Source organism: Pseudomonas sp. PDM32, assembly GCF_019219225.1.
Taxonomy (GTDB): Bacteria; Pseudomonadota; Gammaproteobacteria; order Pseudomonadales; family Pseudomonadaceae; genus Aquipseudomonas; species Aquipseudomonas laurylsulfatiphila.
This window is the reverse complement of sequence record NZ_JAHUWE010000011.1, coordinates 57,672-115,077: the sequence shown is the minus strand read 5'-3', so window position 1 is coordinate 115,077 and position 57,406 is coordinate 57,672. Positions and strand designations below refer to the sequence as shown.

At 59.0% G+C, this 57,406-nt stretch carries 51 protein-coding genes and 2 pseudogenes (2 of these 53 only partly in view); 26 read left to right on the top strand and 27 right to left on the bottom strand.

Annotation, left to right across the window (positions count from 1 at the left end):
• The 3 genes in view from KW846_RS21115 to KW846_RS21105 are tightly spaced (at most 57 nt apart) and all read left to right on the top strand, a layout consistent with a single transcriptional unit that may run on beyond the window.
• Positions 1-1,927, top strand: the 3' portion of a protein-coding gene (locus tag KW846_RS21115) for an EAL domain-containing protein (protein WP_218484912.1). It extends 974 nt beyond the left edge of the window; the window shows 1,927 of its 2,901 coding nt (coding positions 975-2,901); its start codon lies off the left edge, out of view; its stop codon occupies positions 1,925-1,927.
• A 57-nt stretch (positions 1,928-1,984) separates the two neighbouring features.
• Positions 1,985-2,416: a GFA family protein gene (locus KW846_RS21110; RefSeq protein WP_218484910.1), complete on the top strand. Its 432-nt coding sequence runs from the start codon at positions 1,985-1,987 to the stop codon at positions 2,414-2,416.
• 41 nt (positions 2,417-2,457) lie between these two features.
• On the top strand, positions 2,458-3,036 hold the full coding sequence (locus KW846_RS21105) for a DUF4157 domain-containing protein (protein ID WP_218484908.1): 579 nt from the start codon (positions 2,458-2,460) through the stop codon (positions 3,034-3,036).
• A 118-nt stretch (positions 3,037-3,154) separates the two neighbouring features.
• Here KW846_RS21105 and KW846_RS21100 read toward each other — a convergent pair whose 3' ends face one another.
• A complete protein-coding gene (locus KW846_RS21100) occupies positions 3,155-4,429 on the bottom strand; it encodes an MFS transporter (protein WP_218484906.1) in 1,275 nt (424 codons plus the stop codon).
• A gap of 135 nt (positions 4,430-4,564) precedes the next feature.
• On the opposite strand from KW846_RS21100, the gene KW846_RS21095 reads away from it, so the two are divergent.
• Positions 4,565-5,023: a helix-turn-helix domain-containing protein gene (locus KW846_RS21095; RefSeq protein WP_218484903.1), complete on the top strand. Its 459-nt coding sequence runs from the start codon at positions 4,565-4,567 to the stop codon at positions 5,021-5,023.
• 84 nt (positions 5,024-5,107) lie between these two features.
• Here KW846_RS21095 and KW846_RS21090 read toward each other — a convergent pair whose 3' ends face one another.
• Positions 5,108-5,533 carry a hypothetical protein gene (locus KW846_RS21090; RefSeq protein WP_218484901.1) on the bottom strand — a complete coding sequence of 142 codons (426 nt, stop codon included), beginning with the start codon at positions 5,531-5,533 and terminating at the stop codon, positions 5,108-5,110.
• 168 nt (positions 5,534-5,701) lie between these two features.
• Between KW846_RS21090 and KW846_RS21085 the strand changes: the two genes are divergently transcribed.
• Positions 5,702-6,358, top strand: coding sequence for a TetR/AcrR family transcriptional regulator (locus KW846_RS21085; protein ID WP_218484898.1), 657 nt, complete (start codon positions 5,702-5,704; stop codon positions 6,356-6,358).
• Between the two features lie 90 nt (positions 6,359-6,448).
• Here KW846_RS21085 and KW846_RS21080 read toward each other — a convergent pair whose 3' ends face one another.
• The 3 genes from KW846_RS21080 to KW846_RS21070 form a co-directional block, all read right to left on the bottom strand.
• On the bottom strand, positions 6,449-6,907 hold the full coding sequence (locus tag KW846_RS21080; RefSeq protein WP_218485155.1) for a metallophosphoesterase family protein: 459 nt from the start codon (positions 6,905-6,907) through the stop codon (positions 6,449-6,451).
• Between the two features lie 72 nt (positions 6,908-6,979).
• Positions 6,980-7,435: a glycine zipper 2TM domain-containing protein gene (locus KW846_RS21075; RefSeq protein WP_218484896.1), complete on the bottom strand. Its 456-nt coding sequence runs from the start codon at positions 7,433-7,435 to the stop codon at positions 6,980-6,982.
• A gap of 83 nt (positions 7,436-7,518) precedes the next feature.
• Positions 7,519-8,217, bottom strand: a complete 699-nt coding sequence (locus KW846_RS21070; protein WP_218484894.1) for a potassium channel family protein — start codon at positions 8,215-8,217, stop codon at positions 7,519-7,521.
• Between the two features lie 237 nt (positions 8,218-8,454).
• On the opposite strand from KW846_RS21070, the gene KW846_RS21065 reads away from it, so the two are divergent.
• Positions 8,455-9,228 (top strand): ParA family protein, encoded by a 774-nt coding sequence (locus KW846_RS21065; protein WP_218484891.1) that lies wholly within the window; start codon positions 8,455-8,457, stop codon positions 9,226-9,228.
• Positions 9,229-9,285: 57 nt separating this feature from the next.
• Here KW846_RS21065 and KW846_RS21060 read toward each other — a convergent pair whose 3' ends face one another.
• Positions 9,286-10,458 (bottom strand): DUF1624 domain-containing protein, encoded by a 1,173-nt coding sequence (locus KW846_RS21060; protein WP_218484889.1) that lies wholly within the window; start codon positions 10,456-10,458, stop codon positions 9,286-9,288.
• 228 nt (positions 10,459-10,686) lie between these two features.
• On the opposite strand from KW846_RS21060, the gene KW846_RS21055 reads away from it, so the two are divergent.
• Genes KW846_RS21055 through KW846_RS21045 form a run of 3 tightly spaced genes read left to right on the top strand, consistent with a single transcriptional unit; the run spans position 10,687 to position 13,761 of the window.
• The gene (locus KW846_RS21055; protein ID WP_086776972.1) at positions 10,687-11,499 is read left to right on the top strand and encodes an ABC transporter substrate-binding protein; all 813 of its coding nucleotides are present in this window, start codon (positions 10,687-10,689) and stop codon (positions 11,497-11,499) included.
• Positions 11,496-12,341, top strand: coding sequence for an amino acid ABC transporter permease (locus KW846_RS21050; protein ID WP_218484888.1), 846 nt, complete (start codon positions 11,496-11,498; stop codon positions 12,339-12,341). The genes KW846_RS21055 and KW846_RS21050 overlap by 4 nt, the downstream gene beginning before the upstream one ends.
• Before the next feature lie 37 nt (positions 12,342-12,378).
• Complete coding sequence (locus tag KW846_RS21045; RefSeq protein ID WP_218484885.1) at positions 12,379-13,761, top strand: LLM class flavin-dependent oxidoreductase; 1,383 nt, start codon at positions 12,379-12,381, stop codon at positions 13,759-13,761.
• A 209-nt stretch (positions 13,762-13,970) separates the two neighbouring features.
• Here the strand turns inward: KW846_RS21045 and KW846_RS21040 are convergent, their stop codons facing one another.
• Entirely contained in the window at positions 13,971-14,744 is a 774-nt protein-coding gene (locus KW846_RS21040; protein WP_218484882.1) for an ABC transporter substrate-binding protein, read from the bottom strand.
• Positions 14,745-14,900: 156 nt separating this feature from the next.
• Between KW846_RS21040 and KW846_RS21035 the strand changes: the two genes are divergently transcribed.
• The gene (locus KW846_RS21035) at positions 14,901-15,779 is read left to right on the top strand and encodes an MliC family protein (RefSeq protein WP_256356814.1); all 879 of its coding nucleotides are present in this window, start codon (positions 14,901-14,903) and stop codon (positions 15,777-15,779) included.
• 56 nt (positions 15,780-15,835) lie between these two features.
• On the opposite strand, the gene KW846_RS21030 is transcribed toward KW846_RS21035, so the two are convergent.
• The 5 genes from KW846_RS21030 to KW846_RS21010 form a co-directional block, all read right to left on the bottom strand.
• Complete coding sequence (locus KW846_RS21030) at positions 15,836-16,537, bottom strand: VIT family protein (RefSeq protein WP_007974824.1); 702 nt, start codon at positions 16,535-16,537, stop codon at positions 15,836-15,838.
• A 60-nt stretch (positions 16,538-16,597) separates the two neighbouring features.
• On the bottom strand, positions 16,598-17,569 hold the full coding sequence (locus tag KW846_RS21025; protein ID WP_371321767.1) for an FAD:protein FMN transferase: 972 nt from the start codon (positions 17,567-17,569) through the stop codon (positions 16,598-16,600).
• Positions 17,553-19,733 carry a PepSY domain-containing protein gene (locus tag KW846_RS21020; RefSeq protein ID WP_218484881.1) on the bottom strand — a complete coding sequence of 727 codons (2,181 nt, stop codon included), beginning with the start codon at positions 19,731-19,733 and terminating at the stop codon, positions 17,553-17,555. Before KW846_RS21020 ends, KW846_RS21025 begins: the two co-directional genes overlap by 17 nt.
• Before the next feature lie 25 nt (positions 19,734-19,758).
• A complete protein-coding gene (locus tag KW846_RS21015) occupies positions 19,759-20,229 on the bottom strand; it encodes a DUF2271 domain-containing protein (RefSeq protein WP_218484879.1) in 471 nt (156 codons plus the stop codon).
• A 92-nt stretch (positions 20,230-20,321) separates the two neighbouring features.
• Entirely contained in the window at positions 20,322-20,645 is a 324-nt protein-coding gene (locus KW846_RS21010) for a PepSY domain-containing protein (protein ID WP_218484877.1), read from the bottom strand.
• Positions 20,646-20,777: 132 nt separating this feature from the next.
• On the opposite strand from KW846_RS21010, the gene KW846_RS21005 reads away from it, so the two are divergent.
• Both KW846_RS21005 and KW846_RS21000 read left to right on the top strand, forming a co-directional pair.
• Positions 20,778-21,437 carry a response regulator transcription factor gene (locus KW846_RS21005; RefSeq protein ID WP_218484875.1) on the top strand — a complete coding sequence of 220 codons (660 nt, stop codon included), beginning with the start codon at positions 20,778-20,780 and terminating at the stop codon, positions 21,435-21,437.
• A complete protein-coding gene (locus tag KW846_RS21000; RefSeq protein WP_218484872.1) occupies positions 21,434-22,777 on the top strand; it encodes a HAMP domain-containing sensor histidine kinase in 1,344 nt (447 codons plus the stop codon). The genes KW846_RS21005 and KW846_RS21000 overlap by 4 nt, the downstream gene beginning before the upstream one ends.
• Before the next feature lie 8 nt (positions 22,778-22,785).
• On the opposite strand, the gene KW846_RS20995 is transcribed toward KW846_RS21000, so the two are convergent.
• The 5 genes from KW846_RS20995 to KW846_RS20975 all read right to left on the bottom strand — a co-directional run bounded on the left by KW846_RS20995 (position 22,786) and on the right by KW846_RS20975 (position 26,119).
• Complete coding sequence (locus KW846_RS20995; protein WP_007974813.1) at positions 22,786-22,968, bottom strand: DUF1289 domain-containing protein; 183 nt, start codon at positions 22,966-22,968, stop codon at positions 22,786-22,788.
• 2 nt (positions 22,969-22,970) lie between these two features.
• Positions 22,971-23,342, bottom strand: a complete 372-nt coding sequence (locus tag KW846_RS20990; protein ID WP_218484870.1) for a hypothetical protein — start codon at positions 23,340-23,342, stop codon at positions 22,971-22,973.
• 39 nt (positions 23,343-23,381) lie between these two features.
• Positions 23,382-24,305 carry a CDF family Co(II)/Ni(II) efflux transporter DmeF gene (gene dmeF / locus KW846_RS20985; RefSeq protein WP_218484868.1) on the bottom strand — a complete coding sequence of 308 codons (924 nt, stop codon included), beginning with the start codon at positions 24,303-24,305 and terminating at the stop codon, positions 23,382-23,384.
• Positions 24,306-24,324: 19 nt separating this feature from the next.
• Positions 24,325-24,600 carry a metal/formaldehyde-sensitive transcriptional repressor gene (locus KW846_RS20980; RefSeq protein ID WP_007974809.1) on the bottom strand — a complete coding sequence of 92 codons (276 nt, stop codon included), beginning with the start codon at positions 24,598-24,600 and terminating at the stop codon, positions 24,325-24,327.
• A gap of 247 nt (positions 24,601-24,847) precedes the next feature.
• The gene (locus KW846_RS20975; protein WP_218485148.1) at positions 24,848-26,119 is read right to left on the bottom strand and encodes an MFS transporter; all 1,272 of its coding nucleotides are present in this window, start codon (positions 26,117-26,119) and stop codon (positions 24,848-24,850) included.
• 301 nt (positions 26,120-26,420) lie between these two features.
• Between KW846_RS20975 and KW846_RS20970 the strand changes: the two genes are divergently transcribed.
• Together KW846_RS20970 and KW846_RS20965 are read left to right on the top strand one after the other, a co-directional pair.
• A complete protein-coding gene (locus KW846_RS20970; RefSeq protein ID WP_218484865.1) occupies positions 26,421-27,548 on the top strand; it encodes an MFS transporter in 1,128 nt (375 codons plus the stop codon).
• A gap of 61 nt (positions 27,549-27,609) precedes the next feature.
• A complete protein-coding gene (locus KW846_RS20965) occupies positions 27,610-28,704 on the top strand; it encodes a LacI family DNA-binding transcriptional regulator (RefSeq protein WP_007974806.1) in 1,095 nt (364 codons plus the stop codon).
• A gap of 67 nt (positions 28,705-28,771) precedes the next feature.
• On the opposite strand, the gene KW846_RS20960 is transcribed toward KW846_RS20965, so the two are convergent.
• The 3 genes from KW846_RS20960 to KW846_RS20950 are packed head-to-tail and all read right to left on the bottom strand — an operon-like array spanning position 28,772 to position 32,909.
• Positions 28,772-30,382: an FAD-dependent oxidoreductase gene (locus KW846_RS20960; protein WP_218484863.1), complete on the bottom strand. Its 1,611-nt coding sequence runs from the start codon at positions 30,380-30,382 to the stop codon at positions 28,772-28,774.
• A gap of 17 nt (positions 30,383-30,399) precedes the next feature.
• On the bottom strand, positions 30,400-32,187 hold the full coding sequence (locus tag KW846_RS20955) for a thiamine pyrophosphate-binding protein (protein ID WP_218484860.1): 1,788 nt from the start codon (positions 32,185-32,187) through the stop codon (positions 30,400-30,402).
• Complete coding sequence (locus KW846_RS20950) at positions 32,184-32,909, bottom strand: ThuA domain-containing protein (protein ID WP_218484857.1); 726 nt, start codon at positions 32,907-32,909, stop codon at positions 32,184-32,186. Before KW846_RS20950 ends, KW846_RS20955 begins: the two co-directional genes overlap by 4 nt.
• Before the next feature lie 396 nt (positions 32,910-33,305).
• Between KW846_RS20950 and hisD the strand changes: the two genes are divergently transcribed.
• The 3 genes and pseudogenes from hisD (at position 33,306) to KW846_RS30525 (ending at position 36,963) form a co-directional block, all read left to right on the top strand.
• Positions 33,306-34,589, top strand: a complete 1,284-nt coding sequence (hisD, locus tag KW846_RS20945; RefSeq protein WP_218484855.1) for a histidinol dehydrogenase — start codon at positions 33,306-33,308, stop codon at positions 34,587-34,589.
• A 259-nt stretch (positions 34,590-34,848) separates the two neighbouring features.
• Positions 34,849-36,105, top strand: a pseudogene (locus KW846_RS30530) (HAMP domain-containing protein); the annotation flags it as partial.
• A gap of 42 nt (positions 36,106-36,147) precedes the next feature.
• On the top strand, positions 36,148-36,963 hold the full coding sequence (locus KW846_RS30525; RefSeq protein ID WP_371321771.1) for a methyl-accepting chemotaxis protein: 816 nt from the start codon (positions 36,148-36,150) through the stop codon (positions 36,961-36,963).
• A gap of 59 nt (positions 36,964-37,022) precedes the next feature.
• Here the strand turns inward: KW846_RS30525 and KW846_RS20935 are convergent, their stop codons facing one another.
• From KW846_RS20935 to KW846_RS20915, 5 genes are all read right to left on the bottom strand, one after another.
• Positions 37,023-38,618 (bottom strand): GMC family oxidoreductase, encoded by a 1,596-nt coding sequence (locus tag KW846_RS20935; protein WP_007974795.1) that lies wholly within the window; start codon positions 38,616-38,618, stop codon positions 37,023-37,025.
• A gap of 126 nt (positions 38,619-38,744) precedes the next feature.
• Positions 38,745-39,824 (bottom strand): ABC transporter ATP-binding protein, encoded by a 1,080-nt coding sequence (locus KW846_RS20930; protein WP_007974792.1) that lies wholly within the window; start codon positions 39,822-39,824, stop codon positions 38,745-38,747.
• Positions 39,825-39,829: 5 nt separating this feature from the next.
• On the bottom strand, positions 39,830-40,621 hold the full coding sequence (locus tag KW846_RS20925) for an ABC transporter permease (RefSeq protein WP_007974790.1): 792 nt from the start codon (positions 40,619-40,621) through the stop codon (positions 39,830-39,832).
• 28 nt (positions 40,622-40,649) lie between these two features.
• Positions 40,650-41,585, bottom strand: a complete 936-nt coding sequence (locus KW846_RS20920) for an ABC transporter permease (protein WP_218484850.1) — start codon at positions 41,583-41,585, stop codon at positions 40,650-40,652.
• Positions 41,586-41,702: 117 nt separating this feature from the next.
• Positions 41,703-42,863 carry a PotD/PotF family extracellular solute-binding protein gene (locus KW846_RS20915; protein WP_007974786.1) on the bottom strand — a complete coding sequence of 387 codons (1,161 nt, stop codon included), beginning with the start codon at positions 42,861-42,863 and terminating at the stop codon, positions 41,703-41,705.
• Between the two features lie 529 nt (positions 42,864-43,392).
• On the opposite strand from KW846_RS20915, the gene KW846_RS20910 reads away from it, so the two are divergent.
• Positions 43,393-44,565, top strand: a complete 1,173-nt coding sequence (locus KW846_RS20910) for a thiamine pyrophosphate-dependent enzyme (RefSeq protein ID WP_256356812.1) — start codon at positions 43,393-43,395, stop codon at positions 44,563-44,565.
• 96 nt (positions 44,566-44,661) lie between these two features.
• On the opposite strand, the gene KW846_RS20905 is transcribed toward KW846_RS20910, so the two are convergent.
• Positions 44,662-45,528, bottom strand: a complete 867-nt coding sequence (locus tag KW846_RS20905; protein ID WP_218484848.1) for an XRE family transcriptional regulator — start codon at positions 45,526-45,528, stop codon at positions 44,662-44,664.
• Between the two features lie 544 nt (positions 45,529-46,072).
• Here KW846_RS20905 and KW846_RS20900 point away from each other — a divergent pair.
• The 5 genes from KW846_RS20900 (at position 46,073) to KW846_RS20880 (ending at position 52,514) form a co-directional block, all read left to right on the top strand.
• Positions 46,073-47,242, top strand: coding sequence for a Gfo/Idh/MocA family protein (locus KW846_RS20900; RefSeq protein WP_218484846.1), 1,170 nt, complete (start codon positions 46,073-46,075; stop codon positions 47,240-47,242).
• A 60-nt stretch (positions 47,243-47,302) separates the two neighbouring features.
• Positions 47,303-48,343 carry a glycoside hydrolase family 3 N-terminal domain-containing protein gene (locus KW846_RS20895; RefSeq protein WP_218484843.1) on the top strand — a complete coding sequence of 347 codons (1,041 nt, stop codon included), beginning with the start codon at positions 47,303-47,305 and terminating at the stop codon, positions 48,341-48,343.
• Between the two features lie 212 nt (positions 48,344-48,555).
• Entirely contained in the window at positions 48,556-49,440 is an 885-nt protein-coding gene (locus KW846_RS20890) for a sugar phosphate isomerase/epimerase (protein WP_218484842.1), read from the top strand.
• Positions 49,441-49,593: 153 nt separating this feature from the next.
• A complete protein-coding gene (locus KW846_RS20885; protein ID WP_218484839.1) occupies positions 49,594-51,180 on the top strand; it encodes a GMC family oxidoreductase in 1,587 nt (528 codons plus the stop codon).
• Positions 51,181-51,605: 425 nt separating this feature from the next.
• Positions 51,606-52,514 (top strand): LysR substrate-binding domain-containing protein, encoded by a 909-nt coding sequence (locus KW846_RS20880; protein WP_218485144.1) that lies wholly within the window; start codon positions 51,606-51,608, stop codon positions 52,512-52,514.
• Between the two features lie 100 nt (positions 52,515-52,614).
• On the opposite strand, the gene KW846_RS20875 is transcribed toward KW846_RS20880, so the two are convergent.
• Positions 52,615-54,315 carry a BCCT family transporter gene (locus KW846_RS20875; RefSeq protein ID WP_218484837.1) on the bottom strand — a complete coding sequence of 567 codons (1,701 nt, stop codon included), beginning with the start codon at positions 54,313-54,315 and terminating at the stop codon, positions 52,615-52,617.
• 406 nt (positions 54,316-54,721) lie between these two features.
• Between KW846_RS20875 and KW846_RS20870 the strand changes: the two genes are divergently transcribed.
• From KW846_RS20870 to KW846_RS30130, 3 genes and pseudogenes are all read left to right on the top strand, one after another.
• A complete protein-coding gene (locus tag KW846_RS20870) occupies positions 54,722-55,912 on the top strand; it encodes an aromatic ring-hydroxylating dioxygenase subunit alpha (protein ID WP_218484835.1) in 1,191 nt (396 codons plus the stop codon).
• 10 nt (positions 55,913-55,922) lie between these two features.
• Entirely contained in the window at positions 55,923-57,368 is a 1,446-nt protein-coding gene (locus KW846_RS20865; RefSeq protein WP_218484834.1) for an aldehyde dehydrogenase family protein, read from the top strand.
• 12 nt (positions 57,369-57,380) lie between these two features.
• Positions 57,381-57,406, top strand: a pseudogene (locus tag KW846_RS30130) (rubredoxin); its annotated part runs 136 nt beyond the window's last position; the annotation flags it as partial.

Sequence of the window (57,406 nt, the reverse complement as noted above, 5' to 3'; positions counted from 1 at the left end):
ACTGTCCGCACTCAACGATGCATTGCGCCAGGAAGTGGCGGAGCGGGAACGCGCCGAACATCTGCAGAGCGCGCTGTTCCAGATTGCCGAACTGTCCAGCCAGCCCGGTGACATGGCCGAGCTGTTCAAGACCCTGCATGGCATCGTCGGTGACCTGCTGTTCGCGCAGAACTTCTACATTGCGCTGTTCGACGACACCACCGGCGAGGTGACTTTTCCCTATTACGTGGATGAACGACAGACGACCTGCCCGCCGGCACGGCGAGGGCGCAGGGGCCTGACCGAGTATGTGATCCGTCAGCGCCGACCTTGCCTGATCGACGTTGCCGAGGCCGAACGATTACACGCGCAGGGTGAGATCGAAATTGCCCATGAGTCTGTACGCTCTTACTCCTGGCTGGGCATTCCCTTGTTCGAAGACGACGCGGTGCGTGGCGTGCTGGCGGTGCAAAGCTATACCTCGAAGGTGCGCTATACCCAGCGAGACCAGGAACTGCTGACGTTCGTGTCGCGGCACATCGACACGGCGCTGTCGCGACGCACGGCCGCTGAAGCGATCCATGCCGCCAACCTCAAGCTCGAAGCCCGGGTGCAGAGCCGCACCCGCGAACTCGATCACGCCAATGCCAAGTTGCAGCATGAAAACGCCCACGATGCGCTGACCGGGCTGCCCAATCGCACCTACCTGCAACAGCGCCTCAATCTTGCCTGGTTGCGGTTCGGCCGCGAAGGCGGGCACCTGGCGGTGATGTTCATCGATCTCGATCGCTTCAAGATGGTCAACGACAGCTTCGGCCACCACTTTGGCGATCTGCTGTTGATGCAAGCGGCCCAGCGTTTGCGCGGTTGTCTGCGCGAGACCGACATGCTGGCACGCCTGGGGGGCGATGAGTTTTCGGTACTGGCGCCCGAGGCCCCGCTGGACGTGATGATCGAAATCGCCGAACGGATCCTGGTGGCGTTCGACCTGCCGTTTTTCATCAACGGCTATGAGGTTTTTTCGTCCTGCAGCATCGGTATCGTCAGCGCCGACAGTCAGTTCCATCATGAACCCGCCGACTTGCTGCGCGATGCCGATGCGGCGATGTACCGGGTCAAGAGTGCCGGCCGCGACAGCTACGCGGTGTTCAACCAGGAAGTGCGCTGTGAAGTCTCGGACCAGGTCGAGCGGGAAGGTGCCTTGCGCAACGCGCTCAAGCGTACTGACGAACTGCTGCCGTATTTCCAGCCGATCGTCAGCGTCGAAACCGGCGAGCTGCTGGCCCTGGAAGCGCTGATCCGTTGGCATCAGCCGGGCGGCCGGGTGATCGCGCCGGGCGAGTTCCTGCCGGATGTCGAAGGCTTGCGCCTGATCGGTCGACTGGACCTGTACATGCTGACCAGCATTGCCGCGATCCTCGCGCAGCCCGAGCACGCCAATTGGCCTGCGGTGCACGTCAATTGTTCCAGCTACAGCATGACGCGCCCCGGCTTCGCCAGTGAGGTGCTGGAACTGTTGGCGCAGCACCAGGTGTCGCCGTCGCGGATCTGCCTGGAGCTGACCGAAGGGGCGCTGGTTGCCGAGCCGGCGATTGCCCGACAGACCATGCAGCAACTGGCCGACAACGGCATGTCGGTGGTGCTCGATGACTTCGGCGCAGGGTTTTCCTCCCTGAGCTATGTGCATCAGTACCGTTTCAGCGGTTTGAAAATCGACAAGTCGTTCATCCTTGAACTGACCAGCAGTTCCCGCAGTCGCGCGATCGTCCGGGCAATCGTGCGGATGGCCGAGTCCCTGGACCTGAGTGTGGTGGCCGAAGGCGTCGAGGATGAGGCGACACTGGAACTGCTGCGTGAAATGGGCGCAGGACAGGCCCAGGGTTATCACTTTGCCAAGCCGATGGCGTTGAAAGCGCTGTTGGCGAGTGAACTGCTCGGTCACCAGTGATCAAGCGGACTTCATGGCGCAAGCCGATACGGATGAACATTTTTCAAGGAGGGACTCATGGCATCAGGGCAATGTCTTTGCGGGGCTGTACGCTTTTCCCTGGCGGTTGAGCCACGATTTTTCTATCGCTGCCATTGCACGTTGTGCCGCAAGCAAACCGGGGTCGGCCATAATCTCGCCACACTGGTCAATGCTCGCGACTTTCGATGGGAAGAAGGGCAAGAGGCGATCACCGGTTGGCGCAAACCCAGCGGGTACAGAAATGACTTTTGCTCGCGATGTGGCTCGACCGTGCCTAATGTACTTCGCGAAACACCTTATTTCTGGATTCCGCTCGGACTGCTCGACGCCGAGCTGAACATGGAATGCATTGGAGATTTCTGCACCGATGACGCGATGCCATGGGATGAACAACGCTCGGAAAAAAGTCATTGCGCAGCCCCGGAATCATTGGGTTTTCTTCTGCATGAACTCCAGGTCAATGCCTGACCCGGAAACGGTTCACCACTGTCCGCTGCCCGGAGTGTCGAATGCCGTCCATCACCACGCCCCTGGTGGCGCTGTTTGTGCTTTGCCTGGCGCTTGAAGTGCCGGCCCAGATCAGCGACTGCCCGGCTGGCGAGAGACAGGTGTGCCTGGACGGCTGCATCTGCCTGCCGGACGTGGTGCCCGAGGACGTTTACCAGATCGCGACGCCGGCCCTGGCGCTGTGGCTGAGCCAGGCCCGTGATGAAGCGGCCATCGCCGGTACCCAACCCATTCCTGCGCACATTCGTGAGCAACTGTTGCCCTGGTACGACCCCGGCGTCCTCAATGCCGCGCGCTACAAAATCAGCGACAACGGCCAGTTCAGCGCCGCCACGGCCATGCTGCAGAACCCCGATGTCGGTGCCGTGACGCTGATCGACATCATCCTCTTCCGCGACCCCCAAGCCGCAGAAACGGACGTCGCGCTCTGGGCTCACGAACTCAAACATGTGCAGCAATATCAGGAATGGGGTGTGCAGGGATTTGCCCAGCGCTATACCCATGACTTCAATGCCGTGGAGGCACCCGCTTATGCCATACAGGCCGAGGTCAGGCGGGCGGTGCGCAAAGGGGCTGACTGAAGCCGTCCCGACTCAGCCCCGGTTGGCGCAGACGATAAGTTTGATCACCGAGAAACTCATGCCCCCATGGCTGTAATCGAAATGGCGAGCAAGAGGAGGTGTCGGGTTTTCATGCGGATCATCCTCGATCGGTCGTTGTGGAATGAGAGGTGAGAAACCACAGCACCAGGGCCGTCGCACTGATCGAGGCACCCAGCAGGCTGACGGCTGTCCAGCCCCAGTGCGCATACACCTTGGTCGCGGCCGCGGCTCCCAGTGCGCTGCCCACCGAGTAAAAGCACATGTAGGCGCCCACCATGCGGCTTTGGGCGTCGGGGCGTGCGGCAAAAATGAGGCTCTGGTTGGTGACGTGTACGGCTTGCACCGCGAAGTCGAGCAGGACCACTGCGCACACCAGCGCGATCAGTGACGTCTGCGCAAACGCGATGGGCAACCAGGACAGCGTCAGGATCACCAGCGAAATGCCGGTCACGCGTTGCCCCAGGCCCCGGTCGGCCCAGCGACCGGCTCTTCTGGCGGCGAGGGCACCGGCGACGCCGGCCAGACCGAACAGGCCGATGGCTGTGTGCGACAGCGACAGCGGAGGCGCGCTCAGTGGCAGCACCATGGATGTCCACAACACCGAAAACGCGGCAAAGATCAGCAAGGCCAGCAAGCCCCGGATGCGCAAGACCGGTTCGGTCATGAACAGCCTGAACATCGAACGGATGAGTGCCGGGTAGGTGTCTCGGTTGCGTGGAGACACTGTGGCGGGAAGCACTTTCCAGAACACCGCCGCGAGGACCAGCATCAATCCTGAGGAAACGAAATACACGGCGCGCCAGCCAGACAGATCGGCGATCAGCCCAGAGGTGAACCGCGCCAGGAGAATGCCCAGGACAATGCCGCTGGTGACGGTGCCCACGGCCTGGCCGCGTTGTGACGGCGTTACCAGTACGGCGGCATAGGCCACCAGCACTTGAACCATCACCGCCAGCAATCCCACGATGACCATGGCGCCCAACAGGGCCAGCCATTGCTGCGCTGCACCGACTCCCGCCAGTGCAACCGCAGACAGCAGCACTTGCGTGAGGATCAACCGCTTGCGGTTGAGCAGGTCGCCCAGCGGGACGATGAACAGCAACCCCAGCGCGTAACCGACGTGGGTAGCCGTCACCACGACCCCGATCATTGATGAGGCAACCCCCAGGCTCTGAGCCATTGAATCGAGCAGGGGTTGAGCGAAATACACGTTGGCGACTGCCAGCGCGCAGGTGACGGAAAACAGCAGCGTAAGCGACGCAGACAGCCCGGCAGCCCTGTCTGCGCTGGCGCTTTCTCCATTATCCGCATCGGGCAGGCCCGAAGCCTGCGGGTCGAAAGGGCAGGTGGCTGAATCGGCATCTGCTGTCACAGGAGCCTCCGTGGCGTTAAACTGGTTTCAATTAAAAACTGGATTGAATTGTTATCGAATCAGGTTTTAAATTGCAACCACTTTGCTCGGGATTGCACGGCAGGGCCGGCAATCCTTATCCGGAAGGTCAATACGATGGTCGAAGACACTTCATCCCACAGCAGCGAATGCCCGGTAGCCAGAACACTGGAGGCCATTGGGGATCGATGGTCGCTGATGATCATCCGCGACGCATTCGATGGCATTCGCCGATTCAGCGAATTTCAGAAAAGCCTTGGCGTGGCCAAGAACATACTGGCATCGCGCTTGAAAACCCTGGTTGAGGTCGGTGTATTCGAGGTTCAACCCGCGTCAGACGGCAGTGCCTACAAGGAGTACGTCCTTACGGACAAAGGGCGGGAGATCTTTCCGGTGGTGGTCAGCATGCGGCAGTGGGGTGAACGTTTCCTGTTCAAGCGCGAAGAGACGCGTTCTGTGCTGCTGGACAATGAGCGCGGCCAGACCCTGATGCCGATTGAAGTTCGCTCATCCAGCGGTCAGAAGCTTGGGCCTGCCGACTGCCACAGGGTCAGGGTGGTTGCCGACGAGTCGTGAATCGATGGCCCATGGCGGTCAGTGGCAGACATCGGTGCGGGGGTTGAACCCGCCCCACACCGATAGGCCGCCCAATAGCCGCGACTATGACAGGCGCGATTCAAGTGCCGTATTGCTCAAGCTCTCGGCCGTTGCCCCGATGCGCGAGAACACCAGCCACACGAACAACAGCACGCTGCAGCCGATGAGCAGGGAGGCAATGGCGATCAATGGCTCGACTGCCGCGAAGCCCTTGAGGCGCAGCAGCAATGCACCCAGCATCACCGGCACACTCAGGTTGTACAGCCAGAACTGTGCGGTCGCCGCTCGCCCTCCGGTGATGGACGGGTGCAGCGTGCCGATGACACCGAACAGGGCCATCGACACCCACCCCAACAGATTGATATGGGCATGTACTGCGTAGAGCGAATGGTCGCCGGACGCGCCCATCGCGACACCCAGCGCCACGCCAATGGCAAAGTAGATGGCTGCCAGCCGAAACCAGGTCCGCGAACGGGGATTGTGATTCATCGCATTCACCTCATGCGCCCGGGGGGCGCGTTCAGTTGCTGAATTCCTGATATGAAATCGTTGAGCCCGGCGCGCTGGTTGTGCGGCACACGGGGCAGTGGCATATCCTGTGCCACGCCTCTATTATGAGACAAGTGTCTCACGACAAGACGGAGTATCATTTATTCCATGCCGAATCCCAAGTCAAGCCCGTCTGTCCGCGACGGCGATTCGCAGGGCCGATCCAACCAGAAACTCAGAACGCGGCAGGCGCTGATCGATGCTGCCGTCGCCTTGCGCGACGAGGGCCACAACCCGACTGTCGCGCAAGTGGCTGAGCGCGCGATGGTGTCTCGCGCCACCGCCTATCGCTACTTTCCCTCACCTGAAGCGCTGATCAGCGAGACGGCCGCCGAGCGCGACATCAAGCCACTGGAGCAGATCTGGCGCCCGGGGGACGATCCGGTGAAGGGCATTGGCCTGGCGGCACAGGCGTTGAACAAAGTCCTGATCGACGACGAGATCGGCCTGCACGTAATGGAACGATCGTTCATGACGGTGTGGCTGGAAAACCAGTCTCCCCAGACGCCGCTGCGGCCGGGTCGGCGCATGAGCTACATCGAGCCGATCGTCGATTCGCTCAAGGACGTGCTCTCACCCCGCGCGCGCAAACGACTGAAACAGGCGCTGTCGATCGTCATGGGCACCGAGGCCTTGATCGCCGTGCGCGATATCAGTCGCGCGAGCGTCGAAGAATCACTCGACACCGCCACCTGGGCAGCGCGGGCCCTGGTTCGTCAGGCATTGGCCGAAGAGGAACAGGCACGACACAAGCGCAACCGTTAGCGCTCTGCTCTCGGTCATTTCGGACAGTTATAGGCGATTGTTTATATTCCCCAGGGGGGGCGGTGGAAGGGGCGGTGCCTGGCGGATGAGTCAGTCGAGCAGTGATACCAGCCGAGGTTCGATAGACTGTGCAGACAGGTCCAGCAGCGCCAGGGTGACCGGCAACTTGAAGCGTCGACGCCCGGCGCTGCCCGGATTCAGGAACAGCCGTTCGCCGCGCCATTCGATGCCTGGTTTATGCGAGTGACCACAGATCACAAGGTCGATGCGCTCATCAGGATGGATTGCAAGGTCGGCGATGTCATGCACCAGCAGCACCTTCCAGCCGTTGAGGTCCAGGCGCAGACAGTCGGGCAGCTCGCGCGCCCAGGGTGCGTCCAGGTCGTTGTTGCCACGCACCCCGTGCACCGGTGCAATGGCCGCCAATTGGTCGAGGATGTGCGCGCTGCCGATGTCGCCGGCGTGAATGATGCAATCGCTGCCCAGCAGGGCGGCGATCGCTTCGGGGCGGAGCAGGCCGTGGGTGTCGGAGATGACACCGACTTTCATCGCGGGCGGGTCGAGCGGCATTCTGACGGGCCTGTCTGCTTCGCGATTGTTGCCGCCACTAACTTTGCGGCACTAACTTTGCGGTACTACCCGCGCATCGTTACCGCTGCCCTCGACATAAACCTTCAGGCCTTTTGTCAGCGCCGGATTGATTGGCTGGGTCACCTGAACCAGCACACCGCTTTGGGTCCGGACGATGATCTGCTGAGCGTCCACGGGCTGATCATACTTTTTCTTTTCGACGTAATTGCCGCCAACCCCGCCGGCGAGGGCACCGGCAACCATCGCGACATCCCGACCGGTTCCCTGGCCGACCAGGCTTCCCAAGGCTAAACCGCCAAGGCCGCCCAAAATGGCGCCGACGCCGCTATCGTGGTTGGTCTGCATCTGTGTGAGTGTAATCTGCTCGATTTTCCCCGAACGGATCTGCGTCTCGCCAGCGCCTCCGCTCCCGGCGCCGACCGCGGAACAGCCGCCGAGCACCAACCCAAGAAACGTAACCGACAGCCAGGAAGCGATAGTTTTCATCGTCGAACTCCATTTTCAGGGGAATAGATCATGCAAACGCATCAATTCACGTTAGACGAAAAAGCCCGGTCCATTCGGTTCTTTCACTTGTTCTGATTCGATGGATAAAGACCGGCAAACCGCGCAATCACGACACCCACGTAAAAAACGCCGGAAAATTCTTCGACCATCACCAGTGAGCGGGCATGGTTGGTCAACGGGATAAAGTCACCGTAACCGGTGGTTGTGAGCGTCGTGAAGCTGAAATAGATCAGTTTGAAGAACGTGCCGGGCTGTGTGAAGTCGAGGTGGCCAGGGCCGAATGAACCGGCACTGGACATCTCGACCAGGGCATATACGAACGACCAGACGAAGGCCAGCATAATGTAACCCGCAAGCGCGCCATGCAGCTTGTCCGCTGTAATCGGTCCGCGCTTTAGAATATAGCGAAGCACTCCGCTGAACGAGACGGCAAGAGACGCCGTATAAGCTATCCCGGCAAGGCCAAGAATCACGGTACTTTCAGCCAACAACGCCGCCCATTGAAGACCAACCCCAAGCAGCGCCAGTCCCAGCTTGAGGATGAACCCTCGCCGAGTCTGCCGAGTGGCGAAAGCACCCACGAGCAGCACGATTGAAAACAGAATGCCAAGCAACGTACGAGCAAACAGACCTTCCTCAAGAAAGGGAAACAGCAGGATCAATCCCAGCAAGAGCAGCAATAGATAGGTGCAGGGACCTTTCCCTATAAGCATCTGAGCTAAACCCTCGTCGGAGTCGGGTTTATCTTGCGGATCTGTCATATCGGTTTCCCAAAGGGCCAAGTAGTGCTTCGGACCTGACGTCGCACGGTTGAAATCAGACTTGGCTTCAGAATAGTCGGCAGTACGATTTCAAGTCGTGAATGGGTGTGGAATGCTCTAGTCCGCGCCTTCAGAAAACCCCTGTCGTGAAACTGTAATATTGCAGTCATAGAATTGACATGACCGCTTACATTTACTACAGATGGCCTTTGGCCTTTTCATGGATGAGCAAGCCACATGCGTCGTGTCGTATTCAATCAAAAAGGCGGCGTTGGAAAATCCAGCATCGCCTGCAATCTTGCCGCTGTGAGTGCTGCCGAAGGGTACCGAACGCTGCTGGTTGATCTCGATCCCCAGGCAAACTCGACTCACTACCTCACGGGGCTGAGCAACGAGCATATTCCTGCCGGCATAGCCGATTTCTTCAAGCAGACGTTGTCCGGCGGCTTCGAAGGCAGGCGCAATCGGGTATCCATCACCGAGACCCATTACAACAACCTCCACCTGGTGACCGCGAGTCCCGATCTGGCGGACCTGCAGGCAAGACTCGAGAGCAAGTTCAAGATCAACAAGCTGCGCAAATTGCTGGTTGAACTGTCCGAGGACTATGAGCGCATCTATATCGATACGCCGCCTTCGCTGAACTTCTACACCTTCAGCGCTTTGGTGGCGGCGGACAGGTTGCTGATTCCATTCGATTGCGACAGCTTTTCTCGCCAGGCAATGTACCGGGTCATCGCTCAAGTCGAAGAACTGCGACTCGATCACAATGAGTCACTTGAAGTGGAAGGGGTGGTGGTGAACCAGTTCACCGGGCACACCGGTTTTCACCAGAATGTCGTCAATGAACTGCTGGCCGAAGGCTTGCCAGTGCTGCCGGTTTATCTCAGCAGTTCCGTCAAGATGCGCGAGTCTCACGAAGTGTCTGTCCCCATCGTGCATCTGGCCCCGCGCCACCGGCTCTCACTGGAGTACGCGGGCTTGCTGGATGCCCTGGAGCGGGCGGCCTGACAGCGCGTCAGTGTCTACGCGCTATTACCAGCCGCCTGTGAAAAACCTGTGCCCCGATCAGAAGTATTTGAGCCAGCCAATATCACGACGACGAGCCTTCAATGCGGCAAACCAGCGTACAGGTAGAAAAAGCGTTGTAGCCAAGAGCGCGGCCGTCAGCCACACCGCCCAAATGCTGTCGAAACCGAAGTAGTTGCCCTGATTCAAACCGAACAACGCCACATGGGTCAGGTACAGCATTTTCAGCGCGTAAAGATGGAGCAGGTAGAAGAACATCGGCGCCGCGCCAAATACTGCCAAAGTACTGATCCACTTGCGTTGCCGAGCCCGCTCCAAGCCAGGCAGCAGCAACAGGCCCACCCCTAGCGTCAGCGAGAGGAACAGCAGGGAAGGTGGGTACTTTGTGATGTTGAAGAAGCTCATGAGGGTTTGTGTGGTGCTTTCATGGAGCACCCAATGTGCCTCGCCATAACCGTTAACCAGGCGCAGTGCGATGAAACCGGTCAATGCGCTGGCCCCGGCCAGCAACAGATGGCGCTGACGCACGGTGGCCGAGGCTGGGCGTGCGAACCAGGGGCCGATGCAGTAACCCAGGGCGATGACACCGATCCACGGCAGCAGGGGATAGGAAGTGCGCAGGCGCAAGCTGTCGGAGAATTCGATCCAGCCGCGATCATGCAAGATTGCCCAGGGCAGGTGCATCGCTGATCCGACCGGGAAGTGCAGGGGATCGAGCAGGTTGTGCCCGGCGACGATGACCAGGCCCAGCACACACAGGAACGGCCGAGGGAGCCAGACCAGTGCAGCGAGGGCCGTCATGCTCAGGCCAATCGCCCAGATCACCTGCAGGTAGATCACATTGGGCGGCAACTGGAATGTCCAGGCGAAATTCACCAGGGTGAACTCCAGCAGAACCAGGAACAGACCACGCTTGAACAGGAACATCGACACAGCTTTCTTGCCCTGGTGCTTTTCGCCGTACAGATAGGCGGACAGTCCGGTGAGAAGAACGAACACCGGCGCACATAAATGGGCGAGAGTCCGGCTGAAAAACAGCGCCGGTTCGGTGGTGTCGATGACCATCGGGTCGGCTACCTGGCGGTGTAGCAAGAACGTCTCGCGCACGTGATCGAGCAGCATCAATAGGATCACCAATCCCCTGAGGGCATCGATGGATAGCAGGCGTTGGCTTACGCTCGTGGTGGGCGGAATCTGATTGAAGTTTGTCATCGAAAGTCGCAGGCAGGGAGTGGAGAGCTCTGTCAGTAGCCACCGATAGAGTACGATTGGTTACTGTATAACATAATATAGACCTGCCCCGTGAACGATCCGGCCATTGATTCGATATAGCCTGAAGCGAGCCATTTATTCCATAAAGATAGTACAAACGCGTTTTATAGTGCGTTTTAATCTATTCAGGTTTTTTTGAATTGATTGGAGCATTTGTCTTTGAAAACTATGGCGCTTCTACCCTTTGGCCTGGCGTTGCTCGCTACCTGCTCAACGGCTTTCGCGGGTGCGACCCTGGATCGCGTGACACAAAAAGGCGAGCTGACCGGCGTCCTGATGGAAAGTTATCCGCCGTTCTCGTTTCTCAATGAGCAGAACCAACTCGACGGGTTTGACGTGGATGTTGCCAAGGCTGTTGCGCAACGCCTCGGGGTCAAACTCAAACTGGAAACACCGTCCTGGGATGTGATTGCCGCCGGCCGCTGGAGTGGGCGCTATGACATCTGCGTCTGCTCGATGACCCCGAGCAAGGCACGGGCCGAGGTGTTTGATTTTCCGGTCGAGTATTACCAGTCGCCGGCAGTGATCGTGGTGAATGCCAAGGACAAAGACATCACGGCGGGCAAAGACTTGTCCGGCAAAAAAGTCGGTGTGATCAGCGCGTCGACTTACGAAGCCTACTTGAACAAGGATCTGGTGATCGAGGGCGCCGAGGACAAGCCGTTGAACTATCCATTCAATAATGTCCAGGTGGCCCCTTATGACAATGAAACGGTGGCCTTCCAGGACCTGGCGCTGGGCACAGGCGTTCGTCTGGATGCCATGGTCACCAACCTCATCACCGCTCGCGAGCGGATTGCCCAGGATCCGCGCTTCAAGATAGCCGGCGATACGCTGTATGCCGAACCGAACGTCGTGGCCATTGAAAAGGGCGACCCGCAATGGAATGCCAAAGTCACCGAGGTCATTACTCAACTCAAGACTGACGGTACGCTGAGCAAGATTTCGCAGAAGTGGATCGGTGCCGACATCAGCCAATGACAGCCCTCAACCCACACCCGGCCAAGGCAACTGCCGCCCCCGAAATCGAGACGCGCCGCTTTAGCCAATTGTTTGGATTTCGCACTCGCCTGTATTTGACGTGGGCGGCGTTGTCTGGATTGTGCGTCCTGTTCTTCATGAGCTTCGATTTGAAGTTTTCGATCATCCTGGAGAAATGGCCCAATCTGGTCGGCCTGCACCTTGGGCCAAACGGTTTCCTGCAAGGCGCCGCGCTGACGTTGTTCCTGTGTTTCTGTTCGATCTGGCTTTCATTGCTCCTTGGTTTTGTGACGGCGCTGGCGCGCCTGTCAAGCAGCGCAGTGGCATTCGGCATTGCCAGTTTCTATGCGTCTTTTTTTCGCGGTACACCGCTGCTGATCCAGATCCTGCTGATCTATCTGGGCTTGCCGCAGTTGGGCGTTGTACCCGGGGCAATCAGCGCGGGGATCATTGCGCTTTCGCTTAACTATGGTGCCTATCTGAGCGAGATCTTTCGCGCCGGCATCCTGGCGGTAGCACCCGGGCAGCGCGAAGCGGCGAAGGCGCTGGGTCTTGGGCCGAAGGCGACCTTTGTGCACATCATCTTGCCGCAAGCCATGCGCACGATCATTCCGCCGACAACCAGCCAGTTCATTTCAATGCTCAAGGACTCATCGCTGATTTCGGTGATGGGGGTGTGGGAGGTCATGTTTCTGGCGCAGTCCTATGGGCGCTCTTCCTATCGCTACATCGAAATGCTCACCACCGCAGCGGTCATCTATTGGTTGCTGTCCATCGGGCTGGAATTGATACAGCACCGCCTTGAGCGCCACTACGGCAAAGGTTTCAAGAATCAGCGGTGAACCGCCGCGTTTAATGACTTTATCTATAGGAACCACGATGTCCGATCCAAAACCTCTTTTGTTTGCGCTCTATGAGCAAGCCAGTGTGGGCTGTGGCGGCGCGCCAAGCCTTTGGACCCATCCCGCTGACGAACGACTGGCGATCAATTCCCTGGGGTATTGGTCGAACCTGGCGCGCATTGCCGATCAGGCTCACCTCGACATGCTGTTTTTTGGTGATGTGCTGGGCTTCTACGATGTGTTTGGTGGCAACGCCGATGCGGCGATGAAGTGGGCCGTGGAAGCCCCGGCGAACGATCCGCTGATGATCATTCCGGCCTTGGCTGCCGCTACGGAAAACCTGGCCTTTGGCGTTACCGTGACCACCAGCTACGAACATCCCTTTACCCATGCCCGACGCTTCAGCACGCTGGATCACCTCACCAACGGCCGGGTCGGCTGGAACATCGTCACCTCCTACCTGTCCAGCGCCGCCCGCAACTTCGGCCTGGAGCAGATGATCAAGCACGATGACCGCTATGAACGTGCCGAAGAGTTTCTTGATGTGGTCTACAAACTCTGGGAGGGCAGTTGGGCCGACGACGCCGTGGTCGCGGACAAGTCGCGCCAGCTCTACGCTCGGGGCGAGCGTGTGCGGCCGATCAATCATGTGGGTGAGCATTACCGGGTGGCCGGGCCGCATTTGACGTCTCCATCGCCACAACGGACGCCTTTGTTGATTCAGGCGGGCTGGTCGGGGCGCGGTCGTGAGTTCGCCGCCAAGCACGCCGAATTGATCTTCATTGCCAAGTCCAACCCGCAGGAAATTCGCCAGGGGCTCGAGGAAATATGGACCAGGGCTCAAGCGCGTGGCCGTCAGCGTGATGATGTGAAGTCCCTGACAGTGCTGCGTATCGTCACCGCGAAAACCGAGATTGAGGCTCAGCGTAAATACGACGAACTGCAAAGCAACTATCACTTGCAGGCGCAACTGGTCAGTTACGCAGGCGACACCGGCATTGATATCGGCCGCTATGCCGACAGCGAGGCGCTTTCCACCCACACCGAGGGCATGACCTCCTATGTGATGCATCCCGATGGCAGTGGCAAACCCTTGACGGCAGGGGACGTCAAACAGCGTTTTGCCAGCGTCACCCGAGGCAGTGATCTTATTCTCGTGGGCACCCCTCAACAGGTGGCCGAGCGCATTGAGGAACACGCAAGGATATCCGGTACCAGCGGTTACATGATTAACCCGCTGATCAGCCCGGGCAGTCTTGAGGATTTCGTAGAACTGGTGATCCCTGAATTGCAGAAACGCGGGCTCTACCGCACCCAACCGCAAAGCGGTACCTTCCGCTCGCGGTTACGGGGTGACGGTTCAAACCATTTGCCGGCGTCGGCTTATGGCGCTTCGTTCCGTTTCAATGAAGGTTTGTAGTGGTCAGACCTGGAGGTCACTTGTAGGCGCTGGCTTGCCCGCGACGGGCGTTAACGATAACGCGTTTGAACCGGGTAAACGCGGTCCCCTGTAGGAGCTGGCCTGCCAGCGATGGTCGTTAACGATAACGCGGGTGAACTGGATGAACGCGGCGTACTTGAATCCATCGCCAGCAGGCTGGCTCCTACAGTGAAACCCTGGGCAATTCACTACTCAGGAAACCAGCGCTGGTGAAGCTTCTTGAGCACACCGTTGGCCTCGATGCGTCGATAGCCTTCGTCATACATTTCCAGTGCTCGCAATCCGTCTGGATGGGACAGGCTAAAACCTATCGTCGAGTTCACCAGTCCGCAATTGAAGGCGAAGCGCACGGTATCTTCTGTCCCTGACTGCTGAGCCTTTCGGTTTCGGACCTCGAGGTCGTTGCTCATGATCACGGCTGCCTGAAAGCGTCGAGCAGCGAGTTTCTGGAGGCTCGTCAAGTCTGAGAGGGAATTCTCGAACACGACCCCCGAGGTCTGGAGTGCCATGACCTGGGTTGAGTATTCGTAATCTCTGGTGATGCCGACGACGGTGCCGGGCGGCAAAATACATTGACCGTCCGGGGGCTTCGGCAAGGGGGTCTTGATGGATTCAAAAACATCGTTACTGACGTTGAATATCGGTCGCGCCGCCAGTTTGATCTTGCCCTGGAATTCGGGTTGCCAGCTCATGTTGAAGCACGCGGCGACCTGGCCGTTGAGCACCATGTACTTGCAGCGTGAATAGGGCACTACTTTTAACCTGGCCTCCATGGCCATCTCTTTGAAGGCGGCGAGGACCACGTCGTTGGCGTACCCTGTACCGTCGCGGTTTGACCAGGGTGCGGCGGCATCTTCTACCATGATTGTCAGCGTTTCATGCGCCTGCTGTGCGGCGTTGGCACTCGCTGCCAGCAATTGGAGGAGACACGCCAGAAGGGTCGGAGCAAGATATGGCCACATTCTGCGATAAGTCCTTTTATAACCCTGGAGGCTTCATTGAGTGCTTCATTCCAGCGCTGGCGGTCAGGTATTCAAGTGTCGGCATGCTGTCCGGTTTCTGTTCGTCCTTGCTGATTATAACAAGCCCATAGTGGTCGACCCGACGGATGTCGGCTTATGCCGTTGTTTGACGACGGCCCGGATCAAAAAGGACTGCACATGACCCAGTATCTTGCCTTGCTTTTTGTCGGCGCTACAGGATTTGCCCAGGCGCAAACCCTATGCTCTGACGCCTGGTACCAAGCGATCGAAAAGAGACTGCAAACTGCCGATGCGCAAGGGCACGGGCCTGATATTGGCTCCGACGAATGGAAATCGGTGATCGAATTCAAAGCCGGGGTTCGCGGTAGGGCAAACGTCCCTGAACAAAGCTCCGAAAAGTGGTGCACGTACATTGATCAGCAGACCAAGGCGATGCAGGCGACCGGGAGCGACGCCGGAAAACCCCGGACGGTCAATGTTGTTCCTGGCCCTTCTTACGATTGCGCCAAGGTGGAGCCCGGCGGTATCGAGGCGATGATCTGTGAGGACAAGGACTTGTCCGCGCTCGATCGCAAGCTGTCGCAGGTTTATGCCAGTGCGCGTATCAAGGCCGGCAACGAGCATCCTCCCACGCTGAAAGCAGAGCAACGTGGATGGATCAAGGGGCGCGATGACTGCTGGAAGAGCGATGATGCGGGTGCCTGCGTACGCATGGAATACCAGCGCCGCATCGCCGAGTTGCAGGCACGGTATCGACTGGTAGCGGGCACAGGGCCGGTTTACTACGAGTGCGACGGCAACCCGGCTAACGAGGTCACGGCCATGTACTTCAACACTGATCCGCCGACATTGATCGCCGAGCGTGGCGATAGCGTATCGCTGATGTACCAGCAGCCAGGCGGCAGTGGCATTAAATACCTTGGGCGCAATGAGACCCTTCGGGAGCATCAGGCCGAGACGACAATCACGTGGGGATACGGTGCGCCCGAGTCGCACTGCAAAAGAAAACCTTGAACCTGCGCGCTTGATCAAAGCGCGCAATCAAACTCTGAGGTCAACGCAGTCGCCCGCTAGACCACTGCGCCAAACACGTGTCCCACCAGTGCCGTAATCCCCATGGCTAGAGCCCCCCAGAATGTTACCCGCCAGGCGCCGGTCATGACGTTGGCCCCGCCAGCCTTGGCGGCAATGGCGCCCAATGTCCCGAGAAACACTAATGACATGGCCGATATCCAGGGCCCGACGCTGTGCGCCGGGGCGAAAAAAGTCACGGCCAGGGGCAACGCGGCGCCCACCACGAAACTGGCGGCGGAGGCCAGGGCGGCCTGCAAGGGTTTGGCGGTGAGGGTGGCGCTGATGCCCAACTCGTCCCGGGCATGAGAGCCCAGTGCGTCATGGGCCATCAATTGATCGGCCACTTGATGCGCCAGTTCGGGTGATACGCCGCGATGCATGTAGATGTTGGCAAGCTCGATGTGCTCGGCTTTCGGGTCGCTCGCCAGTTCTGCCCGTTCCCGGGACAGATCGGCCCGCTCGGTATCGGCCTGGGAGTGCACGGAAATGTATTCGCCAGCGGCCATGGACATGGCACCGGCCATCAGCCCTGCCATACCGGTAACCAGCAACGTGGCGTGGCTGGCGTTGGCGGCCGCGACGCCGATCAGCAGGCTGGCGGTAGAGACAATCCCGTCGTTGGCCCCAAGGACGGCGGCGCGCAGCCAGCCGATACGATCGCTTCGGTGTGCCTCGGTGTGCCTGTGCATGAATTTCATTGTTTAACGGGACTCACTGTCATTAGGCGGTTCACATCGGACGCGGGCCGGCAAACGGCGTCAGCGGGTTTCAATCTGCGCCTGCAACCGGCCGCCGACAATGGATATTTCTTTGAACTGTGTACCCTCGCGCAGCACGAACAGCGCGTCCATCCCGCGTTCTTGAGCCAGACGTGGGCCCTCGGTTTCGCCCAGCACCATTAACGCCGTGGCCCAGGCATCGGCGAGCATGCACGAGGCTGCCACCACGGTGACGGCGGCGAGCGGGTTGCACAGCGGCGTGCCGGTGGCCGGGTTCATGGTATGAGCATAGGACTGACCGGCCAAATCGATCCAGTGTCGATAGTCCCCGGAGGTGGCGATTGCGGCATCGCCAAGCTCCATCACGCCCATGACTTCACGCACGCCCCGGTTGGGCTTTTCCAGGGCCACGGCCCAGCACTGGCCGTCAGGTTTAACGCCCCGGGCGCGCATCTCGCCATCGATGCCGACCAGGTAACGGTCGATGCCCAAACCGTCCAGGCAGCGGGCCAGTTCATCCACGCCAAAACCTTTGGCGATGCCACTCAAATCAAGGTTCAACGGCGCGCGCTTGCGCACCTGATTGCGTTGGGGCTCAACCACCAATGCGGCGCTGGCTGACAGTCGGGGGCGCGGCGCAATCGAGCCCATCGCCTGCTCCGTGCCCCTTTGCTCCCCGGGGCCGAACCCCCAGGCATTAACCAGGTCGCCGACAGCAATGTCGAAGGCGCCGCCGGATTGCTGACTGACGCGCAGTGCTGCTGACAGTACCGTGGCCAGTTCCTTGGGCACGGGCACCCATTCCTGCACGGGAGCGGCGTTGAGGCGGTTGAGGTCCGAGTCGGGTTTCCAGGTGGACATTTGCTGGTCCACCCGGGTTACGGCACGCGCCAGGCGATGGCCAATTTCGTCGGTATCGATCCCGGCTTCGGCATAAAACAGGGCGGTGTAGCGGGTGCCCATGGTTTCGCCGTTCAGGCTGTAGCGTTGCAACTCAGTAGACGTCTTCACGGTAGCGTCCTTGTGTCTTGAGGGTCAGCACACTCAGGTTCAGAGGCGCCAACACTTCATCGAGGGCCTGCATCACGCCCTTGGCCATTTCGCGACTACCACAAACCAGCACCTGAGCACCTTTTTCAATCAACCGGCGCAAGGCCAGGGCATCGCCGATCAGTCGGTCTTGCACGTAGCAACGGTCCTGAACCTGAGAGAAGGCCGCGCGCAGTGCCGTCAGGCGTCGGTCCGACAAGTATTGGTTGAGCTCCGGTTCATAGAGAAAGTCCGAGGCCGGGTTGCGCCCGCCCCAATACAGGTGCATTGGGTGTCGGGCTTTGTTGTTGCGAATAAACCCGGCCAGAGGACCAATGCCGGTGCCGGCGCCGATCAGGATTACCGGGTGCGTGCCCGATGCCGGCCGAAATTGCGGGTTGGGCTGGATGAAAGCTTCGATGTGCGCGCCGATGGTCAGGCCATGAAGGAATTCCGAGCACATGCCACCGTTGTGTTTACGCACACAGATCTCCAGCACGCCGTCCTGGGAACCGCTGGCCAGCGAGTAGAAACGCGGGATCGGGCTGCCCGGGGGCAGAATCCCGACCAGATCACCGACCAGAAAGCCCGGCAGATCGCCGCTGGCTTGGAAGCGCAGTACGTGGGTCGGCGCATTCACCTGTTCGCCATAGGCAATCCGCTCTGTCAGCTGCAATTGATGTTTGCGCGGCGGCTGCGGGGTGTGAACTAGCACCAGATCCTTACCCAACACTTCGCCCAGCGCGTGGCCCCAGCGCGCAAATTCCTGAGGTGACTGGCGGTTGACGGTTTCCAGCCCCAGCAAGGGCGAACCACCGGCCTGCAACATCGCGTCCTGCACCTGATGGGCATACTGGCAGAACTGCGCAAACTGGCGGTCGCCCATGCCCAGCACTGCATAGGGCAGGCCAGGCTTGAGGCCGGTTTTGGCCAGCCGCGCCAGGAACCGCGAAGCCGAGGCCGGTGCATCGCCGTCACCGTGGGTCGCAGTGAGGATGAGCACCCGTTGGGCATTGCGGTAATCGCCGCTCCATTCATTCATCGCCGCGCTGTGCACCTGGTGGCCACTCTGGTGCAAAGCGTCGTGCAGGGTTTTGGCAAAACCCCAGGTGCTGTTGTTTTCGCTGCCCACCAGAATCACGCTGTCGGCACAGTGGGCCGGGCTGTTGTTGCGGATGTTCGGGCCAGCCTTGCGGCGTCGCCACCACAACAGAATGCCGGTCACGCTCATCAACGGTACGCAGAGGGCGCAGAGCCCGAGCGGCAGGCCCAGCCACCACAGACCTTCGCCGGTGTGCAGCTGATAGATCAATTGGTAGAGGTTGTGCATCGAGTCGTGAGCTTGATAGGACAGCAAGGCGCCGCTGGCCTGATCCACGTAGCCGTCGCCCTGCACCGTGCGCAGGGAAAACACGTCCCTCGGGTTGCCTGGACTGGGGAAGACCAGTTCGCGCAAGTCATTCTGGTCGGTGGCCTGCAAGGCTTGCAGTGTCGCCACCGGCAAGGCCGGGCCGGCGCTGATATGGGCGGGGAAGGCCGGTTCACTTTGACTGCCGTCGTCGATAAAACCAAAAGTGGTGGCGGACATGTAGAGCCCGCTCAATGCCGACAGCAGCAGCCCGAGCAGTGCCAGTCGCCCGACTTCGGCATGCCAGCGCTGACTGAAGGGGCCCCGCAGTGGCTGCAGCAGGTTGCGCCAGCCGCCCAGGCACCGGGCCAGCAATAGCGCACCGGACACCGACAGCATCAGCATGAACAGGGCACCGACACCTGACACGCCATGGCCCGGCGTGCCAAGGAACAGCGAGCGGTGCAGGTCTTTCACCCAACGTGAGAACGCGGATGGCTCGTAAGCGACGAGGCCTTCGCCGGTCAGTGAGTCGACCTTTTCCGCCCCGGCCTGGCCGTTCTGGTTGTAGTAAACGATCAGCGTGCCGGACGCCGTGCGCTGGATCTGCTCCACGCCCGGAAAGTGGCTGGCAACGCGCCCGGCCAGTTGGCCGACGTTTTGTTGTCCGGCAGGTGAGGGCGTGCTGTGCAGGCGTTCCAGGGCCGGGTCGACAGACAGGATCGCGCCGCTGATGGCCAACAGCATGACCAACAGGGTGGCGATCAGGCCAGGCAGGGAATGGAACTGACGAAGCATGTTCAGCCTCCAGAATTGGCGGGTGCTACAGATCGTAAGTAAAGGAGTCGACGTAGGTACTGCCGGTTGCCGGCTTGCCTGCGCCCTTGGACGTCAGGGGCACGCTGACATCGGCGCGGGCGTCACGTTTGTCCTCGACGGCGCTGTCGATACGGATCTGATACCCGGCATCAATCAGGGTGTCTGCCAGTTCGACGCTGACTTTGAGCGTGCGCCCACTGCCGACACTGGCGCCGCTGACGCCGTCAAACTCGCTCGGGTTCATCCCGCTGCCACGAACCCAATCGCCCAGGTGTTTGTAATATTTGGCCTTCTTGCCGGCCACCCAGAGGGTTTTCTGGTATTGGCCATTGGCGTCGGTGACGTAGATCGCCAGGTAGGCATCATTTCCGCCGTAGTCCTTGAGCTGTGTGGTCAAGGTCACCTCACGGGCCTGGGCCAGTCCCGGCAGGGCAATGGCCCCGACGAGGCAAGTTGCTGTGATGATCTTTTTCATGGTGGTGTCCTTTTGAGCGTTAGGTCGAGAGCCTGGACCTGCTTGCTGACAGCAACCTGAAGCGCAGGAAAAACTCATCGACAGGCGAGGTGTCATTCGGTGAGCGGGCTACCGAGGTAATCCCCGGCATCGCCGTCGTCGCGGAAATGGATCTCGAGTGTGTGCAGGCGCAGCGATGCCGGTGAATAGCTGGCTTCGATGGCATTGCCTTTGCGGTCCAACCCCTTGAGCTCGTAACAACCGTCGTCGACCTTGATGCGCTGCACGCTCCAGCCATACTGTCGCTCTACCTGCTGACGCAAGGTTTCGCGCGGTTGCCAGTCGCTCACCGGGTCGCTGCAGTCGTCATCGGCCAGGGCGTAACCGCTGAGCAGCAGGCTCAACAGCGTGGCTTTGGCAATAAAAACTGATTTCATGATCTGTCTCCCGTCGAGGTCGGCGTCTGTGGCATACCCTAAGGTGCATTCCTGACAACCAGCTGAATCTTCAGATTCACGTCAGGTAAGGCGATTAAGGTGCTGCACGACAACCATCACAGGAGGGGCCAGATGCGGGTTTTATTGGTCGAGGACGGACCGGGATTGGGGGAGGCGGTGCGCGAGCAGATCGCCGATGACGGTCACGCGGTCGATTGGGTGCAGCGCCTGGACCATGCGCGCAACAGCGTACGCACCACGCCTTACGACCTGATCCTGCTGGATCTGATGCTCCCGGACGGTCGCGGGCTGGATTTTTTGCGTCAGCAACGCTCGGCAGGGGACGTGACCCCGGTGATTATCCTGACTGCCCAGGATCAGATTTCCGATCGTATCGCTGGCCTCAACGCCGGTGCCGACGACTATCTGGTCAAACCGTTCGACCTGTTTGAGCTCTCGGCCCGTGTGGCGGCGGTGGCCCGGCGTTACAGCGGCAACCCCAATCCACAGATCAAGCTCGGTGATCTGCAGGTCGACATGAGTGCACGCACAGTGCAGCGGGCTGGCGCGACGGTGGACCTCACGGCGCGCGAGTGGGCGCTGTTCGAGGCATTTGTGCAGCGCCCCAGCGCGCTGCTGTCCAAGTCGCAGCTGGAAGAGCGGCTATATGCCTTCGGCGCCGAAATCGAGAGCAATACCATCGAGGTCTATATCAGCCGTCTGCGTAAAAAACTCGGGCGCGACCTGATAGAAACCGTGCGGGGCATGGGCTACCGGTTGGTGTGCGCATGAAGCCGTCGTCAAGCCTGCAAAAACGTCTCGGCCTGGGATTGACCTTGGGCATGACCTTGCTGTGGCTGGCGGCAACCGTCGGTGCCTGGCTGGTGGTGCAACATGAATTGAACGAGGCGTTTGACAGTGCACTGGAGGAGACCGCGCAGCGCATCCTGCCCCTGGCGGTGCTGGAAATCAGCAACCGGGAAAATCCCCGTGAGGCACAGCATGTCGCCACCCTGAAAATGCACAAGGAATACCTGACGTATCTGGTGCGCGATGCCAAGGGCCAAATCCTGATGCAGTCCCACGACGCCAACCCGAAGATCTTCAACCAACAACCGGCCGAAGGCTTTTCAACCACAAAAAAATACCGCCTGTATGCCGCCAGTGCGCTGCGTCAAACGGTGTTTATCGAAATTGCCGAACCGCTTGAGCATCGCCGTGAAGCGGCACGCGAAGCGTTGCTTGCCTTGTTGTTGCCGTTATTGGCGTTGATTCCCATCAGCCTGTTTGGCACCTGGATGTTTGTGCGCATCAGCCTGCGCAGTGTATTGGCCTATCGCCGTGCAGTGGAGGCTCGGGGCGTGGGGGATCTGTCGCCGATCCAGGTGGCCCGCCTGCCGGCCGAAATCAATCCGTTGGCCGAAGCGGTCAACCACCTGCTGGAGCGTTTGCGCAAGGCCTTGGAGACCGAGCGCAGCTTTACCGCCAACAGCGCCCATGAACTGCGCACACCACTGGCCGCGACCCTGGCGCAGATCCAGCGTTTGCGTCACGAAGCGCCCGAAGGCCCGTTGCGGTTACGCGCAGCTAAAATTGAAAACGCGTTGCGCGAACTGACGCGGCTCTCGGAAAAACTCATGCAACTGGCCAAGGCCGAGGGGGGTGGGCTGTTGTCCGAAGCGCCCCAGGATCTCATTCCGTTGTTGGCGCATGTGGTCGATGAATGGAACCACAGCGGTGGGCACCGAATCGAGTTGCACCTGCCAACCCGGACGAGCCTGTACTCGACGATTGATCCGGACGCTTTTGCAATCCTGTTGCGCAACCTGATCGAGAATGCGCTCAAGTATGGCACCGCCGATCAACCGGTCGAAGTCAGCCTCACCGACCAGGCGCTGCTGCGGGTAGTCAATGGTGGCCTGCCGGTGCCTGAGCCGGTATTGCAGAGGCTCACCGAGCGCTTTGTGCGGGGAAACAGTGAAATCAGCGGTTCAGGGCTGGGGTTGGCGATTGCCAAAACCATAGTGCAGGGGGTCAACGCGAGAATGAAATTGATCTCCCCTGCAACAGGTCGACGGGACGGATTCGAAGTGTGCGTCTGGTTACCGCATGCATCGACTGTTGAATGCTGAGGAAGTGATTAACCCTGTGCTTTCCTGAGCCCTTTCAAGCGCACATTCGCCCGTTGCACAGCGGCCATTTTTTCAGGCCGCTTCATGCGTTTCCACTTTCTGATGTCTTCCTTGCTACGCCCGCAACTGACACACAGATCACCACTGAGTTGGCAAACTGCAATGCAGGGGTTTTCGATTTCCTTAGCCATTGTCAGTCACCTTTGGCCACCCGTGATTGAGCCAGGCGACTTTTCCAGTCACCGCCGTGAGTGCGTTGGCACTCTTGCTCAGAGTCGAAACGGACATTGCGGTCTGAAGGGGTCAGGTCGATGTTGGCCTCACGCAGCGCGATGGCCGTCAACTCAAGGATGCGCGCCTTCGCGTCAACCTGGGCGAGCTGCCTGTCAGCCAGGGTTTCGAACACCCAGATGACCTTCAGGGTTTCAGTCAACGCATTCAGGTCAGCGGTGTGGGTGAGCCAGGTAAAGCCTTTGATTTCACCTTTTGCTGTTTCGCACGCATCGGTGAGTGTGGTGATCAACCGGCGTTCGATCCGCGCCAGTTCACGTTTGCCTGGTGGCATCAGGGGTTCCTTTGGAGACAAGAATGGGGAGGTGCGGGATCAGGCCGGTCGAAACTCGACCGTCAGGTGGCTGACCTCGTGCACCGGCTTGAGACGTTCACGAATGCTGTCGGCGCTCGCCGTGGCTTCGCCAAGGACGCTGACGATGGCCGCATGAGCTTGCGGCCCGACTCGCCAGACGTGCAAGTCCGTGATGGTGGCATCCCCCGGTTTCTCGACCCGTTCGCGGATTTCCCCGGCAACGTGCGCATCGGTCTGATCGAGCAGCACACCTGCGGTTGTCCCCATCAAGGTCCAGGCCCAACGCGCGATAACGATGGCGCCGACGATGCCCATCACCGGGTCCAGCCATACCCAGCCCAGATATCGGCCAGCGAGCAGTGCAACAATGGCCAGAACCGAAGTCAGCGCGTCTGCGATGACGTGGACGTAGGCGGATTTCAGGTTGTTGTCGTTGCTGTGGTGGGCATGGGCATGGCCGTGATCCTCATGATCGTGCCCATGACTGTGATCGTAGCCCAGCAGCAGGGCACTGACGACGTTGACGATCAAGCCGGCAATCGCGATGAGCGTCGCGGTGCCGAACTGAACCTCTGTTGGCTGCAAGAGGCGCATGACAGACTCAACGCCAATGCCCAGGGCGACCATGCCGAGGATCAGCGCCGAGGCGAACCCGCCCAGGTCGCCAACCTTTCCGGTACCGAAGCTGTAGCGCTGGCTGTAGGCATGGCGTTTTGCGTATCCGTAAGCGGCCGCCGCGATGCCCAATGCGCCGGCATGGGTTGCCATGTGAAAGCCATCGGCCAGTAGCGCCATAGAGCTCGTGAGGTACCCGGCGGTGATCTCGCCAATCATCATCACAACGGTCAATGCCACTACCCAAAGCGTACGCCTGGCATTTTCGTCGTGCGCCGGGCCAAGGAACACGTGGTCGTGCCTGTAGTTGATGTGGGGGCTGCTCATGATGTCTACCTGGATGCGTTCACTTGGAGTAACGGCGAATGGCTTCAAGCAACTCTTCGACGCCCTTGTTGCGCTCCGCTTCGCTCAGCGCAGGGTTCGCGACATGCTCGCGCGCATGGTCCTCGATGATTTCTTCCATCAAACCGTTGATGGCGCCGCGAGTGGCGGCCACAAGGTGCAGTGTCCTGGCGCAATCGAGATCCGATTCCAATGCGCGTTCAACGGCCTGGATTTGTCCGGCGATGCGTTTTACACGCTTGAGAAGATCGTCTTTGTTTGCTGCGATGTGGCCCATTGGATGGATACCCCCTTTACCTATGCTTTGCGCATGATAGGCATACCCCCTATACCTATGCACTATTTTTTCTGCGCGAGCTCTTCGGCCATGTGCATTAACAGTACTTCCAATACCCCAGCCACGCATCGACTCGCAAACGCTGACGAGATTGATCCATCAACGAACGGGTCGAGGGCGGATTCACCATCACCCTCGATGCCTATGAAGGCCTGGCACTGCGTATCGCGAGCAGTTCGCCGATGATCTAGGCGCTGGTGTTGTTGACGACGGACTGTTTTACGCGCTTGTCGATTTTTGGCGCTCTCATCAGCAGTGGGCCAAATGTGGCTAGCAGGCCCAGCATGATCAACGGGAAAAACATCAGCGAATCGAGACCGAAATGGCTGACGATCACGGTGATGGCGGCGGGTCCCACGAGCATGCCCGAGAAGCCGATGCAATTGACGATGCCGATGTTGCGGCCTGCATGTTGCGGGTCCCGGCGTCCGGCGGCGGAAATCATCAGTGGCGCGATGCAGGACAGGCCGAGGCCGAACAGTGCGAAGCCGAGGATGCCGGTAACAGCCGTGCCGCCGACGATGGTGAGGGTCATGCCGAGGACACAGACGGTCCCGCATGCGAAAACCACTTGAGCGTTACCAAAGGTCGCCGCCAGACGGTCGCCGAACAGGCGCCCGATGAAAGCCGCACCGACGAATATCGACACCGCCATGCCCGCGGTGGAAGTCGATGTTGAGAACTCGCGGCGAATGTATTCCTGGCCCCAGTCGGCAATCGCGTTTTCACCCATCATGCTGCCAAGTAGCAGAGCGCCGAGTGCAATCATCACCAGTAGCGTTCTGGTCGATGGACCCTTGCCGATTTCATCAGCGGACTGAGTGTCTGCTTGCCAGTCGCCGGATGATGCGTCTGGAACATCATGCTTGCCCAGCAGCCACCGGCTGAAAATACAGCCGACAATCAGCATGGCGATGCCCAGCACGGTAAATGGCACTTTTACGCTGTCGGTGTAGAAACCCGTCAGCCAACTGCACGCCATCCCGAGCAGAAAGCCACCCAGCGAATAGAACGCATGGAAGCCGGACATGATCGAGCGCTGGTAAAACCGCTCAACTTGAACGCCATGGGCATTCAACGCGGTATCCAGGGCGCCGCGCAGCAAGCCCAGCACAACGCCAAAACACATCGCAAACCAGAAACCGCTGACGAAACCCAGCGGGATAATGGACAGGGGGTAGGCGAGGGCGCACACGGTGATTACCGGTTTAGCACCGAAGGTGTCCAGCAGGCGGCCTACCAGCAGCGCTCCCGCCGCTGAGCCGACGCCGACCCCGAGTGCGATCAGGCCGAAGTTCGCATCACCCATTTCACCGGTAAAGCCCAGTTGCGTCCTGAAGACACTCACCCCGGTCGACCAGATGTACATCATGGCGCCGATCATCATGAATCCGAGAAACGTCGCGATACGCGCCTTGCGGATGCGAGTGGGGATCGGTGTTTTTTGAACGTTATTCATCACGCTGCATTGTCCCTGTTGTTTTTGTTGGGTGTTCATGCGAAAGCTGAGTAAGGCAAAAGTTATACGTATAACTCCGTTCAAAAATAACATTGGTGGCAAGATCGATGTCAACTTTTTCGTGGCTATTCTCAATTCAGGCGACGTATAGCATCTAGTCATGTGTGACGAGGCTGTTGGTTTTGAACGGATCCTGTGGCCGAACAGGTTATTATGAGTTATACGTATAACTCAAATTGATCCGAGCACAGGGGTTTCCGTGTCATCTCAGGAATTGCTACTGCCGTGCGCTACACCTCATATGCTGGCCTATCGATCGACGTTCCTGTTGTCGGGGTTATGCATGGGCGCCTGGGCTCCGTTGGTACCTTATGCCCGCACGAGAGCGGGGATCGACGACGCGGCCCTGGGGCTGCTGTTGCTGTGCCTTGGCTTGGGTTCGCTGGTGATGATGCCGCTGGCGGGGATTCTCAATGCGCGCAAGGGTTGTCGTTTTACGATGCACGTGGGTATTGCGCTTGTGTTGCTGACCTTGCCCTTGTTGGCGACGACTCATTCCTTTGCCGGTTTGATGTTCGCCCTGACCGTTTTCGGGGCAGGGTGCGGGTCGGTCGACGTGACGATGAACGTTCAGGGCGTGATGGTGGAACGCGCGACGGGACGCTCACTGATGTCCGGCTTCCATGGGCTGTTTAGCCTCGGCGCGATTGTCAGTGCTGCCGGTATCACCGCCTTGTTGTGGCTGGGCGCCACGCCGTTGATGGCAAGCAGTGCGGTCATGGCGATCCTGGTCGCCTTCGTCCTGACGCATGGCCGACAGTTGCTGGGACGCAGCGGTGACGAAGGCAGCCCGATATTTGTCAGGCCTACCCGAAAGGTTTTACTGCTGGGTATGCTTTGCCTGTTCGCCTTCCTTGCGGAGGGCGCGATTCTCGACTGGAGCGCGGTGTTCCTGGCTGACGAGCGAGGCGTCCAGCATTCCCTGGCCGGGCTGGGTTACGCAGTGTTTGCGGTGATGATGGCGCTGGGCCGATTGAACGGTGACCGGATACTGCTGAAACTGGGGCCACGGGTGGTGCTCATTGGCGGCGGGCTCGTGGTCATGTTGGGGTTCGCGATGGTGGTGTTGGCGAATGACTGGCTGTTGAACCTGGTGGGGTTTGCGGTGATTGGCACAGGTCTGGCCAACATCGCTCCGGTTTACCTGTCGCTGGCAGGTGCCCAAAAGACGATGCCTGGTGAGCTGGCCATTGCCGCCGCGACCAGTCTGGGCTACCTCGGCATTTTGATGGGGCCGGCAGCCATTGGCTTCGTCGCCCATGCAAGCAGCCTGCCCTTGGCGTTGCTCGCTGTTGCCGCGTTGATGATCGCGATCATTTTCAGTGCCACTCGACTGGTTCCGAAGGTTTCACCTCAACGGTTACACTGAGTGCATGGCGTTTTTTTTCACTGACCTCTCACGAGGTTTCAAAAAGGTTGGGAAGCAAGCGATGGCATCCGTTTCAATGAAAGATGTAGCACTGGCGGCGGGGGTGTCCCAGCCCGCGGTGTCTTACGCTTACAATCGCCCATCCAAACTGTCCGAGGCCCAGCGTGAGCATATCCTTGCCGTAGCGGCGTCACTGGGTTACCCGGGACCCAATGTGCTTGGGCGTAGCCTTCGATCAGGCAAGATCGGGGCGATCGGGTTGATGATGATGGACAAGTTGTCCCTGGCGTTCGCCGACCCTTGCACTGTTGCCCTGCTGCGAGGGATCAGCGAGGTAGGGGAACTGGAGAACGTCGCGCTGACGTTGTTCCCGCTCAACAACAACCGGTTTGTCGGCCGGACACCGGCAGCGAATCACGGCAGCCTTGCGCTGCGCGGGTTGGTCGATGGCTTGATTATCTCGACCCTGCCCGATGACCACCCGGCCGTGCTGGCCGTGGTGAAACAGAACATTCCGTTTGTGGTGATCGATTCGCCGTTGGTGGAAGGTTCTTTTTTTGTCGGGATTGATGACCGGGGTGCCGCACGTGCGCAGATGCGTCACTTGCTGGATCTGGGCCATCGCAAGATAGGGGTCATCATTGACCGTCTTAACCCGGACGGATACCGCGGCCCCATCGACCGGCACCGGTTCAAGAGTGCAAGTGAGCGTATCGTCAGGGAGCGGCTGACCGGCTACGTGGAAGAGGCAAGTGCAGCCGGCCTGGCATTCGAGGATTTGAGCATCATAGAGGCCGGCGGGCTTGACTCGACGTCCGGGCAAACCGCTGCCTTTACCTTGCTGACGTCCAGCGACGTCACGGCGGTGGTGGCTTGTTCGGACGTCATGGCGATCGCTTGCATGAAAACCGCCCACGCGCTCAATCGCGAGGTTCCACAAACCCTTTCGGTGATTGGCTTCGACGATATTCCCGAGGCGGTGCAACTGGGCCTGACCACCATTGGCCAACCCATCGTCGAGAAAGGTGTCTACGCGGCAAGGCTTTTGACCGAGCAGTTGAATGCACCAGCCGATACTCCGCTGGAACCTGAACAGAAGATATTCGCCACCAAATTGATCGTGCGCAGTTCGACGCTCAAGGTGCAGGACGTTTAACGCCAATCGATGAACAAGGCTGCGGTGACCCAGCGCGACCGCAGCCTCCGGCTTCATGTCATGCCATTCATTGCGCCAGTTGCTTGAAGTTCGCCGCGACCCGCAGGGCGTTGGCGGCGATGGTGAGTGCCGGATTGACCGCGGCCGATGACGGGAAGAAAGAACTGTCGACCACCCAGACATTGTCCAGGTCATGCATCTTGCAATTGAGGTCCAGCACGCTCGACACCGGGTCCTTGCCCATGACCGCCGTACCGCATTGATGCGAGTTGGTGGCAATGCCCATGCGTGCTTTCAGGATCAGCGGGTAGCCTGCCGCCCGCATGACCTGGCTGGTCCTGGTCACCAGGCCTTCATGGGCTTTCAGGTTATTGGGTTTCCAATGGACCTTGATCGCACCGCGTTGCGCGTCATACGTGACCCGGTTTTCCCGGGTTGGCAGGTCCTCCGATGTCAGGTACAGGTCGACGCTGTGATCGGTGATGTAGCGCGAGGCGAACTTCGGCAGCCACGGACGCATGGAGGTGATCATGGGTTCGCGGATTTTTCCCAGCATCTGCACGTTACCCAAGGGAAACGAGTTGTTCGCACCGGCGCTGTACCAGTCGTTGATGGCCAGGGTCTTCTGGAAGATCACCTTGTTTTTGCGTCGAGGGTCGATCGCCAGCATGAACGTGCTGTTGTGCACCATGTAGTTGCGACCCACCTGCCCTGAACTGTTGCCCAGGCCTTCGGGGTGCTGTTCGTTTGCCGACTTGAGCAACAGCGCGGCGCTGTTTACCGCCCCGCAGGCCAGCACGAAGCGCTTGGCACGCAGCGTCACTGCGCGACCATCGATCAGGCCGTGGGCTTGAGTGACTGTCCGCCCGTCTGCTGCAGTTTTCAGTTGCTGGATCGTGGTGCGGGTCAGCAGCCTGACGGTTGCACTGCGCAAGGCCGGCCTTAATGCGCAAACCTCGGCGTCAGCCTTGGCGTCCAGCAGGCAAGGGTAACCGTCGCACGTTGAGCACAGTACGCAGCCACCGCCATTGCCATAGTCCACGGCCGCAGGCATCACGAAAGGCTTGAGCCCGGACCGGCGCATGCTCTGCTCCAGGGAAGCCAGGGCAGGGTCATGTTTGAGCGCAGGTTGTGGGTAGGGGCCCGAGCGCCAGGGCTCGCTGGGATCGACGCCTGCCTGGCCATGTACCCGGTAGAGTTTTTCCGCCTCGGCGTACCAGGGTTCCAGATCCGCATAGCTGATCGGCCAGGCCGGAGAGACGCCTTCGGCGTGCTGGATTTCGGCAAAGTCTTCTTCGCGAAACCGCGGCAGCATCGCGCCATAGAATTTGGTGTTTCCGCCGACGTAATAAAATACGCCGGGCGAAAAGGGTTGGTTTGACTCGTCCAGCCATTGCTCGGCATTGCGATAACGGCCTTGCCCGAAGACCGATTCGGTGCTCCAGTTCTGTATTTCTCGTGGCAGAAAATCACCGCGCTCGACGATCACAACGTCCAGCCCGCTATCTCGCAGCGCATGGGCAAAGGTCGAACCACCCATGCCCGAGCCGATAATCACCACATCACAATTGATATTGCCATCAGCATCAGGTGTCACCACGTCGAGGGCGCGCGGTTCGCGCGACGCCCCCGATTGTGGATTCAGCTCTGCATGATGCGAAATCAATGCATCACTCATTTGAGCCGCTCCAGATCTTATAGGTGTTGTTCGGAGTTCCGGATTTCCCAGTACTCGTCCTGACGTTCGTCAGTGATGTATTCGGGAATCGGGAAGTCCCACCAACCCGGTACCCAAGGGCCAGCAGCGTCGCGGTCAGTCGGGATTTCGATCAACACCGGCGCGTTCAAGTCCAGGGCTTCCTGCAGGATCGGCTCGAGGTCTTCCGGGCGCTCCACACGATAGGACTTCAGGCCAAAGGCTTCGCCCACCGCTTTGAAGTCCGGGCTATAGGGCGTGCCGTCCGGATGGTTGAACTCGGTGCCGATATGGCGGCTGGTTTGCTTGCGCTGGCCACCGCGAATCGACATGTACCCGGCGTTGTTCTGGATCATGAACACGACCGGAATATTGTTGGTCACGCAGATCGCAATTTCCTGCGACGTCATCAGGAAGTCACCGTCGCCCAGAATGCAGACCACCGGCTGGTTCGGCGCAGCCAGTTTGGCACCGATGGCGGCAGGCACGGCCCAACCCATGGAGGAGAACCCGCCGGAGGTCAGGTGGGTGCGAGGGGTGTAGACCGGGAAGGTCTGCTTGACCGCGCCCTGGGTGTTGCCGGAGCCGACCACCACGATGGTGTCCCGCGGGAAAATCTTGCGCAGCGCGCCCAATGGACGTTGCGAGGTGAACGGGAAGCGGTCGGAGTCACGACGACCGGCGAGCTTGGTTTCCCATTCGTCCTGATAGCCGCGCAGATCGCTGAGGTACGCTTCGCGATCGACAGTCTGGCCTTTCAGACCCTCAACGATATGGGCCAGCGCGTGCTTGGCGTCGGCACAGATTCCGACCGTAACGGGGTAGTTCTTGCCGATTTCGTGCGGGTCGATGTCGATGTGGATCAACTTCGACGGCGGAATGGCGAAGGTCACGCCCTTGGCATAACTGGACGACGACCAGTCGGTGAAACGGCAACCTACGGCGATGATCACATCGGCCGTCGAGGCTACTTTGTTGCCGCACATCGTGCCGGTCTGGCCGACGCTGCCGGCGAACAAGGGGTGGTCTTCCGGGAAGCCGCTTTTGCCGTTCCAGGTGGTGACCACCGGAATTTGCCAGGCCTCGGCCAAGGCGAGCACTTCAGCGCTGGCTTCGCCCGTGATGACACCGCCACCGATAACCAGCACCGGGCGCTTGCAGGATTGCAATTCTTCAACGGCGCGAGCAGTGGCCGCCGGATCCGGGAAGCATTTGCCGATCGGCGTACGTTCCTCCAGGGCGTGGAGGGTCACTTCCGCGGCCTCGGCCTGGACGTCCATCGGGATTTCCAGATGGACCGGACCTGGGCGACCGGTGACCATCGAGCTCCAGGCCCGATGCATCATGAACGGCAACTCTTCAACGCGCGTCGCGACCCAGTGCCGCTTGGTCACGGCTTCGGCGATTTTAGGGAAGTCGTTGTCGGTGTAGCGTTCCAGCTCCTGCAGCAGACCGTGGCCACGCATGTGCGTGGGTGGCCCGCCAGTGATCAGCATCAGGCTGGTGGAGTCGGTGAACGCGGTGGCCATGCCGATCACGGTGTTGGCGGCCCCGGCGCCGATGGAGGTGACCGCAGCCATCGGCTTTCCGGCCACGCGGTAGTAACCATCTGCCAGATGCACGGCGCTCTGTTCGTGGAAGACCTGGATGAACTTGAGTTTCGAGTCTTCTTCGAGGAAGGCGTCGGTAAGTGTCCAGATGCCGTGGCCGGGAATACCGGCGACATACTCGACGCCGTAGTTTTTCAGGGTTTGTGCCACGATCTGGCTGCCGGTCAATTTGCTCATGACAGGACTCCTTGGGTTGATGAAAGCGGGGTGGATGCAGTGTTTTTGCCTTGACTTTCAGCACGCCCGCGCGTTGCCCAGTTCAGGCCCTGCTTGGTCAGGCGGCGGATATTCGGGTCGGCGAGGTTGCTGGTGTCGTGTCCGATCGAGTGATAGAACACGCGCCCCTGGCCCCACTGGCGAACCCAGGCAACCGGGCTGCGATGGCCCTTGATCCACGGGAACGGGTTGCCGTCGAAGGTGGTTTCGGCGAGCACATGGATGTTCGGGTCGACCTGCATGTAGTACTGCTCGGAACGCACCTCGAAATCCTCGACGCCTTGAGTGACTTCGTGGGTGCGGTCGATGACGTTGACCTGGTACGGATGGGGAAAGCCTTCGCCCATCGGATGCTCGAGAAAGGAACCACCCAGTACCCAGTGGTACTTGAGGCTTGCGCGAAAGGCCGCCCCCGCACCGTGCCAACCCACCAGGCCGGTGCCGCTTTCGATCGCTTCGAGCAGGCGATTTTCCTGCGAGGCGGTCAGCGTTTCAGTGGTGACCGCGTTGTTCCAGCCGATCACGATCAGGTCATAACCGGTCAAATCCCTGTCCAATGTGAAGATGTCTGTCGACTCTTCAACGTCGAAATCCAGCTCCTGGAAAACGGTCCGGGCCCATCCGGCTATTTCATAGGGGAAATGGCCGGGCCAGCCACCGTATAGATACAAGACTCGACTCACGGTTGGTCACCTCTTAGGTTGGGTGTGATTGTTAGGTTATACGTATAACCGCTTATTTAAGCTATCACTCAAAACCGTACTGTCAATGCCTTGATCGGATTTTTAATGAAATGACCCAGTAGAATAGGAGTGGCGTCTAGACAGCGTGCATTGCTACAGGCTGCAGAACAGTTTTGTACACGTCGTTTTTGAGAATAAAAGGTTATACGAATAAGTTTGATTGCCCGTGGCAGAGGGGCGGGGCTGTCAGGAGTGCTTCAACTTTGCGTCTGTGCTGCGTCAGATCGCGTCAGCAATAAGGCGGCTGCGAAATTGCCCGGAGCAGGGGGGTGAGAAAAGATGTTTGCCAATGCTGAGTGCATGTTGCGTGCATCAAGAACCACCTGGAGCATATTGATGATTCGTTATCTGAAAAAAAGTAAGCCCGTCGAAGCCCAAGCCGAAATCGCTTTGCAAGTGCGCGATACGGTCGAGCAGATCATTGCCAATGTCGCCAAGAACGGCGATGCAGCCGTTCGGGAGTATTCGAAGAAATTTGATAAGTGGGAGCCTGCGACCTTCCGCCTGACCGACGAAGAAATTGCCGCGTGCGTTGCCAGTCTTTCGGAACAGGAAATCGGCGACATCAAGTTTGCGCAGGCACAGGTCCGTCGATTTGCCGAGGTGCAGAAAGCCTCGATGCACGATGTCGAAGTCGAAACCCTCCCGGGTGTGATCCTTGGGCATCGCAACATTCCGGTGAACTCGGTGGGCTGCTACATCCCCGGAGGCAAATATCCGTTGCTGGCATCGGCACACATGAGTGTCCTGACGGCTAAAGTCGCTGGCGTGAAGCGTGTGGTTGCAGCCGCGCCACCCTTCGACGGCAAGCCTCATCCGGCCATCGTGACGGCCATGTACCTCGCCGGCGCCGATGAAATCTATTGTGTCGGCGGCGTTCAGGCGATTGCTGCCCTGGCGTTGGGGACCGATGACTTCAAGCCGGTCGATATGATCGTCGGGCCTGGCAACGCATATGTCGCCGAAGCCAAGCGCCAGCTGTTCGGCAAAATCGGCATCGACTTGATTGCCGGCCCGACCGAAACACTGGTGATAGCCGATGACAGTTCCGACGTAGAAATCATTGCCGCAGACTTGTTGGGCCAGGCCGAACACGGCGTCAACTCGCCAGCGGTGTTTTTGACCAACAGCGCCGAACTGGCAGAAACCCTGCCGGCGGAAATCGAGCGCCAGCTGGCCATCCTGTCGACCGCGCCCGTCGCCTCCGTCGCCTGGCGTGACTATGGCGAGATCATCCTGTGCGACACCGTGGATGAGCTGGTCCAGGAAGCCGACCGCATTGCCTCCGAACACGTCCAGGTCATGACCCGTGACCCGTTGTATTTCCTGGAGCATATGACCAACTACGGCGCGCTGTTCCTCGGGCAGCGCACCAATGTCTCCTACGGCGACAAGGTGATCGGCACCAACCACACATTGCCGACCACCGGGACTGCGCGTTACACCGGCGGCCTGTGGGTGGGCAAGTTCATCAAGACCTGCACCTATCAGCGTGTTCTGACTGATGAAGCCTCTGTGCTGGTCGGCGAGTACTGCTCCCGCTTGTGCGGCATGGAAGGTTTTGCCGGGCACAAGGAACAGGCGGATATCCGCATTCGCCGTTACAAGCAGGCTGTCTGATTTCTCCCGTTTATAGAGCGCAACGTTTGTCGGCGTGACAGCGCTCTTTTTAGAACATCGAACCGGCGGATCTCACCAGGCCGCTTGGTTAGTTGCAGCACTTGGCAAGCGGGTAGCGGGAGAAAGGGTCGTTTCTCGGTACTGCTGGTCACTCTTACCGCTTTTCCAAGTGTTTTCAGGCTCCCCGATTGGGGGGCTTTTTTTTTAGTTGCCACAAAAAAACTTGTTGTTCCAGGCTGAATTTTAGTGAGGCGATGCGATGGGAACCTTGTCGATCAAAACAAAAATAACGCTGGCCGCCGGGAGTTGCCTGTTTGTCATGGTGCTCTGCCTGGTGGGCTTTTCCATTCAGCAGATGCGCGACACGTCGACGGTGGTCAGGGAATCCGGTACGAACTCGTTGTCACTGGCATCCATGCAGTACCTTGAGGCGACAGGGCTCCTGCAGGCCAATGGGATTGAGCAGCGGTTCTTCAGCAGCATGATGTTTGCCCGCTCCCTGGCCACCCAGGTCGTCATGATGCGCCGGCAGGCCCGACAAAATGGATGGGCTGCCGGGCAACTGCGGGGTGATCTGTATCGACTGATTCGGGCGCAGGTGGCAACCACACCGGAGATACTCGGCGTAGGCCTCTCATTTGAGCCCAATGCGCTCGATGGCGCCGACTCGATCAGCATCAAGGCAGCCGAGTTCACCGGCAATGCCAAGGGTCGTTTTGCGGTGTATGTCTCCTCCATGCAGAACTTCGTCCTTGAAGAAAAGGAAATGCAGGATGACGATGATCCGGGAAAGGCCTGGTGGAATTGCCCGAAGAAAACCCGCAAGTCCTGTTTGATCGAGCCCTATTCCTTCCTGTTGAATGGCGCGCCGACACTGACCTCCAGCATTGCGATACCTCTGATGGACGGTGGAAAGTTCATCGGCGTGGTCAGTATCGACCTGGCGTTGAGTAGCCTGCAAAACATCGCGCAGAAAGCCAGTGCTTCACTGTTCGAGGGGCAAGGAAAACTCACCTTCGTCAGTGCCGCCGGCGTCATCATGGGGCGAAGTGGCGACCTCGCATCGTTGGGTAAGTCCATCAAGGACATCTATCCGAGTCAGGCCGCCGAGATGCTCGAGGGGGCGAAAACTGGCGAAACCCTCGCCATAGACGAACCTGGCAACCCGGGCATCATGCTCGTTGTTCCGTTTTCCCCTATACCGAATTCCAACCACTGGATGACAGTTATTGAAGTGCCGCGTGCCACGTTGATGGCCTCCGTGGCGACGTTGCAGCAGGTTCTGGATCAATCAAATCAGCAGTCGGTAACCGTGCAGGTGATCGCAGGGATTGGCGTCACTCTGGTCGGTACGTTGCTGATGGGCTTACTGGCGGCGAGTATCACCCGACCTATTCGACGCGTATCCGAAATGCTGGAAAACATCGCCAATGGCGAGGGCGATCTGACCCGGCGACTCAGCGTTGAGCGACGGGATGAAATGGGCGTGCTGGCGGGTTGGTTCAATCGATTCCTCGATAAACTGCAGCCGATTATCGCGCAGGTCAGTCAGAGCGTAATGGACACCCGGTCCACGGCTGACCAGGCGTCTTCGATTGCAATGCGCACCAGCAGCGGCATGCAACAACAGCTGCGGGAGGTCGAGCAAGTGGCGAGCGCCGCTCACGAGATGAGTGCGACCTCGCAGGAAGTGGCCCGACATGCATCCATGGCGGCGACTGCCGCGTGCGATGGCGATGTCGCTGCCCGCTCCTGCAAAGGCACCATCGAGACTGCTGCACAGTCCATCCACTCGCTTGCGACACATATGAGCGGCGCAATGGTGGCGGTCCGCGAACTTGGCGACAGCAGTGAGAAAGTCGGTAGCGTCCTCGATGTAATCCGCACGATTGCCCAGCAAACCAATTTGCTGGCGTTGAATGCGGCGATTGAAGCAGCCAGAGCAGGGGAAACGGGAAGGGGGTTTGCGGTAGTCGCTGATGAGGTTCGTCATCTGGCCCAGCGTACCCAAGACTCCGTGAGTGAGATTCAGGGTGTCATCGAAAGTTTGCAGAGCGGAACACGCGACGTGGTCAACGCCATGCAGAGCCAGCACCGCCAGGCCGACACCAGTGCAGCGCAAGCGCTTGAGGCTGTACTCGCACTGACCCATGTCAGTCGCTGCATCGAGACTATCAGCGATATGAGCCTGCAAATCGCCAGTGCTGCCGAAGAGCAAAGTGCGGTATCCGAAGAGGTGACCCGTAACATTTCGGCCATCAGGGATGTAACGGGCACCTTGGTGGAACACGCGGATCGATCGGCGCGTATCAGCCAGTCCCTGAACGATTTTGCCAACCAGCAGCAAGTGCTGATGAACAACTTCCGGGTCTGACCCACGGGCAAGAGGGTGGGCGCGATGGCGTCGACTGTGCCGCCATCGCGCCCAGGCTCCTACAGAGACTGATCAGCACGCTGAATGTGATCAGCCGCTTTTTCGCCGATCATGATTGCCAGTGCATTGGTGTTGCTGGAGCACAAGCTCGGCGCGATGGAGTTGTCGGCGATCCGCAGGCCATCGATCCCGTGTACACGCAGATCGTTGTTCACCACCGCCATGGCGTCCGTACCCATCTTGCAGGTGCCTACCGGATGCAGTGCAGCGTGGGCGTGTCGGCGCACGAATCGCCGATAGTCATCACCTGTGCGTAACGGTTCTGCGGGCACATGCTCGCGCTGAATGTGGCCGGCCAATGCGGCCTGGGACATGATGTGCCGACCAAACTCGGTGGCCTGGGCCATGCACTCCACATCGAGCGGGTCGGTCAGGTAGTTGGGCTCGATGCGGGGCAAGTCCATGGGGTCTGCGCTGTGCAGTTGCAGGAAACCGCTTGAACGGGGGCGGGTCTGACACACATTCAAGGTGCATCCGTTGCCACCAGGGACGGAACCTACACCGTCCTCGACCCCGGCCCCGGCCATGAAACAGTACTGGGCGTCCGCACGGTTTTCGGCCAGGGAAGTACGCCAGAACGCGCCACCTTCGACCACGTTGGAGGTTACCGGGCCTTGCCGAAACAATGCGTACTGCAAGCCGGCGGCGATCTTCCAGTGAGGTTTTTTGTACTTGTCGTAGCTCAATGGGCGACGCAATTCATTGATCAGCGACACTTCGATGTGGTCCTGCAGATTCTGCCCGACCCCTGGCAGGTCATGGATTACCTTGACGCCTTTGTCGTGCAGGTGACTGGCCGGCCCGATACCCGACAGCATCAACAACTTTGGCGTGTTGATTGCCCCGGCACTGACAATCACTTCACGATCGGCCCTCAAGACATGGCGACGGTTTTTCTCAAGGTACTCAACGCCCGTGGCGCGACCGTTCTCGACCAGGATTCGCAAGACCCGGCAGTGGGTTCTCACCGTCAGATTGGGACGCCGGCGCGCCGGCTTCAAATAGGCGACCGAGGTGCTCGATCGCAAGCCGTTGCGGGCATTGATTTGATACAACCCGCAACCGTCCTGCACACCGGAGTTGAAATCGGCATTGTAGGCCAACCCTGCCTGCTGGCAGGCCTGTAGCCAGAGTTTGGTCAAAGGATGGGTAAATCGTTGATCGCAGACACCGAGCGGGCCATCGGTGCCATGGGCGTCGTTGCTGAAGCGGTCATTGCTTTCGCATTTCTTGAAAAACGGTAGTACGTCCTTGTAGGCCCAACCCCGGGCACCGCCATCGGCCCAACTGTCGTAGTCGGCAGGTTGCCCGCGCAAGTACACCATGGCGTTGACTGAACTCCCACCGCCGAGCACCCGGGCTTGCACCATGGTCGGATTCGGCGCGCCGATATAACCGGCTGGGGGCTCCCAGGGGTAGCGTTCAACCAGATTTCCCTGGCTGGTTTTATAGAATCCCACCGGGAGATGGATAAACGGATGGGTGTCCCTCGGCCCTTCTTCCAGCAGCACGACTGACGCTTGGGTATCTTCGCTCAGGCGCGCGGCAATGACGCATCCGGCTGACCCACCCCCGACCACGATATATTGGACCACTGTTGTTCACCGTGCAGGTCAAAAAAACGCCGGATCAGGCTCTTGGTGAAGAGCTGATCCAGCGTTGAGGCTACTGGCAGACCCTGCGCGAAATACCGCAGGGATCGTCGTTCAACCGAAAGCTGTTCAGGCAGGTATCACCACGAAACTGTCCGGTTTACAGGTCAGGGCGACATCCGCCCCGGGCGGCAGCGTGAGGCTGCCGGGGGTGGGCAACTGCTGGCATTTGAGGTCGAGGGTACCGCCGGCTACGGCGACACGGTAAATGACCCGGTTGCCGATAAACGACGTGTCTTTGACTTTCCCGGCAAAGGCCCCGTTGGCCAGAGGGTTGCCCAGTGCAGGCTCAAGGCCGATGGTTTCGGGACGGATCGAGACATTGACCGGTCCGGCACTCAGGCTGTTCTTGGCCGTGTGTGCGTAGCGTCCGAACGGTAGCTCGACATAACCACTGCTGGTATCACCCAGTCCATAGGTGCCGTTGACGATATTGGTGTCGCCGAAAAATTTCGCGGCGAACAACGTGCGCGGCGACCAGTACATCTCTTGTGGTCCACCGATCTGCTCGATGCCACCCTTGTTCAGCAGCACCACCCGGTCGGAGAGGATCATCGCTTCGTCCTGGTCATGGGTGACGTAAACGAAAGTGGTCGAGGTCTCTTCGTGGATCCGTTTGATCTCGTTGAGCATGTGATGGCGAATCTTCAGGTCCAGTGCCGCCAGCGGCTCGTCGAGCAACAGCACGGCGGGGCGGTTGACCAGGGCTCGAGCCAGGGCGACGCGTTGTGCCTGGCCGCCACTGAGCTCGGAGATCCAGCGATTCTTGAAGTTTTCCAGTTGCACCAGCTCCAGTGCCTTGGTCACTTCGCGCTTGATTTCGTCCCGCGGTTTCTTTTTCAGACGCAACCCGAAAGCCACGTTGTCGAAGACATCGAGATGCGGGAACAGGGCGTACTTCTGAAACACCATGTTGACGGGGCGATGTTCCGGCGCCAGCGCCGTGGAGTCCTTGCCGTCGATCACGACTTTGCCGGTGGTCGGCTCTTCGAAGCCCGCGATGATGCGCATCAGTGTGGTTTTGCCACAGCCACTGGGACCCAGCAAAGTCAGGATTTCGTTGCGCTTTACGGTCAGGTCGACTTTGCCCAGGGCAGTCAGATTGCCGTAGCTCTTGGATATTCCGGTCAGTTCGATACTGTTGGTCATGGCGATTACTCTGCAGTTTCTGCACGTTCAAGTTCGAGACGACGACGGCGCAGGGTCATGACCAGGCCGGCAATGACAATGATGGCAATGGTCACGACCAGCATGAACACCGAGGCGGCATTGATGGTTGGGCTGACGGCGCGGCGCATCATCGAAAGAATCATGAGTGGCAACGTGGTGTCGCTGCCGGTGACGAATACGGTGATCAGGAATTCGTCCAGGGAGAGGGCAATCGCCAGGATCGCCGCACCCGCAATCGTCGGGCCGATAATGGGCAGCGTCACCAGCCAGAACGCCTTGAGCGGTGACGCGCCCAAGTCACGTGCAGCTTCTTCGAACGACAGATCGAAGTACTCAAGACGTGAACGTACGGACTCGACGAAGAATGGAAAGGTGAACAATGTATGGCCGATGATCACCGTCAGCAGTGATCGTGGCAGGCCAATCAGCGAGAAGAAAATCACCAGTGCAATTCCCAGAAATAAACCGGGCAAGGCGATGGGGGCGAAGTTCATGAAGGCAAAGACGGATTTGAACCGGCCCTTCATGCGCATCAGCGCCAGGGCCGAGAACGTTCCCAGCAAGGTGGTCAGAATGGCCGAGCCCGCAGCGACGATTGCGCTGTTGGTCAAAGCCGTCATGAAGTCCGAACTGCTGAACAGCGCCTCGTACCATTGGGTCGAGAAGCCCTCGAACGGGAATGACAGCGAGGCCGACGAATGAAAGCTGAACAGCGCGATGATCGCGATGGGCGCATAAAGAAACAGCATGTAGACGTAAGTGAAGAGCCTGATCATGGCGAGTTACCTTTTTTATGGGCGGTCATCAGTCGTGGTAACGCTTGCCGGGTGCCAGGTTTGCAGCCCGCAACACTCCCAGCAACAGCGCATAGACCAGCATGAAAACCAGCAGCAGCAAGTACGCCATCGCAGCCCCCAGTGGCCAGTTACCGACCGAACGAAACTGATTGGCGATCACCAGGCCTGTGGTCATGGCGTCTCGGCCGCCCAGGAGCTGGGGCGTGACGTAGTCGCTGGCGGCAAGGACGAAGGTGAACATGAACGAGCTGACGATGCTCTTGTGCGCCATCGGCATGATCACCCGCCACAGGATGGTGGTGCCGCCGGCACCCAGATCCGCAGCGGCTTCCAGATAGTCCCTCTTGATATCGCGCAAGCCTGACACCAGTAGCAGCAGGGTGAAGGGCAGCATGATGTGCACCAGGGTCAACACCACTGCGAACTTGCTGAAGACCAGCCATTCCAGCGGCTGATCGATCAGCCCCATGTGCATCAGGGTGGAATTGATCACACCGTTGGTGCCCAGGATCGAGCGCCAGGCGTAGACCCGCACCAGGTAGCTGGAGAACCAGGAGACCAGGGCCAGGTACAGCACGGCATTGGAGCGCGTGCGGTAAACAATGTAGTAGGCGACCGGGGCGCTGATGACCGTCGACAGCACCGCGGTCCAGAAGCCATTCTGCAAGGCGATCCATAACGAGTCGTAGAACCCGGTGGCACTCAATGCCTTGGCGTAGTTGGCCAGGGTTGCCGCAGGTTCCATGCTGAAGGTCTTGGCGGTCCAGAAACTCGCAACCAGGAGCAGCAGCGACGGAATGAGGAAGAACACCACCAGGAAGAACAGCGGAGGCGACGCCAGCAAATACCCGCTGAGGGTTTTCTTGTCGATTTTCACGTGTTTGCCAGCCTTTGAATCCCTGTCATCGAGGAGGATGGGCTCGCTGTTGTTGACTACGTTCATGATTATTGTGCCTTTGCTTTTTGTTTCGATAACGAGCAGAGGAGTGAGTGCCCGCAAGCACCCGCTCTCTCGTACACACTCAAGCCGTTCTTTCACCTCACCGGATAGCCGAGGCGGTTAGAACGAGCCTTTGAAGTTCGCCCACTGATCGATCCACTCAGCATAGGTCACGTACTTGTCGGAGCTCAGGGGCGGCTGGCCGTAGAGCTTCGACTTCTCGAAAAAGCTGTCGAGGTTCGCGTAGTCGAAGGTGTTTCTCAGCTCTTCGGGTAGTAGCGGCACAGCCTTGCTGTTGACCACGCCAGAGAACATCGTGGTTGCCATTTTCGCCTGGGTATCGGCCTCGAGCGTCTTGTTGATGAACTCCAGCGCGAGCGGTACGTCCTTGGCGGTCTTCGGTATGAACAGGGCGTCACACCAGAGGGCAGCACCTTCCTTGGGCACTGATAGTTCTGTGACTACGCCGCGCTTCTTGGTCTCGCTTGGGGTGTTGGCCGACGCCGAAAATACCGCGTCGACTTCGCCCGAGACCAACAGCGAAACCGCATCGCCCGAGGAGGCAGCAAAGACTCGGCATTGATCACGATACGGTTTGAGTTTTTCGAAGGCGTCGTCGAATTCGGCGCGAGTCAGGTTGGGGAACTTGTCCCCGTAACCGGCAATGATCGCGATGAGTGACCAGTTGGAAGTGCCGTCATCGACAAAGGTCAGCCGGCCCTTCAATTTCGGGTCGAGCAGGTCTTTGTACTCGGTGGGTTTCTTCACGTTCTTAGGGTTGTAGACGATGGTGTTCATGCCCCACAACAGCGGGATGCCCCATTGTTTGCCATCCCAGTACCAGCGGCTGCCTTTATAGAAAAGCGGGACGGTATTTTCGGCGGAGTAGTTGGGGATCTTCGAGGTATCGATCGCCTTGAGCAGGCCCATTTCCTGATAGATGGTCTCGTAGCCCAGTGCGTACATGGTCAGGTCAAGCTGGACGGGGTCGGAGCCGGCCAGCCGCGCGGTGATGTCGTCCTGGTTGCTGGCATAGCTGGAACGTACGGTAATGCCACGTTGTTTGCGCCATTCGGCCAGCTCCGCATCACCGGTTTCACCTTCCCACCCAAGAATCTCCAAATGGCCGGAGGACGCGGCAAATGCACTGGGTACGAACGAACTGATGTACAACCCCGCGGCAGATGCAGCAGCCCCCAGCATAAAGGTGCGCCGGTTCAGGCTGATCGAATCCAGCTTGATGCCAGTTGATCCATAACCCGTCTCTCTTTCTTTTTTCATTTTGAGTTCCTGCCTAGGGTGGTTGTTTGCTAACAATTGGCGACCTGCATTGGCGTGGGCGCGGCGGGTTTAGCCGGACACGTCCCTATGCATGCGGTCATGTAAATCGGCAGAGTTATGGCCAGCATTGTTTCCATGCAGCTGGGGAGGTTGTGGCGCGGTGCTGCCTGGTAAACAGGGCATTGCGCAGTTGGCCTCCACTGGTCCGATCGACTCTTCCTTGGCTGGTAGCGCGCCACTTTCCCTGGATATCAAGGTGAAGCCTTCACGTGGCACGCCCAGCGCTTGATAGGCTCGGCTTGTTGTTTTCATGGATCGAGTATTGGCCTGGTGGGCAGGGCACTCAATTTCGCAGCCCCTTTAAAAGCGACGCACTCTGACGCATCAAAGTGACCTAATCGGCGCAGCAGGCTCCTGTTAACGATAGTCCCGCCATAGCGGGGGATGGGCGGCATTCACCTGCGTCAATGTGCGTCTCTTTTGCGGGGGGTGCGAAATTGAGCCGTGTTTGTTCCAGGCGAATACTCCGATGAAGGTCTTGAGACGACGCAAGGTGCATCCGCCCTTGCGCCAGCGTCTATTCGATGGGAGTTTTTCTGTGAAGCTCACGGGTGGTCAGATTGTTGCGAAAGCGCTGAAAGCGAACGGTGTCGACTATGTTGCCGGCATGCCGGGTGACGGTTCGTGGGCCCTGGTGGAAACACTGCTGAACACTGGCTCCGCCATCCCGTTCATTCATGTCATACAGGAGCAAAGTGCAGTCCATCTTGCCGACGGCTACTTTCGTGCCTGTGGTCGTCCGATGGCTGTTCTCCTGCCAGCTCCGTTGGGCCTTTCGAAAGCCCTGGGCGGGATCGCGGTCGCTTTGGCGGATTGCTCGGCCATCCTGGTGATCAGTGGGGGGAACCCCGATCGGGGCGATGACCGGCCTGAATTCGCCGCCACTGGCATCACAAAAGAGCATGTGCGGGTTTCGGCGATTGAACAATTACCACAGACCCTGCGTCAGTCCTTCGACACGATGTTCAGTGGTCGCATCGGCCCTGTAAGCCTGGACATTCCGGCGGCTGTTCAGAGCGCCTCGGTTGACGCCAGTTTGTCACCTGCGACCTTGCGAGCGAACAGCGCCAGCGACATCCCGCCTCTGATGGTTCACCGACCTATGGCGGAGTTGAGATCGGGTCTGGAAGAGGATGCGATTCTGATGGTCGGGACGCAGAGTCTCCAGGACATAGTCGGTGAGATGTTCCCGGATTATCAGCACCGAGGTCATTTTTGCACCGCTGGCGTCGGTGCGGTGGGTTGGGCAGTTCCGGCAGCCATTGGCGCGAAGCTCGCCATGCCGGCACGTCAAGTGGTGTGTGCCGTAAGTGACGGGGATTTTTTGCAGTCAATGCAGGAGATGGCGGTGTGCGTGATGCACAGTCTTCCCGTGGTGTTCCTGGTGTTCAACAACAGCGGGCCTGAGTCGTTGAGCGATGTGCAGGTTTCGCTTGCGGGGCAACATCGGGCCGGGGAATTCAATTTGCCGGATGGCAAGCCTTACTCGCCTGACTTCGCGGGCATCGCCAGAAACTTTGGTCTTGAAGCGTGGAGAGTCGAGCATGCTTCGCAACTCAATCCAGCCTTCATCAAGGCACTGAACAGCAAGGGGCCTTCGTTGGTGGAAATTATTACTGCGCGCAGTTCGCGTGAAACCTGATTAAACCTTCATGAGTTTAGTCACGCCATCCTGCGCCGCTGTCGACGCCCCGCCGAACATCGACGGGCACATCGACGGGCCCGCCCTTCAACCGTCTTAATCCTGACCGCCCCAGACGATAGTGGCGTTATCGCCCGTCATGTATTCGCGCACCTCCAGCGGTAACGACTGATCGCTGGGAAGCACAGCAGTTGCATTGCGCAGGTGATGTTTACGGATCTTGCCTTTGTCCACCAACCCCAAGGCCATTCGGGTAGAGAAGGGCTGGCGGAAAGAAGACGACGCCACCCCGGTGACCAATCCGTAGAGAAAGCGGATCGGCCGGCGATGCTGCGGCGTGAGAATCGAAAACGTCATTTCGTTACGTTGCTTGCCCTCGAAATCGACCATGAACAGGCGATCACCCAGCAGCAGGCAGAAACCGTGATAAGTGAACGAGTAGCCGATCTTTCCGCTGCCATCGAGCAAGGGGAAGCGTTCTACGGTGACGTACTGGACCATTGAGTCGGTCCGGTACAGGCAGGTGACCGAACGCAGGATACGGCCTTTATAGATGGACGAGTTGTGGTACCGGTAATAGACGCCCAGATAGTCTTCAAGCAGATCCGCCGACTGCTTCGCCAGGGGCAGGAAATGATTGAATTGCGCCGAGGCCCGCAAGTCTGTCGGTAGTTCGTTTTCGTAGCCCTCATAAAATTTCTTGAACTCGGCGGGCGGCCGAAAAAGGTCTTCGGCCTCCATCATGAAATACCGGCCGATCTTCTGCAGGATTTTCTGTGAGGGTACGTGCTGGCCCACCAGGTACTTGTTGAACTGCTGGCGATTGACATCAACTTTGCGGCACATGTCTGCAACCGAGCGGCAAGACTCGACCAGCGTACTCAGGTTCTTTTGCACGTTGGCTTGCAAGTCGCTGCGAACCTGTTGTCGCTCAGGGTGCGAGGTGGCAGAACTTAACGACATGGGGGGCGAATCTCCTCGGCTGGGCATTTTTTATCTCGATGTAGGCCTGGGGTTAAGAACAGCAGGTTATATAGGTTATAAATCAGTTATTGAAATAATCGGCCGTATAACTTCGTGCCAGCTTAAATACTTGAATTATCAGCGATTTAATTAAGCATGTTCCATGCCCGCTCAGGGTATTTAAGTTCAACCCGTCAATATCAGTCAATGCGTCAGATTGTAAGCGCTTAGCGGCGTGCCCCTGTACTGCCCGGCGGGAAAAGCCGCACCTCTGGGTGCCCAGGATGATGTGTCAGAACCACCATTGGGTACGCGCAAGCCCGACAAGTAACACTTCACCCGGCCCTCGGTAACAGATTTTGGCCGTCGGCTTTGAAAGGGCACTCCAGATGACAAACAAAACCCCGGCTTGCCTGTGCAATGACGAGTGCTTCAGTCCGCGTCATGTATCGATAGTGTGCGAAATGGTGCAAAGAAAGTTCGCCATCGATACTTCACTCCGCGCATTCGCAAAGTCAGTGTCAATTATTGGAGTCTTTAAGCGATGGCAAGGTTAACCGGCGACATTCCAGGGCAAAGGCGATTCAAGGTGGGCATGGTTGGCGGCGGGCAGGGCGCTTACTTCGCCAGCTATCACCGGGCGGCCATGCGTCTTTGCAATCGCTTCGAGATCGTTGCCGGTGCCTTCTCCTCGGATGCCGACAAATGCCGAGAGGCGGGCGAGGCACTTGGCCTCCAGCCGGAGCGGACTTACTTGTCATTCGAGGACATGGCCGCTGCCGAGTCACGTCGACCCGATCCCATAGAGGCGGTCGTCATCGTCACGCCCAACCACCTGCACTTTGAACCTTGCCGGTTGTTTTTGCGGGCGGGTATCCCGGTCATTTGCGACAAACCGTTGGTCAACAGCATCCAGCAAGCCATTGAATTGGCGAGTATTGCCGATCAGCACGATACGTTTTTCGCGCTGACCTATACCTATCAAGGCTATCCCATGGTCAAGGATGCCCGCAGCCGTATACAGGCCGGGGAGCTTGGCGACATTCGCTTCATGTATGTCGAGTATCTGCTGGAGTGGTTGGCGCCGGGTGTCTCGACGTTGAGCAAAAGCCTTGCCTGGCGCGGTGATCCAGAGAAGGCCGGCCCGACCGGTGTCGTCGGGGATATCGGCACACATGCCTTCAACATGCTTGAGTTTCTGTGCGGGCGTCGCTGCACAAGCCTGAATGCCAAGTTGACCACGGTCGTACCCGGCTGGGGACTGGACGATACCTGTGTGGTGCAGCTGGAGTATGAAGGCGGCGTGGACGGTTTGCTGTGGGCCAGTTTCGCGGCACCCGGCCACCGTAATGGTCTGCGCTTCAAGATCATCGGCAGCAAGGCGTCGATCGAATGGTGCCAGGAGACTCCGGAATCACTCCGGTTTGCGCCAATTGACGGCGCAGAGCGAATCCACCGCCGAGGCCAGAGCGACAATGCCGCCCAGACGCTGAACTTCAGCAGTTTGCCCGCCGGCAATACCGAGGGTTACCTGGAAGCACTTGCCGTTCTCTACGCCGACTTCGCCGAGGCACTCGATGCCGGCGCAGGTTGGCGCACCGCGACCAGCATCCCGCTACCCGACATCCATGAAGGCGTACGTGGCGTCGGCCTGTCACTGGCGTGCGTCGAGTCCAGCCGACGGCGCGCCTGGGTGCCTTTTCCACACAACTGACACCTGCACGCTTTCTAAAAACAAGCGCTCCGCTCAACACTACGGAACTGAGGAAAATCGATGTCTGGCGAACTCTATAGAGCTGCATATTCGGTACTGCTGCCCGCGTTCGGGGATTTGCACCTGGACGACAACGTCCGTCGTTATCTGAGCCGAGGTGGCGTTTCCCTCTTGCTGGGGGAGACACGGGAGGAGTACGTGGGCAGAGCCATGAGCGAGGTACGAAAGAGTGCGGAAACCCAGGCAGACTTCGTCAACATCGCGCGGCAAGCGGCGTCATTGGCTGGGGCGCCGGTACTGATTGCGGTGGACCAGGAACTCGGCGGCATCGAACGCCTTCATCAATTGGTTCCTGCCATTGCGTCGAGAGAGCAGCTCAAGACGCTGAGCTCGCAGGATATCGAACAGCGATGCTTCGAGATGGCCCAGGCGGCACGAAGCCTGGGGGTCAACCTGTTTCTGGCACCGATTGTCGACGTGGTAACCGGCGCCAATCCATGGCTACTCAATCGACACCTGGGCGCAGACCCGGTCGAGGTCAGCCGGGTTTCCTGTGCCTTTATCCGCGGGGTTCAACGGGCCGGCGTGATTGCGACGGCCAAACATTTTCCTGGCCATTACGTCACTGAAGAGGACCCGGCGATTGCCCAAGCCACGGTTCCCGGGCCACTGGAGTTGCTGCATGACAACCTTGAGGTCTTCAAGGAAGTCATTGCCACTGGTGTCAAAGCGGTGATGCCGGGCCCCGCGGTGTTTGCGGCGCTCGACCCGGAACATTCGGCCTCCACCTCGTCAACAGTCATCGGCATTTTGCGCGACACCCTTGGTTTCGAAGGCTTGATCATTTCCGATGACCTCGATGCGGTGTCCATCCTCCGGGGAAATTCCATCACGGACACAGCCGTTGCGTCACTGTCGGCAGGTGCGCATCTATTGCTGGTGTCGAGTGAATCGGGCCTTGATGCCATCGCCGAGGCGATTGTTGCGGCCGTCCATGAGGGTGTACTGGACCGCCGGGCGCTATTGGCAGCCGCGGTCAAGGTTCGGGCGTTGGCCAATGCAACAACCGACCAGAACGCTTCGAGCCAGGACAAGTCCTGAGCACAAATGAAAGCAAGGCATTGAGCGTGCTGTTTCCAGTGTTGCTTGATCTGGTCATCAGGCCTAGGCCAACCGGCTTTCAAACGCTTGAGTGGTCGACAATCGGAACCTGACGCATTGACTGCGTCAGTTTGCGCCGCATTTTGCGTAGCTGCGAAATCTCTACCTGAATCCGATCGCTCTACAATGAATGACAACGGTAGGAGCGTCATATGCAAACCCAAAACAATATTCTGGCCCTGCATTCCACAGTTGCAAAGCACTCGACCCTGGCGATGGACATCGACATCGCAAAGACCGTGGGTTTCGATGCGCTGGAGATCAACAGCGCAAAACTGGAAGCCTGGCTGCAGGCCGGTTACACCGAAGCGGAACTGAAAAACCTGCTCAAGGACGTGCCTGTCACAGGCATTGGTTACCTGAGGGATATCGAGCGCCAGGGAGCCGAACGCGATGACTTGCTGAAAGAGGCTGAGCGACTTTTTCAATTGGCCAACCTGGCAGGTGCAAAAGGTGTACAGGTTCTCACCGGGCCAATCAATGTTCAGGCTGTGATCGATTTTCAGCATCATGGCAAGAGCACGTATTACTCCGGCTTGCTGGGTTTTGATGAAGCGACTCAGTATGACTTGACTGTCAAGAACCTCGCCTTGCTGGCTGACCTGGCAAAGCAGTATGACGTGCTTCTTTATCTTGAAGCGCTGTCTTGGACCCCCTTGAACAGCCTGGACCATCAACTTCAGCTGATTGATCGCACCGAGCGCGATAACGTCAAGATGGTCATCGACTACTGGCATTGCTTTACCTCAGGCGTGAAACCGCAAGACATTGCCAGGATGAACAAAGACGTGATCTACGGCGTGCATGTTTGTGACTCGCTGCCGTTCGAAGGTGGCATTGCGAACGAAGCAATCCTCAGGGATGTGCCAACGGGAAGCGGGGTCTTGAACCTTGCCGAGTGGACGGCCGCAGTGAAGGCAACCGGGTACCAGGGCTGGTGGAGTTGTGAGTTGTTTTGCAAGAAGCAGCAACAACAGAACAGCTACGAAGTCGCCAAAGAGTTGAAGTCACTATTGACCCGGCTTGTGGGTCGATAAACAACTTTTTCGACAAGATCCAAAAATACTTTTTCAAGTTTGATTTCGGCCTGCTCGTCATTGAGCAGGGGCAAGTCAACGCTTGCCAGTCTCTATTGGTTGCCACTGCTCCCGGCAGCCTTGTTCTCAATACTAAAAAGATCTGAGGTCGTAATGGTGGATTTTATCGTAATCGGAGGCGGATCGACAGGTTGCACCGTGGCTTCGAGGCTGAGCGAAGACGCAACAGCTTCCGTCGTCCTTTTCGAAGAGGGACCGCGCGATCGCAACCCCTATATCCATATTCCCGGCGCCTACTACAAGACTGCGCAAGGCCCGCTGCTCAAACGCTATGCATGGGAGCCTACCGAAGATCAACGCCGGACCGAGACGCCGACGATGGTCCAGGCCAGCGTGCTGGGAGGCGGAAGTTCGGTCAATGCGATGATCTACATCCGCGGTGTCCCGGCCGACTACGATGGTTGGGCGGAGCAGGGCGCCACCGGCTGGTCCTACAATGATGTACTCCCATACTTCAAAATAGCCGAAGACAACGAGCGCTTCTGCAATGAAGCCCACGGCGTTGGTGGGCCGCTGGGCGTTTCTGATCCGATCAATGTCCATCCATTGACCAAAGTATGGCTTCGCGCTTGCCAGCAGCACGGATTGCCGTACAACGAAGATTTCAATTCGGGCAAGCCTGAGGGGTGCGGGCTGTATCAAATCACCGCCAAAAACGGCTTTCGCAGCAGTGCCGCAGTGGCGTACCTGGCACCCGCCAAATCGCGCAAGAACCTGACGGTGAAGACGGGGTGTCGCGTCATCCGTATCTTGACGCAAGGCAGCAAAGCCATTGGTGTTGAATACATAGAAAAGGGCGTGCGCCATGTAATGCACGCCGACAAGGAAATCATTTTATCGTCCGGCGCCATCAACTCGCCGCGACTGTTGATGTTGTCCGGTATTGGTCCGGCCGCACAGTTGGATAAACATGGCATCAAAGTGATCAAAGACTTGCCCGGTGTCGGCCAGAACCTTCAGGACCATATTGAAGTGTCTCTGGTGTATGAACTGACGGGCCCGCATAGCTACGACAAGTACAAGAAGCCGCTTTGGAAAATGATGGCCGGTTTGCAATACGCGTTGTTCAGACAAGGTCCGGCGGCGTCAAACCTGATCGAAGGCGGGGCCTTCTGGTGGGGTGACAAGGCGGCAACCCATCCCGATATCCAGTACTTCATGGTGGTGGGTGCAGGCATCGAGGAGGGCGTTGACTCTGTTCCCGGTGGCAATGGATGCACGCTGAACCTGGGGCAGATACGTCCACGGTCCAGAGGCTATGTCGAGCTCTATTCAGCCGACCCGATGTCACCTCCGCGGATCGTGCCTAACTATTTCTCCGACCCTTACGATATTGAAAGCCTGGTGGATGGTTGCCTGGTGGGTGAGCAAATCATGTCCCAGGCCGCCTTCAAACCCTTCATTGCCAGGCGGCATGTGCCGGACGTGGCGGTCCGGTCCCGGGAAGAGATGAAAAAATTCTGTCACGAACAAGCGCACGCCGCGCTGCACCCATCCGGCACTTGCCGCATGGGAGTGGATGAGCTTTCGGTAGTGGGCCCGGATCTCCGGGTGCATGGTATGGAAGGGTTGCGCGTTGCCGACGCATCGGTCATGCCAACGCTGATCTCGGGGAACCCTAACTCGGTGTGCATCATGATCGGCGAAAAGGCCGCGGACATGATCAAAAACGGGCACTAAGCTGGCACGCCGCAAAGCGTGGCAGTCATGGGGCAACCATTGCTTGCTGTGCTTTGCGGGGGCGGGTCTAGCTGCCGAGTAACCACAGCAAGAATGAAACGCCCATCGCGAAAAGCAAAAGCCCTCCGCAAATGCCTGCCTGGCGTTCGAGGGGGGATGCCTGTGCAGCACGAGGGGGCTCCAGCCAATCAACAGGGCGTACGCGCACTCTGGTCAACTGGGCTGTTGCATAAAACAAGCTGTGCATGTCATGTGCCCCTTGGGGTCGTCTTTGCTCAATCGAAGGTACAAATCCACCCCGACCTCTACGAAGCGAAAAAACACGGCATAAATATAGCGGGCTACGCATAAAACCTGCGCCTGACCGCGTGCGAATCACTAGAATGGCGATTCGGTAAAAACAAGAATATGTGGGTGTAAACGCCTTGAAAATTCAGCCTCTTCCGCCCCTCAACAGCTTGATTGCCTTTGAGGCTGCAGCCCGCCACTTGAGTTTTACGTTCGCTGCCAAAGAGCTGAATGTCACGCAGGGCGCGATCAGTCGGCAGGTTCGGTTGCTGGAGGATTATCTCGGCAAGACATTGTTCGAGAGGACAACCCGTACCATCAACCTCACGCCGACCGGTGCCCAGTACCACGAGACGGTTCGCGACTGTCTGCAGAGTCTGGCTCGGTCCACGGGGGAAATCCGGCAATGGCGCGGGGATCAGCAGGTGACCGTTGCCACCAGCACGGCCATGGCATCGCTCTGGCTTTTACCCAAGGTTGCCGAGTTTCAACGCCAGCATGAAGAGATCGATCTACGGATCATTGCGATCGATCATGTGAAGGACTACGCCAAGCTCGATTGCGATCTGGCGATGTATTACTGCAGTGCCTCGCCGAAAGGCCTGGACGTTACGCCGTTGTTCTCGGAAGAGATTTTCATGGTGTGCAGTCCGTCGTACCTGGCCAAGCATCCCCAGCTGTCTTCGATTGAAGGGCTGGCTTCCTGCACCTGGCTATGGCTTGAGGATTCCCAGCGGGACTGGATCGGCTGGCCGGAATGGTTCAAGCGCCTGGAGCGTGCTCCCGTTGCCCCGAAACACCGGATCAACATCAATAGCTACAGCATGCTGATCCAGTCGGCGATCAGCGGGCAGGGTGTGGCTCTGGCCTGGAATAATCTGGTCGACGAGCCACTGGGCACGGGCGCGCTGGTTCGACCAAACGATCTGGTGCTGCAGACAGACGCCCAGTTTTGTTTGCTGGAACCTCTCAGTACCCGCGGCCCACGACACAGCGTGAAGCTGTTTCGCGACTGGCTGATGGGACTTCCTTCCGTCCAGGGATAAGGCAAGGTCCAGAAAAAGAAAAACGCCGTCAGCGGTTGGCTGGCGGCGTTTTTCATTCAGTAGTCTCTGTGACCTGTCTCCACAGGCCACAGCGCTGGTTTCAGCCGGCTTTTCTGGCGGTCAGCAAGGATTCCCCGGGACCGTCCGGCAAGGGGCCGCCACGTTGCGAGAACGCTTCCCGGGCGTGCTCGGGTCTGGGCAGGCGAGCGGGAGGCAAGTGGGGCAGGTCGCTGAAGGGTTCCGCCCGCAGGCTGCGAATCAGTGTGTAGCTCATGACCATCATCAGGATTGCAATGGGCAGGCCTGCGGCGATACTCGCCATCTGGATGGCCTTGAGCCCTCCCGCCAGCAGCAGTCCCGCCGCGACACCACCTTCCAGCACACACCAGAGCAACCTGATCCAGTTGGGTGGATTGGTGCTTCCCATCGCGTTCAGCGTGCAGAGGACCTGGGTTCCTGCATCGGCCGTGGTCACGAAGTGCACGGCGAGCAGCAGGCAAACGAAGATGGAGAGCGCACCACCGATCACGGGGCCATCCAGTTTTCCGAGCAGGGTAAACATGGCCGCCGTGGGTTCTTTCTTGGTCGCCAGCAGAATCGTGCCGCCTTCGAAGGTGGCCTGTTCCTGAACCTGCTCGGTGCTTGTCGCTGCTTTCTGGAACTGCTGGCGTTCGGTTTGCTCGCTCTTCAACGCGGCGCCACCGAAAACGGACATCCACAGGATGGTGACCAGGGTAGGCACCACCAAAGCACCGACGATGAGCTCGCGAATGGTCCGCCCCTTGGAAATCCGTGCGATGAACAGCCCCACGAATGGCCCCCAGGTCATCCACCATGGCCAATAGAAGGCGGTCCACCAGTTTTGCCATTGGGTGTCTTTCTGCGTGTCCATCCAAAGGCTCAAACCGACCAGGTTCTGCACATAGTCCCCGGTGGATTCGAACATGAGGTTAAGGATGTAACGGGTCGGCCCGATCACCAGGACAATCAGCATCAACAGGATCGACATGTACATGTTGAGTGTCGAAATCCGTTTCATTCCCTTGGACAGGCCTGCCAGGAGTGAGATGGAGGCGATGATCGTGACCACCAGGATGATCGAAAGCTGCAGGCCGATACTGACCGGAACGCCAAACACCTGGTGCAGGCCGGTGTTGATTTGCGCAACGCCCAGACCGAGGGATTGGGACACACCGAAGGCGGTAATCGCCACGCCCATGATGTCCACCACATGGCCAATCCAGCCGTAGATCCGGTCGCCAATCAGTGGGTAGAGCAGGGACCGAAGCGCCAGGGGCAGACCCTTGCGATAGGCGAAGTACGCCAGGCTCAGGCCGATCAAGGTGAAGATCGCCCATGGATGCAGGCCCCAGTGGAACAGGGTGATACGCATGGCCATGCTCGCGGCCTCATCCGTCAGCCCCTTGGAGAACGGGTTGTCGGCGTAGTGCAGCATGGGTTCGGCGACCGACCAGAAAATCAGGCCGATGCCCATGCCCGCACTGAACAGCATGGCGATCCAGGAACCAAAGCTGAACTCCGGCTGGTCGTCGTGGGCGCCCAGTTTCAGGGTGCCGAACCGGCTGACGGAAATGTACAGCAGCAGGCACAGCACAGCGCTCAGCAGTGCCAGGTAGTACCATTTGAAGTTGGTCAGGATGAAGGTCGACGCGGTTTCAAACGCTTTGGCCGCCTGCTCGTTCATGAACGCACAGAACAGCACAAACAGGACCACGGTTGTGATCGAAGCCAAGGTTACATTCGGGTTGAGACCTTTGAGAAGGCCCGATTCTGCACGCATTTTTTTCCCCTTTTATTATTGTTCAAGGGTTGAGGGTTTCGCCGGGTGAGGGGAAGGGCGGTCATTGGCGGATGCCAACGGCCGGTCATCAACTCCTCAGGGTGATCTCGAGGCAGGCTCGGGATGTGGCAACAAAATGGTGGAGACACGGGTCGCCGACAACCCATTTATCCTCATCAATATATGATTTTTGATCATTAATGCCGAAGCGCGTCAAAACGCTAAAAACCCCATCCTTTACTGAACCGTATCAGCAAAGCATGCCGAGCGTATTAATGATCAATAGTCATTAATGCGTGCAACAAAAATCGTTTGTCGAGGCTTCCTCTTCTTGCCGAAACTCGCCGTCATGCAGCAGGCCAGACCTGCCGTGCATTTCCTTTCGTGCCAGCAAGAGAAAACAATAATGACTTCCACGACCGCGACCCGCCTCATCCCGACACACACCCTTGAGACTGTCCTGGCTCCGATCCACGAGGCCCATGGCCTGACCAATGAGTTTTATACCGAGCAACGTTATTTCGACCTGGAGCGCGATCACGTGCTCGGTCGCAACTGGGCGTGCGTCGGTTTCGCCAGCGACCTGCCGGGCAACAGCTACGTCAAGCCGGTGGACTTCATGGGGTTGCCCCTGTTGCTGATGCGTAACCGCGAAGGCCTGGTCCAGGTGTTCCACAACGTGTGCAGTCACCGTGGCGTGAAGCTGGTGCAGCAGGCGGGTGAAGTGCAGGGCGTGATTCGCTGCCCCTACCACTCCTGGACCTACGATCTGAACGGTGGCCTCAAAGGTACGCCTCATGTGGGCGGCATCAATCAGCACAAGGACGAGCGCTTCGCCTGCGAGAAACATGGCCTGAAAGCCTTGCGCAGCGCGATCTGGATGGACATGGTGTTCATCAACCTGTCGGCTGACGCGCCGGACCTGCAAGACCAGCTCGCGCCGCTCACCGAGCGCTGGACCCAATTCCTCGGCACCGACGGCATGGACCTGATGCGCCGCGAGCCCAACAGTGGTGCGGTCAGCATCGAGGTCAACTGCAACTGGAAACTGGCGGTGGAAAACTACTGCGAGGCTTACCACTTGCCATGGGTGCACCCGAGCCTGAACAGCTATTCGCGCCTGGAAGACCACTACAACATCATCTTCGATCAGTTCGCCGGCCAGGGCAGCCATGCCTATAACCTGTCCGACGTCGCCGGCACTCACTTGCCCATGTTCCCGTCCTGGCCGCGGGATCGCCTGCGCACCGCAGAATACGTAGCGTTCTTCCCCAACGTCTTGCTGGGCATTCAGGCCGACCATGCTTTCGCCATGATGCTGGAGCCGATTGCCCCCGGAAAAACCGTCGAACACCTGCGTCTTTTCTACGTCGGCGACGAGGCCCTCGATGACCGTTTCGAAGCGGCGCGTGACGCTGTGATGCAGTCCTGGCGCGTGGTGTTTGCCGAGGACATCGCTTCCGTCGAAGGCATGCAGAAGGGCCGTCACTCTCCCGGCTATGGCGGTGGTGCGTTCTCTCCGGAAATGGATTTGCCGACGCATTTCTTCCACCAGTGGGCGGCGCGTCAGCTTCTCGACTGCGCCGAGAGCGTGTGAGGAGATGAGCATGTATTCGATCCAACCGCACTGGCTGAACTTCATCGACGGCACCTGGACCGACAGTGAGCAGCACATTACCGTCAATAACCCCGGCACGGCGGAACCTGTCGCCACTATCGCCCAGGCTGGAGTGGCCGACGCAGAGCGCGCGCTGCAAGCGGCGCGACGCTGTGCCGACAGTGGTGAGCTGACCCGCGCGCGCCCTGCGCAACGGGTGACCTGGCTGCTGGAAATCGCCGCGCAAATTCGCGCAGTGACTGAAGAGGGCGCGTGGGTCCTGTGTCAGGAAAATGGAAAGAGCCTGCGCGATGCCCGTGACGAGTTCGTCGAGGCGGCGCGCTACTTCGAGTATTACGCCGGCATGGCCGACAAGATCGAAGGCACATCCATTCCCCTGGGTAACGGCTATATGGACTTCACGGTCTACGACCCGATGGGCGTGTCGCTGCAGATCGTGCCGTGGAATTTTCCGGTGTCCATCTGCGCCCGTTCGCTGGCGCCGGCCCTGGCGGCCGGTAACGCGGTGGTGATCAAGTCGCCGGAGATTTCGCCGCTGGGACTGTGTGTGCTGTTGCAGGCCATCGAACGTGCGGGCTTGCCACGGGGGGCGGTCAATCTGATCTGTGGCCGCGGCCGGGAAGTGGGGGCCTACATGGCCGGGCATCGTGAGGTCGACCAGATTGTCTTCACCGGCTCTGTCGCCACGGGGCAGAGCATCCTGCGGGCCGCCGCCGAGCACGCGACTCCCAGCGTCATGGAACTGGGTGGCAAGTCTGCTGCGCTGGTGTTCCCCGATGCCGATCGCGAACAACTGCTGGCCAGCGTGCGCAACGGCATCTTCTTCAATGCCGGTCAGGTGTGCTCGGCGATGTCGCGCCTGCTGGTGCATCGTTCGCTGTATGACGAGGTGGTCGCTGATGTGGTGGCGATGGCCGAGAGCCTGAGCATCGGCCGTGGCCAGGACAATCCGGACCTGACGCCGGTGATTTGCGCCAGTCAGCTTCAGGGCATCGAGGCCATCTGCCGGCGTGCCGAGGAGGAGGGGGCCGTGGTCGCCACCGGCGGTGAGGCGATCAGCGGGCTGCGGGGGCATTTCATGGCGCCGACGGTGTTCCGAGACGTTACCGCGCACATGGATATTGCCCAGACCGAAGTCTTCGGCCCGGTCCTGGCGGTCATTGCCTTCGATACCGAGGAGGAGGCCATTCGCATTGCCAATGGCACTGAATTTGGCCTGGTCGCCGGTGTGTTCACTCAAGACCTCAATCGCGCCCTGCGTTGTGCGCGGCGACTGTGTGCGGGTCAGGTGTTCATCAACGAGTGGTACGCCGGCGGCATCGAAACGCCCTTTGGCGGCGTAGGCCTCTCCGGTTTCGGTCGGGAGAAGGGCCAGGAAGCGCTCTACAGCTACGTCAGGACCAAGAACCTGGCCGTGCGCATCTCGGGCGAGTGAGGAGGCATCAGCATGAAAAAGTGGCTCTGCATTATCTG

Coding starts and splice junctions, on each gene's coding strand:
- KW846_RS21110 (WP_218484910.1), top strand. CDS start 1,985: ATGGCATCAGGGCAATGTCTTTGCGGGGCTGTACGCTTTTCCCTGGCG.
- KW846_RS21105 (WP_218484908.1), top strand. CDS start 2,458: ATGCCGTCCATCACCACGCCCCTGGTGGCGCTGTTTGTGCTTTGCCTG.
- KW846_RS21095 (WP_218484903.1), top strand. CDS start 4,565: ATGGTCGAAGACACTTCATCCCACAGCAGCGAATGCCCGGTAGCCAGA.
- KW846_RS21090 (WP_218484901.1), bottom strand. CDS start 5,533: ATGAATCACAATCCCCGTTCGCGGACCTGGTTTCGGCTGGCAGCCATC.
- KW846_RS21085 (WP_218484898.1), top strand. CDS start 5,702: ATGCCGAATCCCAAGTCAAGCCCGTCTGTCCGCGACGGCGATTCGCAG.
- KW846_RS21080 (WP_218485155.1), bottom strand. CDS start 6,907: ATGAAAGTCGGTGTCATCTCCGACACCCACGGCCTGCTCCGCCCCGAA.
- KW846_RS21075 (WP_218484896.1), bottom strand. CDS start 7,435: ATGAAAACTATCGCTTCCTGGCTGTCGGTTACGTTTCTTGGGTTGGTG.
- KW846_RS21070 (WP_218484894.1), bottom strand. CDS start 8,217: ATGACAGATCCGCAAGATAAACCCGACTCCGACGAGGGTTTAGCTCAG.
- KW846_RS21065 (WP_218484891.1), top strand. CDS start 8,455: ATGCGTCGTGTCGTATTCAATCAAAAAGGCGGCGTTGGAAAATCCAGC.
- KW846_RS21060 (WP_218484889.1), bottom strand. CDS start 10,458: ATGACAAACTTCAATCAGATTCCGCCCACCACGAGCGTAAGCCAACGC.
- KW846_RS21055 (WP_086776972.1), top strand. CDS start 10,687: ATGGCGCTTCTACCCTTTGGCCTGGCGTTGCTCGCTACCTGCTCAACG.
- KW846_RS21050 (WP_218484888.1), top strand. CDS start 11,496: ATGACAGCCCTCAACCCACACCCGGCCAAGGCAACTGCCGCCCCCGAA.
- KW846_RS21045 (WP_218484885.1), top strand. CDS start 12,379: ATGTCCGATCCAAAACCTCTTTTGTTTGCGCTCTATGAGCAAGCCAGT.
- KW846_RS21040 (WP_218484882.1), bottom strand. CDS start 14,744: ATGTGGCCATATCTTGCTCCGACCCTTCTGGCGTGTCTCCTCCAATTG.
- KW846_RS21035 (WP_256356814.1), top strand. CDS start 14,901: ATGCCGTTGTTTGACGACGGCCCGGATCAAAAAGGACTGCACATGACC.
- KW846_RS21030 (WP_007974824.1), bottom strand. CDS start 16,537: ATGAAATTCATGCACAGGCACACCGAGGCACACCGAAGCGATCGTATC.
- KW846_RS21020 (WP_218484881.1), bottom strand. CDS start 19,733: ATGCTTCGTCAGTTCCATTCCCTGCCTGGCCTGATCGCCACCCTGTTG.
- KW846_RS21015 (WP_218484879.1), bottom strand. CDS start 20,229: ATGAAAAAGATCATCACAGCAACTTGCCTCGTCGGGGCCATTGCCCTG.
- KW846_RS21010 (WP_218484877.1), bottom strand. CDS start 20,645: ATGAAATCAGTTTTTATTGCCAAAGCCACGCTGTTGAGCCTGCTGCTC.
- KW846_RS21005 (WP_218484875.1), top strand. CDS start 20,778: ATGCGGGTTTTATTGGTCGAGGACGGACCGGGATTGGGGGAGGCGGTG.
- KW846_RS21000 (WP_218484872.1), top strand. CDS start 21,434: ATGAAGCCGTCGTCAAGCCTGCAAAAACGTCTCGGCCTGGGATTGACC.
- KW846_RS20995 (WP_007974813.1), bottom strand. CDS start 22,968: ATGGCTAAGGAAATCGAAAACCCCTGCATTGCAGTTTGCCAACTCAGT.
- KW846_RS20990 (WP_218484870.1), bottom strand. CDS start 23,342: ATGCCACCAGGCAAACGTGAACTGGCGCGGATCGAACGCCGGTTGATC.
- dmeF (WP_218484868.1), bottom strand. CDS start 24,305: ATGAGCAGCCCCCACATCAACTACAGGCACGACCACGTGTTCCTTGGC.
- KW846_RS20980 (WP_007974809.1), bottom strand. CDS start 24,600: ATGGGCCACATCGCAGCAAACAAAGACGATCTTCTCAAGCGTGTAAAA.
- KW846_RS20975 (WP_218485148.1), bottom strand. CDS start 26,119: ATGAATAACGTTCAAAAAACACCGATCCCCACTCGCATCCGCAAGGCG.
- KW846_RS20970 (WP_218484865.1), top strand. CDS start 26,421: ATGCTGGCCTATCGATCGACGTTCCTGTTGTCGGGGTTATGCATGGGC.
- KW846_RS20965 (WP_007974806.1), top strand. CDS start 27,610: ATGGCATCCGTTTCAATGAAAGATGTAGCACTGGCGGCGGGGGTGTCC.
- KW846_RS20960 (WP_218484863.1), bottom strand. CDS start 30,382: ATGAGTGATGCATTGATTTCGCATCATGCAGAGCTGAATCCACAATCG.
- KW846_RS20955 (WP_218484860.1), bottom strand. CDS start 32,187: ATGAGCAAATTGACCGGCAGCCAGATCGTGGCACAAACCCTGAAAAAC.
- hisD (WP_218484855.1), top strand. CDS start 33,306: ATGATTCGTTATCTGAAAAAAAGTAAGCCCGTCGAAGCCCAAGCCGAA.
- KW846_RS30525 (WP_371321771.1), top strand. CDS start 36,148: ATGGACACCCGGTCCACGGCTGACCAGGCGTCTTCGATTGCAATGCGC.
- KW846_RS20930 (WP_007974792.1), bottom strand. CDS start 39,824: ATGACCAACAGTATCGAACTGACCGGAATATCCAAGAGCTACGGCAAT.
- KW846_RS20925 (WP_007974790.1), bottom strand. CDS start 40,621: ATGATCAGGCTCTTCACTTACGTCTACATGCTGTTTCTTTATGCGCCC.
- KW846_RS20920 (WP_218484850.1), bottom strand. CDS start 41,585: ATGAACGTAGTCAACAACAGCGAGCCCATCCTCCTCGATGACAGGGAT.
- KW846_RS20915 (WP_007974786.1), bottom strand. CDS start 42,863: ATGAAAAAAGAAAGAGAGACGGGTTATGGATCAACTGGCATCAAGCTG.
- KW846_RS20910 (WP_256356812.1), top strand. CDS start 43,393: ATGAAGGTCTTGAGACGACGCAAGGTGCATCCGCCCTTGCGCCAGCGT.
- KW846_RS20905 (WP_218484848.1), bottom strand. CDS start 45,528: ATGTCGTTAAGTTCTGCCACCTCGCACCCTGAGCGACAACAGGTTCGC.
- KW846_RS20900 (WP_218484846.1), top strand. CDS start 46,073: ATGGCAAGGTTAACCGGCGACATTCCAGGGCAAAGGCGATTCAAGGTG.
- KW846_RS20895 (WP_218484843.1), top strand. CDS start 47,303: ATGTCTGGCGAACTCTATAGAGCTGCATATTCGGTACTGCTGCCCGCG.
- KW846_RS20890 (WP_218484842.1), top strand. CDS start 48,556: ATGCAAACCCAAAACAATATTCTGGCCCTGCATTCCACAGTTGCAAAG.
- KW846_RS20885 (WP_218484839.1), top strand. CDS start 49,594: ATGGTGGATTTTATCGTAATCGGAGGCGGATCGACAGGTTGCACCGTG.
- KW846_RS20875 (WP_218484837.1), bottom strand. CDS start 54,315: ATGCGTGCAGAATCGGGCCTTCTCAAAGGTCTCAACCCGAATGTAACC.
- KW846_RS20870 (WP_218484835.1), top strand. CDS start 54,722: ATGACTTCCACGACCGCGACCCGCCTCATCCCGACACACACCCTTGAG.
- KW846_RS20865 (WP_218484834.1), top strand. CDS start 55,923: ATGTATTCGATCCAACCGCACTGGCTGAACTTCATCGACGGCACCTGG.